The organism is Nonomuraea sp. NPDC049028, assembly GCF_043197735.1.
Lineage (GTDB): Bacteria > Actinomycetota > Actinomycetes > Streptosporangiales > Streptosporangiaceae > Nonomuraea.
In genome coordinates this window covers 56,104-99,089 of sequence record NZ_JBICTR010000024.1, presented here as the reverse complement: position 1 = coordinate 99,089, position 42,986 = coordinate 56,104, and the positions used below count along the sequence as shown (strand labels likewise).

Annotated in this window: 41 protein-coding genes and 2 pseudogenes (1 of these 43 running past the window's edge); 26 read left to right on the top strand and 17 right to left on the bottom strand. The window is 69.9% G+C overall.

From position 1 onward, the window contains the following. The 5 genes from ACGFJ2_RS57225 to ACGFJ2_RS57205 all read right to left on the bottom strand — a co-directional run. A partial coding sequence (locus tag ACGFJ2_RS57225) for a Tn3 family transposase (protein ID WP_393483488.1) occupies positions 1 to 383 on the bottom strand: 383 nt, incomplete at its 3' end. A 488-nt stretch (positions 384 to 871) separates the two neighbouring features. Further along, a complete protein-coding gene (locus ACGFJ2_RS57220; protein WP_393483485.1) occupies positions 872 to 1,669 on the bottom strand; it encodes a MerR family transcriptional regulator in 798 nt (265 codons plus the stop codon). 23 nt (positions 1,670 to 1,692) lie between these two features. Continuing rightward, on the bottom strand, positions 1,693 to 2,517 hold the full coding sequence (locus ACGFJ2_RS57215; RefSeq protein WP_393483482.1) for an alpha/beta fold hydrolase: 825 nt from the start codon (positions 2,515 to 2,517) through the stop codon (positions 1,693 to 1,695). A gap of 54 nt (positions 2,518 to 2,571) precedes the next feature. Beyond that, positions 2,572 to 3,513, bottom strand: coding sequence for an RNA polymerase sigma-70 factor (locus ACGFJ2_RS57210; protein WP_393483479.1), 942 nt, complete (start codon positions 3,511 to 3,513; stop codon positions 2,572 to 2,574). Positions 3,514 to 3,711: 198 nt separating this feature from the next. After that, positions 3,712 to 4,683 (bottom strand): NAD(P)-dependent oxidoreductase, encoded by a 972-nt coding sequence (locus ACGFJ2_RS57205; RefSeq protein ID WP_357956581.1) that lies wholly within the window; start codon positions 4,681 to 4,683, stop codon positions 3,712 to 3,714. Positions 4,684 to 4,827: 144 nt separating this feature from the next. On the opposite strand from ACGFJ2_RS57205, the gene ACGFJ2_RS57200 reads away from it, so the two are divergent. Beyond that, positions 4,828 to 5,223, top strand: a complete 396-nt coding sequence (locus ACGFJ2_RS57200) for a hypothetical protein (protein ID WP_393483476.1) — start codon at positions 4,828 to 4,830, stop codon at positions 5,221 to 5,223. A 146-nt stretch (positions 5,224 to 5,369) separates the two neighbouring features. Then, a complete protein-coding gene (locus tag ACGFJ2_RS57195; protein ID WP_393483473.1) occupies positions 5,370 to 6,602 on the top strand; it encodes a glycosyltransferase in 1,233 nt (410 codons plus the stop codon). A gap of 54 nt (positions 6,603 to 6,656) precedes the next feature. Here the strand turns inward: ACGFJ2_RS57195 and ACGFJ2_RS57190 are convergent, their stop codons facing one another. Continuing rightward, positions 6,657 to 7,394: a helix-turn-helix domain-containing protein gene (locus tag ACGFJ2_RS57190; protein ID WP_393483470.1), complete on the bottom strand. Its 738-nt coding sequence runs from the start codon at positions 7,392 to 7,394 to the stop codon at positions 6,657 to 6,659. Between the two features lie 319 nt (positions 7,395 to 7,713). Here ACGFJ2_RS57190 and ACGFJ2_RS57185 point away from each other — a divergent pair, with 319 nt between their 5' ends. Beyond that, a complete protein-coding gene (locus ACGFJ2_RS57185; protein WP_393483511.1) occupies positions 7,714 to 8,943 on the top strand; it encodes a serine hydrolase domain-containing protein in 1,230 nt (409 codons plus the stop codon). Between the two features lie 25 nt (positions 8,944 to 8,968). Here ACGFJ2_RS57185 and ACGFJ2_RS57180 read toward each other — a convergent pair. Beyond that, a pseudogene (locus ACGFJ2_RS57180) lies at positions 8,969 to 9,166 on the bottom strand (transcriptional regulator); the annotation flags it as partial. Between the two features lie 194 nt (positions 9,167 to 9,360). On the opposite strand from ACGFJ2_RS57180, the gene ACGFJ2_RS57175 reads away from it, so the two are divergent. After that, positions 9,361 to 10,602: a serine hydrolase domain-containing protein gene (locus ACGFJ2_RS57175; protein WP_393483467.1), complete on the top strand. Its 1,242-nt coding sequence runs from the start codon at positions 9,361 to 9,363 to the stop codon at positions 10,600 to 10,602. Positions 10,603 to 10,631: 29 nt separating this feature from the next. Here ACGFJ2_RS57175 and ACGFJ2_RS57170 read toward each other — a convergent pair whose 3' ends face one another. Further along, positions 10,632 to 11,420: an MBL fold metallo-hydrolase gene (locus ACGFJ2_RS57170; protein ID WP_393483464.1), complete on the bottom strand. Its 789-nt coding sequence runs from the start codon at positions 11,418 to 11,420 to the stop codon at positions 10,632 to 10,634. Positions 11,421 to 11,594: 174 nt separating this feature from the next. Here ACGFJ2_RS57170 and ACGFJ2_RS57165 point away from each other — a divergent pair. From ACGFJ2_RS57165 to ACGFJ2_RS57145, 5 genes and pseudogenes are all read left to right on the top strand, one after another. After that, positions 11,595 to 11,888: pseudogene (locus ACGFJ2_RS57165) on the top strand (tautomerase family protein); the annotation flags it as partial. Between the two features lie 44 nt (positions 11,889 to 11,932). Then, positions 11,933 to 12,124 carry a tautomerase family protein gene (locus ACGFJ2_RS57160; protein ID WP_393483508.1) on the top strand — a complete coding sequence of 64 codons (192 nt, stop codon included), beginning with the start codon at positions 11,933 to 11,935 and terminating at the stop codon, positions 12,122 to 12,124. A gap of 31 nt (positions 12,125 to 12,155) precedes the next feature. Beyond that, a complete protein-coding gene (locus ACGFJ2_RS57155) occupies positions 12,156 to 13,061 on the top strand; it encodes a DUF4331 family protein (RefSeq protein WP_393483505.1) in 906 nt (301 codons plus the stop codon). An 87-nt stretch (positions 13,062 to 13,148) separates the two neighbouring features. Beyond that, the gene (locus ACGFJ2_RS57150) at positions 13,149 to 14,180 is read left to right on the top strand and encodes a nitronate monooxygenase (RefSeq protein ID WP_393483461.1); all 1,032 of its coding nucleotides are present in this window, start codon (positions 13,149 to 13,151) and stop codon (positions 14,178 to 14,180) included. Positions 14,181 to 14,230: 50 nt separating this feature from the next. Further along, entirely contained in the window at positions 14,231 to 14,356 is a 126-nt protein-coding gene (locus tag ACGFJ2_RS57145) for a hypothetical protein (RefSeq protein WP_393483458.1), read from the top strand. A gap of 7 nt (positions 14,357 to 14,363) precedes the next feature. Here the strand turns inward: ACGFJ2_RS57145 and ACGFJ2_RS57140 are convergent, their stop codons facing one another. Further along, a complete protein-coding gene (locus tag ACGFJ2_RS57140) occupies positions 14,364 to 15,440 on the bottom strand; it encodes a LacI family DNA-binding transcriptional regulator (protein ID WP_357956559.1) in 1,077 nt (358 codons plus the stop codon). 148 nt (positions 15,441 to 15,588) lie between these two features. On the opposite strand from ACGFJ2_RS57140, the gene ACGFJ2_RS57135 reads away from it, so the two are divergent. From ACGFJ2_RS57135 to ACGFJ2_RS57120, 4 genes are read left to right on the top strand one after another with little or no spacing between them, the layout of a single operon-like run. Beyond that, a complete protein-coding gene (locus ACGFJ2_RS57135) occupies positions 15,589 to 16,950 on the top strand; it encodes a hypothetical protein (protein WP_358183780.1) in 1,362 nt (453 codons plus the stop codon). A gap of 5 nt (positions 16,951 to 16,955) precedes the next feature. Further along, positions 16,956 to 17,855, top strand: a complete 900-nt coding sequence (locus ACGFJ2_RS57130) for a carbohydrate ABC transporter permease (RefSeq protein ID WP_393483453.1) — start codon at positions 16,956 to 16,958, stop codon at positions 17,853 to 17,855. Then, entirely contained in the window at positions 17,852 to 18,676 is an 825-nt protein-coding gene (locus tag ACGFJ2_RS57125) for a carbohydrate ABC transporter permease (RefSeq protein WP_357956554.1), read from the top strand. The genes ACGFJ2_RS57130 and ACGFJ2_RS57125 overlap by 4 nt, the downstream gene beginning before the upstream one ends. Positions 18,677 to 18,678: 2 nt before the next feature. Continuing rightward, complete coding sequence (locus ACGFJ2_RS57120; RefSeq protein ID WP_393483449.1) at positions 18,679 to 19,833, top strand: glycoside hydrolase family 68 protein; 1,155 nt, start codon at positions 18,679 to 18,681, stop codon at positions 19,831 to 19,833. On the opposite strand, the gene ACGFJ2_RS57115 is transcribed toward ACGFJ2_RS57120, so the two are convergent. Then, the gene (locus ACGFJ2_RS57115; protein WP_393483446.1) at positions 19,817 to 20,593 is read right to left on the bottom strand and encodes an alpha/beta fold hydrolase; all 777 of its coding nucleotides are present in this window, start codon (positions 20,591 to 20,593) and stop codon (positions 19,817 to 19,819) included. The two genes, ACGFJ2_RS57120 and ACGFJ2_RS57115, sit on opposite strands and share 17 nt — an antisense overlap. 143 nt (positions 20,594 to 20,736) lie before the next feature. On the opposite strand from ACGFJ2_RS57115, the gene ACGFJ2_RS57110 reads away from it, so the two are divergent. Further along, positions 20,737 to 21,591, top strand: a complete 855-nt coding sequence (locus ACGFJ2_RS57110) for a helix-turn-helix transcriptional regulator (RefSeq protein ID WP_393483443.1) — start codon at positions 20,737 to 20,739, stop codon at positions 21,589 to 21,591. On the opposite strand, the gene ACGFJ2_RS57105 is transcribed toward ACGFJ2_RS57110, so the two are convergent. Continuing rightward, complete coding sequence (locus tag ACGFJ2_RS57105) at positions 21,582 to 23,120, bottom strand: hypothetical protein (protein WP_393483440.1); 1,539 nt, start codon at positions 23,118 to 23,120, stop codon at positions 21,582 to 21,584. The two genes, ACGFJ2_RS57110 and ACGFJ2_RS57105, sit on opposite strands and share 10 nt — an antisense overlap. A gap of 127 nt (positions 23,121 to 23,247) precedes the next feature. On the opposite strand from ACGFJ2_RS57105, the gene ACGFJ2_RS57100 reads away from it, so the two are divergent. The 3 genes from ACGFJ2_RS57100 (at position 23,248) to ACGFJ2_RS57090 (ending at position 26,716) form a co-directional block, all read left to right on the top strand. Then, positions 23,248 to 23,910 carry a response regulator transcription factor gene (locus ACGFJ2_RS57100; RefSeq protein ID WP_393483437.1) on the top strand — a complete coding sequence of 221 codons (663 nt, stop codon included), beginning with the start codon at positions 23,248 to 23,250 and terminating at the stop codon, positions 23,908 to 23,910. Between the two features lie 66 nt (positions 23,911 to 23,976). Further along, positions 23,977 to 25,089, top strand: a complete 1,113-nt coding sequence (locus ACGFJ2_RS57095; protein WP_393483434.1) for a sensor histidine kinase — start codon at positions 23,977 to 23,979, stop codon at positions 25,087 to 25,089. Between the two features lie 196 nt (positions 25,090 to 25,285). Then, positions 25,286 to 26,716, top strand: a complete 1,431-nt coding sequence (locus tag ACGFJ2_RS57090) for an MFS transporter (protein WP_393483431.1) — start codon at positions 25,286 to 25,288, stop codon at positions 26,714 to 26,716. A 42-nt stretch (positions 26,717 to 26,758) separates the two neighbouring features. Here the strand turns inward: ACGFJ2_RS57090 and ACGFJ2_RS57085 are convergent, their stop codons facing one another. Together ACGFJ2_RS57085 and pdxA are read right to left on the bottom strand one after the other, a co-directional pair. Next, positions 26,759 to 27,586, bottom strand: a complete 828-nt coding sequence (locus ACGFJ2_RS57085) for a DeoR/GlpR family DNA-binding transcription regulator (RefSeq protein WP_393483428.1) — start codon at positions 27,584 to 27,586, stop codon at positions 26,759 to 26,761. 37 nt (positions 27,587 to 27,623) lie between these two features. After that, a complete protein-coding gene (gene pdxA / locus ACGFJ2_RS57080) occupies positions 27,624 to 29,966 on the bottom strand; it encodes a 4-hydroxythreonine-4-phosphate dehydrogenase PdxA (RefSeq protein WP_393483425.1) in 2,343 nt (780 codons plus the stop codon). Positions 29,967 to 30,325: 359 nt separating this feature from the next. Here pdxA and ACGFJ2_RS57075 point away from each other — a divergent pair, with 359 nt between their 5' ends. Genes ACGFJ2_RS57075 through ACGFJ2_RS57035 form a run of 9 tightly spaced genes read left to right on the top strand, consistent with a single transcriptional unit; the run spans position 30,326 to position 39,214 of the window. Next, a complete protein-coding gene (locus tag ACGFJ2_RS57075; protein WP_393483422.1) occupies positions 30,326 to 31,852 on the top strand; it encodes an ABC transporter substrate-binding protein in 1,527 nt (508 codons plus the stop codon). A 3-nt stretch (positions 31,853 to 31,855) separates the two neighbouring features. Next, positions 31,856 to 32,791, top strand: a complete 936-nt coding sequence (locus tag ACGFJ2_RS57070; RefSeq protein WP_357956532.1) for an ABC transporter permease — start codon at positions 31,856 to 31,858, stop codon at positions 32,789 to 32,791. After that, complete coding sequence (locus ACGFJ2_RS57065; RefSeq protein ID WP_357956530.1) at positions 32,788 to 33,750, top strand: ABC transporter permease; 963 nt, start codon at positions 32,788 to 32,790, stop codon at positions 33,748 to 33,750. Before ACGFJ2_RS57070 ends, ACGFJ2_RS57065 begins: the two co-directional genes overlap by 4 nt. Then, positions 33,747 to 34,616 (top strand): ABC transporter ATP-binding protein, encoded by an 870-nt coding sequence (locus ACGFJ2_RS57060; protein ID WP_393483418.1) that lies wholly within the window; start codon positions 33,747 to 33,749, stop codon positions 34,614 to 34,616. Before ACGFJ2_RS57065 ends, ACGFJ2_RS57060 begins: the two co-directional genes overlap by 4 nt. Continuing rightward, complete coding sequence (locus ACGFJ2_RS57055; RefSeq protein ID WP_393483416.1) at positions 34,613 to 35,473, top strand: ATP-binding cassette domain-containing protein; 861 nt, start codon at positions 34,613 to 34,615, stop codon at positions 35,471 to 35,473. The genes ACGFJ2_RS57060 and ACGFJ2_RS57055 overlap by 4 nt, the downstream gene beginning before the upstream one ends. Beyond that, positions 35,470 to 36,429, top strand: a complete 960-nt coding sequence (locus ACGFJ2_RS57050; protein WP_357956524.1) for an aldo/keto reductase — start codon at positions 35,470 to 35,472, stop codon at positions 36,427 to 36,429. Before ACGFJ2_RS57055 ends, ACGFJ2_RS57050 begins: the two co-directional genes overlap by 4 nt. A gap of 28 nt (positions 36,430 to 36,457) precedes the next feature. Continuing rightward, positions 36,458 to 37,258 carry an aldolase/citrate lyase family protein gene (locus ACGFJ2_RS57045; protein WP_357956522.1) on the top strand — a complete coding sequence of 267 codons (801 nt, stop codon included), beginning with the start codon at positions 36,458 to 36,460 and terminating at the stop codon, positions 37,256 to 37,258. Continuing rightward, positions 37,255 to 38,508, top strand: a complete 1,254-nt coding sequence (locus ACGFJ2_RS57040) for an exo-alpha-sialidase (RefSeq protein WP_393483412.1) — start codon at positions 37,255 to 37,257, stop codon at positions 38,506 to 38,508. The genes ACGFJ2_RS57045 and ACGFJ2_RS57040 overlap by 4 nt, the downstream gene beginning before the upstream one ends. Before the next feature lies 1 nt (position 38,509). Continuing rightward, positions 38,510 to 39,214, top strand: a complete 705-nt coding sequence (locus ACGFJ2_RS57035; RefSeq protein ID WP_357956518.1) for an SDR family oxidoreductase — start codon at positions 38,510 to 38,512, stop codon at positions 39,212 to 39,214. A 20-nt stretch (positions 39,215 to 39,234) separates the two neighbouring features. Here the strand turns inward: ACGFJ2_RS57035 and ACGFJ2_RS57030 are convergent, their stop codons facing one another. The 4 genes in view from ACGFJ2_RS57030 to ACGFJ2_RS57015 are tightly spaced (at most 5 nt apart) and all read right to left on the bottom strand, a layout consistent with a single transcriptional unit that may run on beyond the window. After that, positions 39,235 to 41,715 carry a pyridoxamine 5'-phosphate oxidase family protein gene (locus ACGFJ2_RS57030; protein ID WP_393483410.1) on the bottom strand — a complete coding sequence of 827 codons (2,481 nt, stop codon included), beginning with the start codon at positions 41,713 to 41,715 and terminating at the stop codon, positions 39,235 to 39,237. Beyond that, positions 41,712 to 41,906, bottom strand: a complete 195-nt coding sequence (locus tag ACGFJ2_RS57025) for a hypothetical protein (RefSeq protein WP_357956514.1) — start codon at positions 41,904 to 41,906, stop codon at positions 41,712 to 41,714. Before ACGFJ2_RS57025 ends, ACGFJ2_RS57030 begins: the two co-directional genes overlap by 4 nt. 5 nt (positions 41,907 to 41,911) lie before the next feature. After that, positions 41,912 to 42,508 (bottom strand): CBS domain-containing protein, encoded by a 597-nt coding sequence (locus ACGFJ2_RS57020; RefSeq protein WP_357956512.1) that lies wholly within the window; start codon positions 42,506 to 42,508, stop codon positions 41,912 to 41,914. Between the two features lie 2 nt (positions 42,509 to 42,510). Further along, positions 42,511 to 42,986: the 3' portion of a CBS domain-containing protein gene (locus tag ACGFJ2_RS57015; protein ID WP_357956510.1), read on the bottom strand. Its footprint extends 208 nt past the window's final position; only the last 476 of its 684 coding nucleotides appear in the window; its start codon lies beyond the right edge, outside the window — the gene reads right to left on this strand; its stop codon occupies positions 42,511 to 42,513.

Genomic DNA, 42,986 nt, shown 5'->3' with positions numbered 1-42,986 from the left:
GGCTGAGGAATCGACCAATTGGTCACAGGTCGAAAATGTCGATAGCTCCTTTCTGACATTTGCTCGAATTGTGCGGCTTTCAGGTCGCACTGCCAATAGATCATCACCCCGGGGCCGCCGTACCGGGCGTGGTACTCGGTCATCAGGTTCGACGACCACGACCCGAACTTCTTCGAATCCGACGCGCACGCGGTCCCGTTGCCCCACCACAGCGGATCCCGCATCCTCAAGGTGGCGTTGACCAGGGTCGCTATCGCCGCTCGCAGGTTGTCGCGGTTGACGAACAGATGCCGGGTCGCCCGCAGCGCCGCCTCGCTCTCGCCATGCTGGCCGCCGTCGGCGACCCGTTTGATCCCCACGTTCGTGCCAAGCGCGTACAGCACCAGGCCCGTCGCAGCTTGACGATCTCTTCCAGCAGCGTCTCCAGCCCCAGCCGCCCGGGGTCGGACTTCAGCTCCAGCAGGAAGCCGTCCTCACCCGTGGCCAGCTCCCACAGCGACCGCGCCGAGTCTGCCGACAGCCCGTTCAGCACGACCGGCGCTAGCACCTGGCGCCACACCCGAGTCAGGCGGCCGGGTGCGTGTGGGAGCTGAGCGTCACCGACTTCGAGCGGCGTGCCTGGATGACGCACGTCCTCGCCAACCCCGGCGGGCCGGACCTGGACGCCTACCTCGCACAGGAGTACAACGACGATGTCTGAGTCTGAGATGAGCCCGCGTGAATGCCTGGCCCGCTTCGCCGACGCCTGGGCCAGGCGCGACGTCGGCGCACTGCTGGAGCTGATGACCGAGGACGCGGTCTACGCCGCGTCGGTCGGCCCCGAGCCGGGCCGTATGCCTCAAGGACGCCTACAGGAAGACCCGGTAGCGCGTCAAAGGTCCGGCGTGCTTGTCGCCCGCGTGGACTCCACGCGCTCGAGCTTGGTCCAGCCGGTCCAGCCTCGCTTCTTCAGCAGCTCGATCAGCCGACGGGCCGGCGGCACAGTGTCGAACGCCAACCTGTCCATCAGCTTGACGAGCGGTGGTTCGATGTCGATGTCGTCGACGTAGTCCTCGCCCTTCTCCTCGGCCAGCCGCGTGATGTAGGCGGCCAGCTTGTCAGCCAGCTCGACCAGCCGCGGGTCGCCGGCGTGCCGGTCGAGTGCCTGGCTCAGGGTGAGAAAGAAATCGATGAGCCGCGGGTCGGCGATCTGCTCCCGTTTGCGGGCCATCCACTCCGGGACCCGCTCGGGGGAGTGCGCGGCCAGCAGGATCCAGCCGTCGCACTCGGCCTGGACGATCCGCTCGTCGACCCCGAGCGCGCGCAGCCCGTCGAGATAGTCGACCACCTCCGGGGGCAGCGTCAAGCTGTCCCCGGCGGCGAGCCGGGCGATCCGCTCACGGTGGCGTTGTCGCTGCCGGATCTCCGCCCGCAGCCGCTTGTCGATGTCCGCGACCGCCGTGGCGAACTCCGCCTCGCCGGCCTGGAGCAGCTCACGTACGCGCGCCAGTGGGACTCCGGCCTCGGCGAGGGTACGGATCTTGATCAGTTCGACTACGGCGCCCGCGTCGTATCGGCGGTAGCCGGAGTGGTCTCGCTCCGGCTCCGGCAGCAGTCCTTTGGCGTGGTAGTGCCGCACCGCGCGTACCGTCACTCCGGCGTAGGACGCCAGCTCACCGATGGTCAGCATCAGAGCAGCATCTCAGGGGTTGCTTAAGAAGTCGCCTGGCCGGTTTGGGCACCTCGGATGATCTGGGCGATTTCCGGGGCGTGGGTGAAGACCAGTTGGTGGTCGGCGTCGAGCCAGGACATGGCGAGGTGCGGCTGCTCACGGATCAGCCGCTCGCCACCGGCGCGCCAGTTCCGGTTGAACCGCGGTGCGTGCCCTTCGCCGCTGTCGCCGGCCATCGAGGTCGACATGATCAGGCGGATGGGCCGGCCGATCTTCTCGTACCGGTCGAGGATCCTGGATCGGACCGCATCGATCTCGATGTTCAGGTCGAGAATCTCCTGGGCGGTGAGCAGCACCTGACGCGCGGTGCCCCGCTCGGCCTGCTGCCGCGTCGCCAGGTCCGCCCACATGGCGCGGAACTCCGGCAGGAGGGCCTCGGTGATGAACGGCTCAGGCACCGGGTTCGCCCCGTCGATGAGAACGAGGTCGGCGACGGCGCCGGGATGCTCGGCGGCATAGTGTACGGCCAGGTCCGCGCCCAGCGAGTAGCCCACAAGCGTGGGCGCCGCATCCAGCTCCGCCAGCACGGCGGTCAGATCGCTGAGGAACGTCTCGAAGGAGTAGTGGCCGGCGGCCGAGGCGAGGCCATGGCCCCGGAGGTCGAAGGTCAGCACGTCGTGGTCGCGCCGGAGCAGTTCGGTCAGTTCGTGCAGGTGGGCCTGGGTCGAGTTCAGTCCGGGGCACAGGACCAGCGGTCGTCCCCGGCCACCGCGAGTCACCGGGAGCGTGACGCCGTCGTGGTGGACCGTGAAGTGCCGCATCGTCCTGTCGCCCGCCTGCTCCCCATCGTCGTACGCGTTGGTCATGCCACCATGCTGGGACATTGACCCTGGGGCAAGGTCAACCGTCGCGAGTGCGGGTCATCGCAGGGTGAGCGGGGTCTCTGATGCGATGCGGGTCAGCTTCCGCGGGTTGCGGACGTAGTAGAGGCCGGTGATGCGGGCATCCTCGACCTGGACCGCTATGACGCCGTCGATCTCGCCGTTCACGCGAAGGACGAGTGCCGGGTTGCCGTTGACCACGGTGGGGTCGCCGGTGAGCGTGACCTGGGCCTTGCCGAGGCCGCCGACGATGAAGCGGGCCGCCTTCTCGGCGCCGGTGATCGGCCGCGGCGCGGCCTGCTTGACGCCGCCGCCGTCGCTGATGAGGACGACGTCGGGGGCGAGCACGTCGAGCAGGCCCTGGAGATCGCTGGTTTCGAGCGCGCGCCGCAATGACTCCAGAGCCGCCTGGGCCTGGCTGGGGGAGATCGCTTCGCGTGGACGGCGTGCTTGTACGTGCTGGCGGGCGCGGTGCGCGATCTGGCGGACGGCGGCGGGGGTCTTGCTGACGGTGGTCGCGATCTCGTCGTAGCTGACGTCGAAGACCTCGCGCAGGACGAACACGGCGCGTTCGGTCGGCGAGAGCGTCTCGAGGACGAGCATGAGTGCCATGGACACGCTCTCGGCGAGTTCGAGGTTCTCGGCCACGTCGGGCGTGGTGAGCAGGGGTTCGGGCAGCCAGGGGCCGACGTACGCCTCCTTGCGGCGCTTCATGGTGCGCAGCCGGTCGAGCGAGCGCCGGGTGGTGATCCGCACCAGGTAGGCGCGCTGGTCGTGCACCTGCGTCAGGTCGACCGTCATCCACCGCAGCCAGGTTTCCTGGAGGACGTCTTCGGCGTCGGCGGCCGATCCGAGCATCTCGTAGGCGACGGTGAACAGCAGGTTGCGGTGGGTGACGAACGCCTCGGTGGCGGGGTCCATCTGGGCGGGGCCGGCGAGCGGCTCGGCTGTGCCTGTCGCTGGCTCGCTGCGCTCGTTCATGGCCGGCTCCTGCCTGTTCGCTTCTCAAGTGCGTTGTACGCACAAGACGCCGGTTCTCGCCGCTGTGTGACATCCGTGATCGGTGGTGTACGTCACATGGCCGCTCAGCGCGTCGCCGGAAGGTGGCCTGCCGGCGACCCGGCCGCGGCGGCTCAGGCGCTGCTCAAGCTCGTCGAAGCAGCTGGCGGCCGCGGGAAGTCATACGACGAGGGGACGGTCTACCTCGAGCCGGCCGTGTTCGATGAGCCAGCGGACGGACTCGAGTACTGCGGCCTCGGGTTCGTACCGGGGTGCATAGCCGAGAAGTGTTTTGGCCTTGTCAATGGTGAGGCAGTGGCTGCGGTAGAGGTGTTCCCAGCTCACCTGCGCGTGCTCGTCGGTCGTGGTGGCGCGGAACTCCTCCCATGACACGCTCTCCAGCGAAGCCGTCTGCCCGAACCAGCTCGCTGCTTCGTGGGCGAATCCGCGGACGTTCAGGGCCGTTGGGGCGACGACATTGAAGTCCTCCCCGCCCGCCGTGTCAGGATGCGCGATCGCCTTCTCGAAGGCCTGAGCGACATCGTCGGCATGAACGTGATGCATGAGCTCGACGCCGAGTCCGGGGATCTTCAGTGGCTGTCCAGCCGACAGGGTGCGCCAGACGGCAGGGTCCAGGTTGCCGGTCGGTCCGATCGGGTCCCAGCCCGGGCCGACGATGTGCCCGGGGTGCAGTGACGTCGTCACCATGCCGCCGCCGGCGGTCTCGTCCTTCAGCATCCGCGCGATTCGATCCTTCTGGATGCCGTAGTCACCGAATGGTTCCGTCCCTGTCCCTTCGGCGATGGGCGACTTGTGACTCGGCCCGTATCGCCACACGGACCCGCAGTGCAGCAGGTGGCCTGCCTGCCCGCGGAGTCGTTCCACGAGGGCCACGGCGGATTCAAGGGTGAAGCACACCAAGTCGACGACGACATCGGGCCGCAGTCCCGCCACTCTGTCGCCGAAGACGCCCTCGGTGTCCTCTTGCTGGCGATCGGCCGTCACTTGCTGTACGTGCTGCCATTCAGGGGCCTCGGCATAGGCGACCCGGCTTCCCCGGCTGATGTTGAGCACCTCATGACCCGCGCGTACGAGCCGGGGGATGAGGAATGTGCCGATATGTCCGCTTCCCCCAATGACGACAACCCTCATACTGCTCCTCTAAACAGATGTAATACGACTTCCTGTGCTTCGTCCCTGAAGCAAGGCGGAAGTCCGGATGCTGTCTGTCCCACGTGAAGCTATCAAAGCGTCTCGGCGGAGCAGCTCCTGACAATGACCATGAGGGAATGGCCAGTGACGATAGACGACATTAAAGGTCGGCTGGAGAGCCGCGGATGGCAGGCCGAGAGCGGCGAAGGGTGGCGATGGATCGACCACACGTACCAGAACGACGCGGCGACGCTCCGGATCAGGTGTCTGCCCGACGTCAACGTGATCCGATTCGACTTCGCATCCGAGGAGCGCCTGGCGGGGCTCTCCATCTCCTTCGACGACCACCTGGACCAGATTCTCGATCTGATCATCCGTGCCCAGTCGTCACTGTCCGAGGAGACCTGGCGGCCCTTCATCGCTTCGCTGATCGAGCTGTCTCCCCAGGTCCTCTCGCTGGCTGACGAGGACGGCGAGGACGCGGTGATCACCGGACCGGACGAGGGCGTGGCCGCGCTGCGCGAGATCGACTGGGAGTGAAGGGTGGCCTGACGCGCGGCGTAGGAGGGATGACCACTCCTTCCACTTCCAACCTATAGCGCATGGGGGGCCTTGCCACAAGGCCTGGGTCATGCCGCACAATCACCCCTCGACGCTGGAAACGTACGAAAAATGGGGGTCGTGGAATGCGCGTTGTGCTGGTGACCTACGGGTCGCGCGGGGACGTCGGGCCGATGACGGGCCTGGCGGTGCGGCTGAAGGCTCTGGGCGCCGAGGTGCGGATGTGCGCGCCGCCGGACTTCGCGCAGCTGCTGGACGGCATCGACGTGCCGCTGACTCCCCTCGGCTGGCCGATCCGCGCGCTGGCGACGGGGGCGGTCCCCGGCAAGACGAGCCTGTCCGACATCGCCGCCGAGCTGACCGCCATGGCCTACGAGGCGGTCGCCGGGCCGGCCGAGGGCTGCGCCGCGGTGGTGGCCACCGGCTCGTTCCCGGCCGTGGCCGGTGCGCGGGCGGCGGCCGAGAAGCTGGGCGTGCCCTATGTGTTCACGTCGTTCTCTCCGAGTTACCTGCCGTCGCCGCACCGTCCGCCTCGCCCCTGGCCGGGTCAGGAGGTCCCCGCGGGGGTGACCGACAACCGGGCGCTGTGGGATCTCGACGCCGAGCACAAGAACACGCTCTTCGGCGAGATGATCAACGCCCACCGGGTCTCGATCGGCCTGCCGCCGGTGGACGCCGTCCGCGACTATGCCTTCACCGACCGCCCGTTCCTGGCGGCCGACCCGGTCCTGGGCCCGTGGCAGGAGACGCCGGACCTTGACGTGGTACAGACCGGCGCGTGGATCCGCCCGGACGAGCGCCCGCTGCCGGCCGAGCTGGAGGCGTTCCTTGCCGCCGGCGCGGAGCCGGTGTACGTGGGCTTCGGCAGCATGCCCATGCGGGGCGCGAGCGCGCGGGAAATCTCCCGGGCCGTCATCGAGGCGGTACGGACACACGGCCGCCGGGTCCTGCTCGGGAGTGGCTGGGCCGATCTGGCCCTGATCGACGACCGGGACGACTGCTTGGTGGTCGGCGAGGTCAACCATCAGGAGCTGTTCGGCCGGGTGGCCGCGGTCGTGCACCACGGCGGCGCGGGCACCACGGCGACGGCGGCCCGTGCCGGGGCGCCGCAGGTGATCGTGCCTCAGGTCGCCGACCAGCCGTACTGGGCGAGCCGGGTGACCGAGCTGGGCATCGGTACGGGACACGACGGTCCGACGCCGACCGCCGAGTCGCTGTCGGCCGCGCTCAAGATCGCTCTGGCTCCCGAGACCGGTGCCCGCGCGGCCGCCGTGGCGGAGAAGGTCCGCATCGACGGGGCGGAGGTGGCCGCCAACCTCGTGCTCGACATGATCGGCCGGATGGGGTCCGCGGGCTGATCCCCGAAGGCCCGCATGGACAGGCGCTTCGCGCAGGTCCCGCGGTGGCGCGCGTCAAGAAGAGGTGGTCGGCGGGTGGGGGCTCCGGTTGGCCTGGTTCTGCACCCACTCCTCCATGACCTGCCGGAAGGCCCCGCTCAGGAGGAAAAGAAGTTCGGCGGATGACTCGAAGCGGGCGCCCGCCGGGGTGGTGGCCCCGAGAATCTCGGCTCCGCGCTGCGATGCGACGGCCAGGGTCTCGTTCATCTGCAGAGCCGCGCGGAGCGTCCCGAGCCAGATCTGATCGTCGATGACATAGCGTTCGCGGCGCGCGCCCGGGGCGCGTTCGCGGCTGAGCATTCCCTGCTGTTCGAGGAAGGCGATGGCGTGGGAGATCGACGCGGGGCTGACGCGTAGCCGCTGGACCAGGTCGGCGGCGGTGAGGGTGCCGGAGTCGGTGATGTACAGGCAGGCCAGCACCCTGGCCTCCATCCGGGGCAGACCCTGCTGAACGAGGAGGGCGGTGAAGGACTCCGTGAAGTCCCGCACCGCTTGGGGGTCACGCCCGTGGCCGCTGTCGGGGATCGGCGGCGCCGGAGGCTGAGCCTGCTTGTGCCGGCGCGCGCGATGCCGTGTGGCCTCGTGCGCCTGGTCCGCCCCGTAGTCGTCGGGTCCGCCGTTGCGAGTGACCTCCCGCATGATGGTCGACGCGGGCCGCCCTAGACGCCGGCCGATCTCCGCGTATCCGAGTCCCTCGGCGAGTGCCGCAGCGATGTGCTGACGGTCCTCATTGGTGAGTCTGCCTCCGGGCATCGGTGCTCGTCTCCTGACTCTCGACATGCGCGGGCCGCACACCACCGCAACAGTATGTATTCGCTCGCGGCCCATTGCAATGCAATTCTGATCATCCTTTGCATTCAGTCTCAGTGTCATTGCAACGAAGGTCGTATCAGCCATATTTAGCAGGCAAAACAGTCCCTCATTGCTTGTTGACTGATTTATGAACGCAATATAGTGTCGCAGGCGTTCAGGGATTTCCGAACGGCTCCGGTGGCGCCGCAGAGGGTGTCCCCATGACCGAGCCCCAGACAGGGCTCGCAGAGATCGAACACTGTGCGCGAGGAGATTCATGATGGGAAACAGCAACGGCGGCTTCTCCGAAGCAGGGTTGCGCAGACTGCGCGAGGTGCTGGAACGGCATGTCGAGTCCGGGAAGATCCCCGGCCTTGTCGCCCTGGTCGGCCGGGGCGAGGAGACGCACGTCGAGGCGCTCGGGACGATGCGCCATGACGGTGGCGCGCCGATGCGCCGCGACACGATCTTCCGGATGGCCTCGACCTCCAAGCCGGTCGCGATGGCGGCGGCGATGGTTCTGCTGGATGAGTGCCGGCTGCGACTGGATGACCTGGTGGAGCCGTGGCTGCCCGAACTCGCCGACCGGCAGGTGCTCAAGCGGATCGACAGCCCGCTGGACGACACCGTGCCCGCGCGGCGGCCGATCACCGTACGGGACCTGCTGACCTCCACGTTCGGGCTCGGCATGGACATGACGGCGCTGGGCACGCCGATCATGGGTGCGATCTTCGAGCGGGGGCTCACGCCCGATCTGCCGGAGCCGATGCCCGGGCCGGATGAGTGGATGCGCCGCCTGGGCGAGCTGCCGCTGATGCACCAGCCCGGCGAGCGCTGGCAGTATCAGATCAGCCACGACGTGCTCAGCGTGCTGGTCGCGAGGGTCACCGGCCAGTCGTTCGAGGAGTTTCTGCGCGAGCGCATCTTCGACCCGCTGGGCATGACCGACACCGGCTTCCACGTGCCCGCCGACAAGATCGACCGGCTGCCGACCCTGTACGCCCCTGACCCGCAGAGCGGGGAGTTCCACGTGTGGGACGAGGCCGAGGGGGGACGCTGGAGCAAGCCGCCGGCGTTCCAGGGCAGCGGCGGTGGGCTGGTCTCCACCGCCGACGACTACCACGCCTACTTCCGGATGCTGCTCAACCACGGGACGCACGGCGGCGAACGGATCCTGTCGCGGCCCGCCGTCGAGCTGATGACCACCAACCGCCTCACGCCCGAGCAGCAGGCCGCCCGGCACGCCATGGCCACCAACAACGTGCATCTGTCCTTCGGCCAAGGCCAGCACGGCGGCTGGGGCTTCGGGATGGCGGTCCGCACCTACCGCGGCGACTACGCGCCCACCGGCCAGTTCGGCTGGGACGGCGGAGCCGGCACCTCGACCTACGCCGACCCGCACAACCAGCTCGTCGGCATCCTGCTCACCCAGGTCGGGATGTCCGTCCCGAATTCGGCGCGGCTGATCCACGACTTCTGGACCACCCTTTACCAGGCGATCGACGACTGACGCGCTCGACTTGATCCGCAGGGCGTCACACCTGCTGCAGGCCGATCACTCGCAGCAGGTCGAGCGCCGTGGCTTCGGGAGATCCCGGCTCGGCGGAGTACCCGAGCACGGTCTGGTGGCCGTCCGGGAGCAGCATGGTGTCGCAGTCGAGCGGGATCGTGCCCAGGTTGGGATGCCTGATGCTCTCGGTCGCGGCACGCCACGGGGAGGAGCGGCCCTCCCGCCAGAGCTCGTTGGCGGGTCTTCCTGGCCGCGCGGGCCGGAGTCGGTGGCCCGTCGCTGGATCAGGCCGCCCCGAGTGCGGCTACCGACATGGGTCTGACTCGCACCGCCAGCTATTCCGTGTTGCTATATACCGGTAGTCGGTGTTACTTTGTACCGGTAGTCAGTGACGCCGAGTAGATGGAGGCGAGATTCATGATGGGAAACAGCAACGGCGGCTTCTCCGAAGCAGGGTTGCGCAGACTGCGCGAGGTGCTGGAACGGCATGTCGAGTCCGGGAAGATCCCCGGCCTTGTCGCCCTGGTCAGCCGGGGCGAGGAGACGCACGTCGAGGCGCTCGGGACGATGCGCCACGACGGTGGCACGCCGATGCGCCGCGACACGATCTTCCGGATGGCCTCGACGTCCAAGCCGGTCGGGGCTGCGGCGGCGATGGTGCTGGTGGACGAGTGCCGGCTGCGGCTGGACGACCCGGTGGATCCGTGGCTGCCCGAGCTCGCTGACCGGCAGGTGCTGACGCGGCCCGACGGACCGCTGGACGACACGGTGCCGGCGCGGCGGCCGATCAGCGTGCGGGACCTGCTCACCTCCACCAACGGACTCGGCATGGACATGACCGCGCCGGGCACCCCGATCATGGGCGCGCTCTTCGAGCGGGGTGTCTACGGCCAGGAGGACGGATGGTTGCTGCCCGCGCCGGACCCGGATGAGTGGATGCGCCGCCTGGGCACGTTGCCGCTGATCTGCCAGCCCGGCGAGCGGTGGATCTACAACATCAGCAACGACCTGCTCGGCGTACTGGTGGCCAGGGTCACCGGGCAGTCGTTCGAGAAGTTCCTGCGTGAGCGGATCTTCGGCCCGCTCGGCATGACCGACACCGGATTCCACGTGCCCGCCGACAAGATCGACCGGCTCCCGCCGCTGTACGCCCCCGACTGGCAGACCGGCGAGTTCCGCGTGGAGGACCCGGCCGAAGGGGGGCACCACAGCACGCCTCCGGCGTTCCAGTCCGGCGGCGGCGGACTTGACTCGACCGCCGACGACTACCACGCCTTCTTCCGGATGCTGCTCAACGGCGGGATTCACGACGGCGAGCGAATCCTGTCCCGGCCAGCGGTCGAGCTGATGACCACCAACCAACTTCCGCCCGAGCAGCTGGCCGCCCGAGTGGCCTGGGGCCGCGACTCCGTCCATCGGGGGTATGGCCTGGGGCAGCACGGCGGCTGGGGGTTCGGCATGGCGGTGCGCACCTACCGGGGCGACTACGCCCCCATCGGCCAGTTCGGCTGGGACGGCGGCAGCGGCACCACCGTCTACGCCGACCCGCACCACCAGCTCGTCGGCATCCTGCTCACCCAGACCGGCATGTCCACCCCGGATTCTGCGCGGGCCATCCACGACTTCTGGACCACCCTCTACCAGGCGATCGACGACTGATCGCGCGGCGGATCAGGCCCGCAGGGACATCAGGAACGGTGCGCGGCGACCCGCAGCGAGGACGACAGTCCCGCCTCGTAGAAGGTCTGCTCCAGCTCGGCCCGGCCTTCCGAGAAGTGCGCCCAGCCGTCGTAGTGCGCTGGGACCACGACCTTCACGCCCAGCACCGCGGCCGCGGCCGCTGCCCGGCGGCTGTCCAATGACAGGGGCCGGCCGTCGAACTTCGCCGCGACCCTGGCCGCGCCGGCGTTCAGCACCGCCACGTCGATCTCCGGCACCCGGCGGGCGATCTCGGCCACGGTACGGATCGAGGCGTTGTCGCCGCTGACGTACACGGTGGCCAGACCATGCCCGGACAGGACGAATCCAGTGACCTCGCAGTTGACGTTGCCGTCGCCGTCACGCTCACCGTCTTCCGGACCGGGTACGGCGGGCACCGCCATCACGGCCAGCTCACCACCTCCGCCCGGGCGTGGGAGGGCGTGGCCTGACCAGGCGGCGAGACCGGCCGACGGCGGCCCGAGCCGGCCCGCCGTCGCGGGACCGGTGAGGATCAACGGCGCGCTCAGCGCGAAGGCACGGCCGCGATCGTCGAGGTTGTCCGGGTGCAGATCATGGCTGACCAGGACAAGGTCGACCGGCCCCACCTCGTCCTCGGTAGCGGCCGGCCCGGCGGTCTTGGTGAGGTAACCGTGGGGCCCGGCGTCGTCGAAGGTCGGGTCGGCGACGATGCGCAGGCCGCCGAGATCGAGGACCGTGGTCGGCCCACCCAGGACCACGGCCGCGCACTCCTGCCGCGCCGGCATCGGTTTGGTCATCGCAGGCTCCATTCGGTGTCAGCGGGTGAGAGGCCCGCGAAGAACTGCCGTATCAGTGGCTGCTGTCCCTCAGGCCACGAGTCACACAAGCAGTGAGGCGGACGCGTCTGCGCTGACGTTCGACTGCACGCTCGATCGTCCGCTGACAGCCTGCGGGACAACGACCGTAACGGGGTGCTGGGGTCAAGCACCCGTAAAGCTCTTCTTCCGCGCGGTGCAACAAGACGGTGGCCGCCCTTGGTTTCCCAGTTGCGGGGGAATGTCCAGGGTCGTGAGGGGTCATCTCGCGATTGGAGTACCGACAGCCCCCTGCTACGCATCGACATGGTCCGCGGACGCCGCCCCGACCAGGTCAAGGCCGTCGTCGACGCCGTCCATCACGCGCTGGTGGAGGTTTTGGGGATCCCGGTACGAGATCGCTTCCAGATCGCCTCCCTGCACGAGGCAGACGAGATCATCGCTCAGGACGCCGGCCTTGGCTTCGAGCGCGGCGCCGAGGTCGTGATCGTCAGATCTTCACCCAGCGCGGCCGCAGCGCCGCCGACAAGCAGCGCCTCTACCGCGCTCTCGCCGACCATCTGGACCAGGCCGGGGTCGGCGGCCAGGAGCTGTTCGTCAGCTATGTCGAGAACAGTCCCGAAGACTGGTCGTTCGGCTTCGGCCGCGCCCAGTACGTCGACGGGGAATTGCCGATCCCTGGCTGACCGCCATCGCCAGCGTCGAAGGAGGCTCCTGATGTCCGATCATCTCGATGCTCCGGGGCTGAAGCCGCCGCATGGCGATGCCCGGATCGACATCACCGATATCTTCGCCTTCCGGCAGCCCGGCGACCAGGACCGCTCGGTCCTGGTCATGTGCGTCAACCCGCTGGCGCCGACCATGGGGGAGCGGTTCCACCCGCGGGCCGTGTACAACCTGCACCTGGACACCAACGGCGACGCCGTGGCCGACCTGACCTTCGCGGTCACCTTCTCCGGCGAGGCGGAACAGACGGCGAGGGTGAAACTGGACGGCGAGGTGCTCTTCGCCGGTGCCCCGGTGTGTTTCGGGCCGCGGGCGCAGGCTTCCACCGAGGGGGAGTACCGGTTCTTCGCCGGGATCCGCAGCGATCCGTTCTTCTTCGACCTGGAGGGCTTCAAGGCGGGCATGGCCTTCACGGGGGCCGACTTCTTCGCCGACAAGAACGTCTTCGCGATCGTGCTGGAGGTGCCCAACAGCCTGTTCCTCGAGCAACCGGTCGGCTACTGGACGACGGTGCTGCTGGAGGGCAGGCAGGTCGAGCGGATGGGCCGGCCGCTGATGAACATCGTGTTCACCAGGGACGATGACAAGAACGCCTACAACGCCGGATCACCCGCCGACGACCGGCGCGACCACACCGGCAAGATCGTCGCGGCCCTGCTGGGCGCGGGCGGCGGCTACACCGAGCTCGAGGCCACCGAGGTGGCCGGGCAGTTGCTGCCCGACCTGCTCACCTACGACTGCGCCGAGCCGGCCGGCTACCCGAACGGCCGCCAGTTCGCCGACGACATCGTCGACGCGCAGTTGGCCATCCTGACCAAGGGGAACGCGCCCTCCCAGGGGATCAAGCCGCACGGCGACACGCTGACGGTCTTCCCCTACCTGGGCGTCCCGCATTGAATTTCCCAGTCACTGGTCCCACCTCCTAACCTCGGAGCCGAGGACGGCGAAGGGCCGGATCCGGCACCGGCAGGAGAGCAGGCGACCATGAACAGCGCACTGACCGCCATCGGCCTGTCCGTTCCCGTGCTGGCCGCACCCATGGCAGGCGGCGCCACCACGCCCCGGCTGGTCACCGCCGCCGCCGAAGCCGGCGGTCTCGGGTTGCTGGCCGGCGGCTACAAGCGCCCGGAAGCGCTCGCGGAGCAGATCGCCGAGGTACGGGCGGCCGCCGTTCCGTTCGGCGTCAACCTGTTCGCCCCCAACCCGATCCCGGCCGACCCCGCCGCCTACCGTCGCTACGCCCGCACCATCCAGCCCGAAGCCGACCAGTACGGACTCGACCTCGCCACCGTCGCTCTCAGCGAAGACGACGACCATTGGCGCGACAAGATCGACCTTCTCCTGGCCGACCCCGTCCCGCTGGCGAGCTTCACCTTCGGCATCCCGGATCCGGCGGTCATCAAGGCGCTGCGCGCCGCCGGCACGCTGATCGCGCAGACGGTCACCTCAGCCGAGGAAGCGCTCCGCGCCGCCGACGCCGGCGCCGACCTCCTGGCCGTACAGGCGGGCGCGGCCGGCGGCCACTCGGGCACCCTCACCCCCGACCGCGTCCCCACGGCGACACCGATCACCCGGCTGCTGCGCGAAGTGGCCCACGTGACCGATCTCCCGCTCATCGCCGCGGGCGGTCTGGCCACCGGCGATGCCGTCGCCGAGGTTCTGCGGGCCGGCGCCGTGGCCGCCATGGTGGGCACCGTCCTGATCCGCGCCGACGAAAGCGGCGCCTCGAAAACGCACCAGGACGCGCTCGCCGACCCGGCCCGCGACCGGACGCTCGTCACCCGCGCGTTCACCGGCCGCCCCGCACGCGCGCTGCGCAACGCCTTCACCGACCGCTACGACCACCTCGCCCCGGCCGGCTACCCCGCGCTGCACCACCTGACCAGCCCACTGCGCAGAGCCGCGGCCGCCGCCGGTGACGCCGAACGCCTCCACCTGTGGGCCGGCACCGGTTACCGGCACGCGTCGGCCGAGCCCGCGGCGCGCATCCTGGCCCGCCTCACGGCGAACCTCTAGCACGCTGTCAGTTCTCTCTGGGACTCGCCGGCATCGCGTACCCGATCGTCGTGGCGGCACTGTCGGCGCTGGTCAGCGTGACGCTGGTGCGCAACGGCCGGAGGAAGCGCGCGGTCAGCGGCGTCTGGGACCGCTTCGACCCGGCTCCATCCCTGGAGACGCCGGCCGGCACGTGATCAACGGTCAAGCCGGCGACGGCGAGACGGATTCGCGACTGCGGACCGGCATCGGGACCCGGTGCACCTCGCCGGCCCGGTCGGTGTCCGCAGGGTCGCGGTCGGTCTCGGCGAGCCGATCCATCTCGGCGAACAGCACGTCGACGGCCTTGCGCCCCAGTTCGTAGTGGGGCAGCGCCACCGTGGTCAGTTGAGGCCGCATCCACGAGGCGAGGGGGTGGTCGTCGAAGGAGACGATGGAGACGTCCGCCGGCACCTTGAGCCCGAAGTCGTCGAGTGCCTGGTAAGCGCCCATGGCGATGCGGTCGTTGAAGCAGATCAGCGCATGCGGCCGGACGGTGCGCAGGAGGTCGTGCGTCGCGGCGAGGCCGTACTCCGGCTGCCAATCAGGACAGGTGCGGGCGCCCGCCACCTTGACGCCCGCCGCGCCGAGCGCTTCGCGGATGCCGACGAGCCGCTCCACCGCCGCGACGCTCTGCGCGGGCACGTCGCGCAGGCGCGGGCCCGCGCCGATCAGGTAGATGTCGTCGCGGTGGCCGGCCTCGAGCAGGACGCGGGCCGCGCGGCGCCCGGCCTCGACCTCGTCGGGGATGACGGCGGGCAGGGGAGTGGGCTGCTTGGGCAGTGCGTTGAGCAGCACGGCGGGCGCGGCTGTGATGCCCTTGGGCACCTTGATGGTCCTGGTGAACATCGAGGCCAGGATGAGCCCGTCGACCTGGCGGTCGTGCATGGCCTGCAGCAGGAGGCGTTCGAGCTCGGCGTCGCCTTCGGTCTCACCGATGAACAGCATGAAGCCGCGCTCACGGGCCGCCTCCAGCGCGCCCTTGATCATGTCGCCGGCCAGCCGCGAGGTGGCGACGGTGTCGGAGACGAAGCCGATCGTCCGGCTGGTGCCCGTACGCAGGCCCACGGAGACGATGTTGGGCCGGTACTGCAACTCCTCGGCCGCCCGCAGGACCCGCTGCTCGACGTCCTGAGAGATGCGCAGCTCACGGCCGCGGCCGGACAGCACCAGCGAGGCGGTCGGGCGGGAGACACCGGCCGCCTTGGCCACATCGGCCAGCGTGACCCGTCGTGGGCTCACCCAGGACCTCCGATCGTCAAGAGAGTGGTACGGGGGGTTGACATCGTACGACGCGCGCCGTGAGACTATCGGGCGCTAACCCGATTTAGCAACGGAAAGCGGGACATCAGCCCGGTGCCGATCGTCCCAAGCAGCAGAGGAGATGCACATGGCACGCCGAGTTCGCCCCGGCAGGTCCGGGGCCGCGCTTGTGATCGCCATGGGGACGCTGGCCGCCGCCTGCGCGGCTCCCGGCAGCGACAGCCCGCGACCCCAGGCCACCAGCGCCTCGCCGGTGTCCGCGGCGCCCACCTGCGGCACCGCGCCGATCACCATGAACGGCTACTTCGAGACCGGCTTCCCGCTCCCCAAGGCGCTGACCACCGAGTTCACCAAGCAGCACCCGAACGTCACGTGGAACATCCGCGAGGACCAGTTCGCCGTCATCACCCAGAACGCCCCGCGCGTGCTGGCCGACAACCCGCCCGACCTGATGCGCCTGCCCCAGGTCTCCGAGCTGGTCAAGGACAACCTGCTGAAGAACCTGGACGGCTACGCGAGGGCGTTCGGCTGGGACAAGTGGCCGGCCTCGCAGCTCCAGCAGCTGCGCCTGGGCCCGGGCGGACGGCCGCGCGGCGAGGGCTCGCTGTACGCCCTGGGCCTCAACTTCAGCATGACCGGCGTCTTCTACAACAAGAAGCTCGCCGCGCAGGCCGGGATGTCGGCGCCGCCCGCCACGCTGGCGGAGTTCGACGCGGTGCTGGCCAAGGCCAAGAGCGCGGGCATCACGCCCATCGTGCAGTTCAACGGCGGCGCCACCGGCGGCCTGGCCTTCCCGCTGCAGAACCTCATGGCCTCCTACGGCCAGCCCCAGCCGATCAACGACTGGATCTTCCAGAAGCCCGGCGCCACCATCGACACCCCGTCGAACCTGCAAGCCGCCCAGCACCTGGAGCGGTGGATCAAGGCCGGCTACTTCCAGAAGGACGTCAACGCGGTCGATTACGCGACGATGATGAGCCGCTTCATCGGCGGCAAGGGCCTGTTCATGTTCAACGGTGACTGGGAGTCGGGCAACCTCGACAAGCAGATGGCGGGCAACGTCGGCTTCTCCCTGATGCCGCCGGTGCAGCAGGGCGGCAAGCGGGCCGCCATGTCGGCGCCTTTGACCTTCGGGATCGCCGCGAACGCCAAGAACGCCGACTGCGCCGCCTTCTTCCTCAACTGGGTGGCCACCGACAAGCGGGCGCGCGAGATCGGCGTGGAGGTCGGCGGTTCGCGTCCGATGGGACCGGCCGAGGCGTACATGCCCGCCGTCAAATCCGGCACGGTCACCGCCGGTACGCTGGCCGCGGGGGCGGACATCGCCAAGGACAACGGCGCGATGGACTTCATCGCCAACGCCACCGGCGCCATCTACGCCAAGAGCTGGACCCCCCAGCTGCAGAAACTCGTCGCGGGACAGCAGACGCCGCAGGACCTGCTGAAGAGCGTCCAGGCCGACTACGCCGGCCAGCTCGAAGGGAACTGAGGCAGGTGGGTTCCTCGCACCGGCGGCCGGCGGTGGCCAAGCTGCGCGGCTTGACCGGCTGGCTGTTCGTCGCCCCGGCGCTCGCCTTCTACGCGGTGTTCGTCCTGCGCCCGATCACCCTGACGTTCCAGTACTCGCTGTACGACTGGGACGGCATCGGCCCGTCCACCTGGGTGGGCCCGGCCAACTACGGCAAGGTCTTCACCGATCCAGATCTGTTCGAGTCGCTGGTCAACGCCGTCAAGCTGATCGTGTTCTTCAGCGCGATCCCGGTCGTGCTGGGCCTGGCCATCGCCGCGACGATCCGGCGGATCGCCGCCAGCCGGCTCGCCCTGATCGCGCGGACCGTGCTGTTCCTGCCGCAGGTCATCCCGCTGGTCGCGGCCGGCATCGCGTGGAGCTGGCTGCTGGCCTCCACCGGTGTGATCAACCAGTTGCTCTCGCTCGTCGGCCTCGGGGGAGTGACCCGGGCCTGGCTGGGCGACTTCGCCACCGCCCTGCCCGCGGTCGGCATGATCGGTGCGTGGGTGCTGCTCGGCCTGTGCACGCTGCTGCTCCTGGCCGGCATGAGCAAGATCGACCCGGCGCTGTACGAGGCCGCCCGGCTGGACGGCGCGGGGGCGTGGCGGGAGTTCGTCTCCATCACGGTGCCGAGCCTGCGCCAGGAGATCGCGGTCTGCGTCACCGTGACAGTGATCGCGGCCCTGGCGAGCTTCGACATCATCTACATCTCCACCCAGGGCGGTCCCGGCAACACGACCATGGTGCCCGGCCTGCAGATCTTCTACCTGGCCTTCTCCGAACGCGAGGTGGGCATGGCCTCGGCCCTGGCCGTGGTGCTCATGGTCCTGGTGATCGCCTGCGCCCTGCCCATCCAGTGGTTCGCGAAGGACGGCAACCGATGATCATCGCCTCGCGGGAAGCCTGGACCGGCAGGCTGCTGCTCGTCCTCATGATGGCGGTCACGCTCCTGCCGTTCCTCAGCCTGTTCGTCACCGCCCTGCACCCCTCGGGCACCTACCCGGCCGGGCTGGCCTGGCCGGCCGAGCCGCAGTGGGGCAACTTCCCGCGCGCTTTCGAGGCCGCGAAGATGGGCGAGCTGCTGAAGTCGAGCGCTCTCATCGTGCTCGGCGTGGTCCCGATCTCCATCCTGCTGGGGACGATGGCCGGCTTCGCCATCGGTCACCTGCGCGTGATCGGCGGCCGGGTGATCTTCCTGCTGTTCGTGCTCGGCCTGACCCTCCCCTTCGAGGGCATCATCACGCCGCTGTACTACCAGATCCGCGACATGGGGCTGCTCAACACGCGCTGGGCGATCATCCTGCCGCTCATCGGCCTGTTCATGCCGTTCAGCGTCTTCTGGATGCGGGCCCACTTCGTCAACATGCCCGGGGAGCTGTCGGAGAGCGCGCGGATGGACGGCGCCAACGTGTGGCAGCTGTTCCGCCGCATCCACGTACCCCTGGCGATGCCGGCGATCTCGTCTCTGGGCATCCTGCTGTTCCTGTGGACCTGGAACCAGTTCCTGCTGGCCATCGTCCTGGTCGACGACCCCACCAAACGTACGATGTCCGGCGCTCTGGGCGCCTTCCAAGGACAGTGGGGCACCGACATTCCGCTGTTGTGCGCCGGATCGCTGCTGATCCTGACGCCCACGCTGGTGATCTTCCTCATCTTCCAGCGTCACTTCGTCAAGGCCCTGCTCCAGGGCTCCTTGAAGGGCTGACCATGCTCTCTCCGGCACGCTGGACCCACCGGCACCTCGACCTGCTCGCCGAGGCCGCCACGACCACGGCGCCCGTCATCGCCACCGCGGCACCGATTCTGCCCGACCACGACCTGTGGGACCTGTGGCCGATCCAGGACGAGGACGGCTCGACGACCGTGATCCGCGGCCAGGAGCTGTGGATGGCCCTGTCAGCCCCCGCCGCCGGCCACCCCGAGGAGCGCCACGACCAGGCGCGGATCCGTCTGCTCGCCCACCGCGACGACAAGTGGAAGGACCTGGGGAACGCCTTCGCCGACGGCGCCGCGCCCGGCAGCCGCGAATGGTCCGGGTCAGCGGTTCGGCGGCCTGATGGGACCGTGTCCGTGTACTACACGGCCGCTGGACGGCGTGGCGAAGCACGACCGACGTACTGGCAGAGCGTCATCGAGGCCCGCGCCGCCCTGATCGCCGACGCCGGCCGCATCTCGTTGCGACCGGACGTCGAGCATCGTGAGATCCTGCGCTCCGACGGCCGGATGTACCTGCTGACAGAGGAGGGCGACGGAGCCCCGGGCCTGCCGGCAGAGGAGGGCGACGGAGCGCCGGGCCGCATCAGGGCCTTCCGCGATCCCGGCTGGTTCCGCGACCCGGCCGACGGGCGCGATCATCTCCTCGTCGCAGCGTCCACCGCGTGGGAGGACGGCTTCACCGGCGCGATCGCCCTGGCCGAGCAACAAGCGGGCACCTGGTCCCTCCTGCCGCCGCTGCTCGTCGCCGAAGGCGTCAACCACGAGCTCGAACGACCGCACGTCATCGTCCACGACTCCCGGTACTACCTCTTCTTCTCCACCCAACGCCACACTTTCCACCCGGCCGGCCGCACGCCCACCGGGCTCTACGGCTTCGCCGCACCGGGCCTGACCGGGCCGTACGAGCCGCTCAACGGATCCGGGCTCGTGATCCAGAACCCCGCCCGCCAACCCGACCAGGCATACGCCTGGCTGGTGCTGCCCGACCTCCGTGTGGTCAGCTTCGCCAACTACCGCTCCTGCCAGGGCGTGGATCCGCGATCCGCGCCGGCCGCGCGGGCCCGGGCCGGTTTCGGTGGCACCATCGCCCCGATGCTCAGGCTCACCCTGGACGCGATGACCACCTCTGTCATCCCGGGTGGATGAAGTCGCGGACGAGCTTCACGAACTCCGTCGGCCGCTCGGCCATCACGATGTGTCCGCTGTCGACTTCCTCGTACGAGGCGCCCGGGATGTCGGCGGCCAGCGCGCGGGAGTACTCCGCGGAGATCAGAGTGTCGCGGGCGCACCCGATCACCAGCGTCGGCGCCTGAATCCCCGGCAGCAGGTCGCGGACGTCCAGCCGAGAGGCGAGATCGATCTGCCGGAGCCTGCCCGGATGGGGCCGAAAGGCGGTGGCGAGCTCCGCCACGGCCGCCGGGCCGATGGCAGCCAGATGCTCACGGCTGAAGGCGATCAGCATCGTGTACCGCGCGAAGGTGTCGCCATCACCGGCGAGATCGCGCCAGACGGTGAACGCGTTGCGGAGGTATTCATCGCCCCGCCCGGCCCAGCCCGTGACCGACACGACGCTGCGCACCAGATCCGGCCGGACGGCGGCCAACGCGGCGGCCACCGAAGCGCCCATGGAGTGCCCGACCACGTCGGCGGGCCCTTTCCCGAGGTCGGAGATCACGGCGGTGAGCTGCTCGACGAGCAGCTCGACCGTGAGCTCGCCCCCGTCGTCGCGCGCCGCGTCGCTTCCCGAAAGATCCGGCAGCACCACCGTGCTGGTGCCCGTGAACGCCCCGGCCACGCCGTCCCATGCCTTCGAGCCCGGACTGCCGCCATGCACCAGTACGAGCGGGCGGCCTTCGCCCATCACCCGGTACGGCACGTGCGCCCTGCCCACTGTGATCTCTCTCATGTCCGTCTCCCCTCTCAGCGCTGCTCGACACCAGGGACGATGCCAGGAGCGTGCGGCGATGAGGAGGGGAGCCGATTCCCTAGGATCGGCCCTCCTAGCGTGCGCGGCCCGCGCAGTGGGCCGGGCGGGCGAGGATGGATGACATGAAGATGGACCGCGTCAAGCTGGCGGACTTCCTCCGCCGTTCCCGCGAACGGCTCCGGCCGCACGAGGTCGGCCTGGCCGCCGGACCCCGGCGCCGCACGCCCGGCCTGCGCCGCGAAGAGCTGGCCCAGCTGGCCGGGGTGTCGGCCGACTACGTGATGCGGCTCGAACAGGCGCGCAGCTCCCAGCCATCGGTCCAGCTACTGAGCGCACTCGCCCGGGCCCTGCGGTTGACCGAGGATGAACGAGATCACCTTTACCTGCTGGCGGGCCACCGGCCACCCGAAGGCGCGCGCGCCGGAAATCACGTACGTCCCGGCCTGCTCTACCTTCTCGACCGGCTGGGCGACACGCCCGCCCAGCTCCTGACCGACCTCGGCGATCTGCTCGCGCAGAACGCCCTGGCCGAGACGCTGTTCGGGTGCGTGTGCAGGATCGAGGAACGGGACCGGAACATCGTGTGGCGCTGGTTCACCGACCCGTTCGTCCGCCAGGCGTACCCCGCCGAGGAACACGACCGCCACAGCCGCCTGCGCGTCGCCGACCTGCGTGCCGCCGCGACACGTCGTGACTACGATCAGCCATCGAGCGCCCTGATCGACCGGCTCGGGGCGGCCAGCGAGGAGTTCGCCGACCTCTGGCAGCGGCACGAGGTCGCCGTGCGCCGCGAGAGCCGGTTGCGTGTCATTCATCCGTCCGTCGGGCTCATCGAATTCGACTTCGAGATGCTGCAGACGCAGGCCGCCGACCAGCGCCTGCGCCTGTTCACGCCGCCGCCCGGATCCAAGAGCATCGAGGCTCTCGAGCTCTTGCGTGTCATCGGCCCGGAGACCGCCCACCGCAGTCACCGATGATTTGTCCTGCGGTGCACGGCCATCGCCGCCCCGAGGGCGAGGGCGGCATACCCGCAGGTCACGGCCAACCCTGCCCAGGGCGGGAGCGGGTAGTAGCTCCCGAACAGTGACGGGCCGACGTCCACATGCGCGAACGTGGGGACGCTCTGCGTGATCGCGAACCCGGCGGCGGGGGTGATCACCAGCAGCCATGGCGCCAGACCCGCGGTCGCCAGCAGGTACGGCACGACGACCAGCGCGATGGCCAGCCCGCTGGCGACGATGGCCCGCTTGACCAGCGCGGCCAGGCCCAGAGCCAGCACGGCGGCGGCCGCGGTCAGCGCCGCGAAGCCGACGATCACCCGCAGCTCGGTCCCCACGGTGAGCGGCTGAATCGGGTTCTGATGGGCACGCAACAGCGCCAGACCGCCGGGCACCACGATCCCCGAGGTCACCAGCCCCGCCGCGAACGCGACCGCGCCGACCACCGTGGCCTTGGCCGCCAGCAGCCGCGCCGGACGCGGCCCGACCGGCGGCCCGACCGGCGGGCCGACCAGTGGCCCGACCGGCGGCGCGAGCGGCTGTGCGTGCTGCGGGCCGGTCCTGATCAGCCCGCGCCGGTGGTCTGCCGTGTAGAACGTGACCGCCACCACGAGCACCAGGATCAGCCCCACGACCCCGCCGATCAGCGTGAAGTCGGCGCGCAGACCGCCCTCCACCGTGGCGGGCCCGATGTCGCCGCCCCCGGTCACGATGAGCTTGTCACCGGACTCGACGACCCCGCCCGGGTGATGCGGGGTCTTACCGTCGGACTCCAGAGCGACGCCGACGTCGTCGCGGCGCCACGAACCGTTCGCGCCCTGCAGTTTGATCTGGTCGAAGGTGGCGGTGGCCTGGGCGAAGGCCTTCGCCATGTCCCACAAGGCGCCTGGTGAGGTGGCGAACAGCCCGATCTCGACCGTCTCCGGCAGCCCGGTCAGGTTGACCGTGCTGACCTGGGTCCACGTCTTGCCGTCGTCCGACTCGAAGCCGGTGACGGTGTCGCCCGACCTGGTCAGCCGCAGCCACTGCGGGCCGTTGTGCGGTCCGCCGGCCACGTCGTGGGTGTAGTTGTACTGCATCCGCACGCCGTGATCTCCGGTGAGCATGACGGCGGCGTACGGTGTGCCCTGCTTGAGGCTCTGCCGTACGAGGAGCCCGGCCTTCGCCCACGGCACCACCCCCTGCTTGATGTTGCGCACTCCGGGTACGGCGTCCGGCAGCCGCATCTGCCCGGTCATGTCCGCCACGCGGGCGGTGATGCTGCCGTTCCCCTTGAGCGGCTGGTGCACGAAGTAGTACCTGTCCTGCACAGCCGTGCCATCGGGTCCCACCAAGGGCGCGGGGCAGGGGCCCTCGCCCTTCCCGGTCACGCAGCTGCTGCGGACGCCCCCGGCGATCAGCAGTCCGAGCGACACGGTGACCAGTACGGAGGCCGCCATGGCGAGCACCCAGCCTCGCCCGGAGCGGAACCTGGTCCACTCCACGTGCAAGCCGGATCGGAACGGCATAGATGGATTCATGCCGACGGTTGTACGCGGCACCCGGTTCCAGCCCGGTCGCAGTGGCTGCGACCTGGTTGCGACCGGGGATCTGGGATCGTAAGGGCATGGCACCTCAACCAGGCGGTGAGGAGCGGTGAGGGTCCTGGTCGTCGAGGACTTCGAAATCCTCGCCCGCTCCATCGGAACCGGGCTGCGCCGCGAGGGCATGGCCGTCGACGTCGTCCTGGACGGCACCGCCGCCCTCGACCGCCTGGCCGCCACCCGCTACGACGTGGTGATCCTCGACCGCGACCTGCCCGGCGTCCACGGGGACGAGATCTGCCGGCGACTCGCTCACGGCCGATGTGAGACCCGCGTGCTGATGCTCACCGCCTCCGGCACGATCGAGGACCGCGTCGACGGGCTCAGCCTCGGCGCCGACGACTACCTGCCCAAGCCGTTCGCGTTCGCCGAACTGGTCGCCCGGGTCCGTGCCCTGGGCCGCCGTGCCACCCCGCCGCTGCCGCCCACCCTGGCATGCGGGAACATCACCCTCGATCCGGCCCGCCGTATCGCCTTCCGGGCCGGCCGGCGCCTTGAGCTGAGCCCCAGGGAGTTCGGCCTGCTGGAATGCCTGCTGGCCGTACCCGGGTTGGTCATCTCCGCCGAGGAACTGCTGGAGCGCGTCTGGGACGAGGCCGCCGACCCCTTCAGCAGCGCCGTCAAGCACACCATGCACCGGTTGCGGGTCAAGCTCGGCGATCCGCCCGTGATCGAGACCATCCGCGAAGGCGGCTACCGCATCGGACCGTCATGACCTCCCACACGCTTAACCGCATCGGACCGTCATGACCTCACAGACGCTCAACCGCATCGGACCGCAATGACCTCGCAGACGCTCACCAGAAGGTCGCTGCAGACGCGGCTCGCGCTGGCCTACGCGGCGGGCATCTACGCCGCCGGGACCTTCGTCCTCATACTCGTCGACATCCCGCTGGCCGGCATCCAGCAGACCACCCCCAAAGGCTCATCCGGCCCGATCACTGAAACCGGGGCCGGGATCAGCCTGCCCCAACTCCTCACCGGATCCGCCATCGCCCTGGTCATACTGATTCCCGTCGCCCTGGCGCTCGGCTGGTACGTCGCCGGCCGGTTCCTGCGCCCGCTGCGCGCCATCACCACCACCGCCAAAATCATCTCCGCCGGAGACCTCCACCGGCGCCTGGACCTCGGCGAGCCCGCGGACGAGCTGACCGAACTCGGCCACACCCTCGACGACCTGTTCGCCCGCCTGCAAGCCTCCTTCGACGCCCAGCGCCACTTCGTCGCCAACGCCTCCCATGAGTTGCGCACCCCGCTCGCCGGCCTGCGTACCCTGCTCGAAGTCGCCCTCGCCGACCCCGGCGCCGACGCCGGGACCCTGCGCTCGGTCTGCCAGGAGGCCCTCACCCTGGGCGAACACCAGGAGCGGCTCGTCCAGGCGCTGCTCGCCCTGGCCACCAGCGAGCGCGGCGTCACCCGCTGGGACGCCCTCGACCTCACCCAGATCGTCGCGGGAGTGCTCGCCTCCCGCCGCGACCAAGCCGCACAGACCGGCATCGACCTCGCCGAACACCTCACGCCCGCGGTGACGGCCGGGGACCCGAGACTGATCGAGAGCCTCGTCGCCAACCTCATCGACAACGCCATCCGCCACAACCGCCCGGACGGCAAGGTCAAGATCACCACCCAGACCATCGGCACCCAGGTGGCCCTCACGGTCACCAACAGCGGGCCGGTCATTCCCGGCGACCAGATCCAGCGGCTCTTCCAGCCCTTCCAGAGACTGGCGCCCGATCGTCACGGCCGCCGCGACGGCTACGGCCTCGGCCTGGCCATCGTCAACGCCGTCACCCAAGCCCACCACGCCACCCTCACCACCAGCGCACGCCCCGAAGGCGGCCTGTCCATCACCGTGCGCTTCGCCCACGAAGCTCATCCGAGCCGTCCCCGCTGACCGGGCACGCGCGGGGGCAAGGTTCTACCGCGGCTTGAGGCTTTCGCACCCTCATCCGCCCAGCACCGTCGACGACCGGCGGGCAAAGCCTCCGGGAACAGTTCAACGACAGCCTTGAAGGCATGAGTCCTGACGATCACGAACAACCCGGCGGCGCCGAGCCCGCCATCCACACCTTCGTCGTGGAGGTGGGCGCGTGAGCCTCACTCCACCCTCCGCCACGCCCGCGTGGCGGGAGTTGCTGGGCCGTGAGCATCTCGGCGCGGCGATCGTACTGGCCGGCGGAGTGCTCGTCGGCGCGATCAACATCTATCTGACGGCGAGCCTGCTGCCGACCGCGGTGGCCGATTTCGGCGGCGCGAGCTTCTACGCCTGGAACATGACGATCTACCTCGTCGCCATGGTGATCGCGACGATGCTCACCGGCCGCCTCCTGTCCCGGCAGGGGAACGTCGGCGCCTACCTTCTCGGGTTCGCCACGTTCAGCGCGGGCTCGCTGGCCTGCGCGCTGAGCCCGGCGATGGCGGTGCTGCTGGTCTCCAGGGGTGTCCAGGGGCTCGGCGCGGGATTGCTGTCCGGGCTGGGGTTCGCCGTCATCCGAGCGGCGCTGCCGGCCCGGCTCTGGACGCGCGGCACCGCGCTGATGTCGGCGATGTACGGCGTCGGCAACTTCGCCGGTCCGGCGCTCGGCGGGCTGTTCGCCCAGTTCGGCTCGTGGCGGCCGGCGTTCGCGGTCATGGCCGTGATCGGGGCCGGGTGCGGCGCGATCGTGCCCCGCGTGCTGCCGCCCAGCGAACGCGGCGACGGGCGGGTGCCGATCCCGGCCGGGTCGCTGCTGCTGGTGACGGCCGCGGCCGGGGCGGTGAGCGTGGCGGGGGTCGTGGCCGGCACGCTCGCGAAGGCCGCCGGTATCGCGCTGGCGCTGCTGCTGATGGCCGGGTTCGTCGTCCATGAGCGGCGCGGCGAGCCGCGGGTCTTCCCGCGTACGACGTACCAGAGAGGTTCGTCGTTGAAGTGGGTCTACCTGACGCTGGGGCTGCTGGCCTTCGGCGTCGCCGTCGAGTCGTTCCTTCCGCTGTTCGGCCAGCGGCTGGCCGGGCTGCCACCTCTCATCGCGGGGTTCTTCGCCGCGGCGATCTCGCTCGGCTGGTCGCTCACCCAGATCGGCAGCTCGTCGGTGACAGGACACCGGGCGGTACGCCGGCTGCGTGTGCTCGGCCCGGTGCTGCTCGCCGCCGGCCTCCTCCTTCAGGGACTGCTGCAGCATGCGGACACGCCGAGCTGGCTGGTGCTCGTCTGGGTGCCGGTGCTGTTCGTCGCCGGTGCGGGCATCGGCCTGGCCTACCCGCATCTGTCGGTGGCCGCGATGTCCAGCACCCGCGATCCGGAGGAAGGCGGCCGGGCGGCGGCCGCGATCGCCACCGTGACGAGCCTGTCGATCGCGTTCGGTACGGCAGTGGGCGGCGTCCTGGTCAACCTGGGCGGCGCCTCGATACTCGACTCGGCACGGTACGCGCTGTTCGGCACCGCGGTCATCTGCGCGACCGGCGCCCTCACCGCCTATGCCGCCAATCGTACGAGCCTGACGGAACCGGCCGATCAGGCCCCGCTCCACCAAGGATCGTGAGCGGTTGCCCGAGTCAGGGCGGCATGATCGGCCGCGCTGCCCTCACCCTTGCGGGGCGCTCGGCTGATCGGCGGCCGGCTTCGCCTTGCTGACCTGGCCTTCGACGTCGACCACGACCACCTCGACTCCCTCTTTCGAGAACGGGGCCAGCGCGTCTTCCGAGGCCGTGTCGTCGGTCACCAGCGTCCAGGGCCGGGGGAGCCGCACCCAGGCATGGAACGGACCGCGCCCGAGCTTGGCCGCGTGCGCCAAAACGTAGGTCTTACGGGAGTTGCGCGCCATGAGCTCCTTGAGCCGGGTCTGCTGGAGGTCGGCCTCGCAGATCCCTCGGTCGGCGGTGACTCCGTCAGCCCCGAGAAAGACGCGGTCGAACGACATCCGTTCCAGAGACGCCTCGGTGGTGGGGCCCACGAAACCCTGGCTGAGATGGCGCAGCCGGCCGCCGAGGCACTCCACATGGAGGCTCTCGACGTCACCGAGCTCCTTGAGCACGGTCAAGCTCGTGGTGGCGATGAAGAGCTGGGTGCTGGAGCGCAGTTCGTGGGCGAGCGCCGCGACGGTCGAGCCGGCGTCGAGCAGCACGGACTCGCCGGCCCCGATCTGCTGAGCCGCCCATCGGGCGATCCCGTGTTTGGCCTCGAAGGCCTCGCCGACGCGCTGGCGCACCGAGTCCTCGGGGTGGGCGACGACGGCCATCGCGCCGCCGAACGTCCGGGTCAGCAGGCCTTGCGTGGTCAGCCGGGCCAGGTCACGGCGAATGGTGGAGGGCGTCACAGCGAACGTCGAGGACAGTTCTTCGACACTGGCCAGACCACTGGTCGTGGCCAGGCGCACGATCTCGGCGCGCCGACGGTCAGAGTTCCTGGACAACGCTCCTCCTTCTCGGCTTGCGTTCAACGGTCCCGGGTCAGCTCGCCGGACTGGGAGACATCTGGGCGGCTTGCCGCAGCGCCTCGATCATGCTACCGACCTCAGCGATGCCCTTCCCCGCGATGTCGAAGGCGGTTCCGTGATCCACGGACGTGCGGATCACGGGCAGGCCCACGGTGATGTTCACCCCGGCCTCGATACCCAGGATCTTCACCGGGCCGTGTCCCTGGTCGTGGTACATCGCCACGATGAGGTCGTAGTCACCGCGTCCCGCGACGAAGAACGCCGTGTCGGCGGGCAACGGCCCCTGCACGTCGATGCCGTCGGCCTTCAGGACTTCGATGGCGGGAACGATCTTCTCGGCCTCCTCGCCGTAGCCGAACAGGCCGTTCTCGCCGGCGTGCGGATTGATGCCGCACACTCCGATGCGCGGGTTCTCGATCCCGGCCCGCTGGAGCGCCTCATGACCTCGGCGGACGGTCCGCTCCACCAGGCCGGGTTCGATCTTCGCGATGGCGTCGATCAGCCCGATGTGCGTGGTGACGTGGATGACCCGGATCTTCGGCGAGGACAGCATCATGGACACCTCGCCGGTCTCGGTCAGGTGCGCGAGGAGTTCGGTGTGGCCGGGGAAGATGTAGCCGCCCGCGTGCAGGGCCTCCTTGTTCAGCGGCGCCGTGCAGATCGCCTGCACCTCCCCGGCCATCGCCAGCTCGCTGGCCACCCGGACATAGTGGTACGCGGCCGCCCCCGCCACGGGGGAGATCTTCCCCCAGGGCAGGTCCTCCGGCAGGAGCCCCAGGTCGATGACGTTGAGGCGGCCCGGCTGGAACACGGCGTCGGCCACTGTGTCGATCGCGACGATCTCGGTGTCGATCCCGAGGATGCCGGCCGCCTGGCGCAGCCGTACGGCGTCGCCGATGACGACGGGACGGCAGAGTGCGGCGGTGCCGGCGTCTTGGAGGGCGCCGACGATGACTTCCGGACCCACACCGGCACCGTCACCCATGGTGACGGCGATGATCGGAGTGGCCGCGGTGCGAGGCTGTCGGCTGACGCCGGCAGTGCTGATGCTCACTTCGGGACCTTTCGCTTGGTTCTGGGAGCTTTCGCGTTGGGAGAGAGTGGGGTTAAGGGAATCGAGGGAGTACGGGGCCAGGGTCCTGACGATCTCGACGAGCGAGTCGGCCTCCCCGAAGCTGCCCGGGCGGGTGACCACGGAACGGCCGTCGGCCGTCCGGGAGTGGACGGCACCCGGGCGCACCTGCCCGGCCGGGGTCAGTTCCCGCACCTGGAGGGCGTCCAGGACGCGCCGGGCGGTCTCGCCGCCGGTCAGGACGAGGTCCACCGGACTCTCGTACGCGCGCACCGCGTCCGCGACGGCCTCGGCCAGCCGGCTCGCGATGTCACGGGAGGCCGCAGGGAGGACGACGCCGGCGGAGTCGAGGTGCGCCACGACCGCTCGGTCGCCGAGGGGAATACGGGGGAGGGGTTCGCGGCCGTCGGGTGTGCCGAGGAGGGCCGTCAGAGGCAGGGCCACGGGCACGGCTCCGGCCTCGATCAGCCGGCGCACCTGTTCGGCCGCGACCGGCTCGGCACTGCCCACCACGACGAGCGGCGCCGGGCAGCCCACGCCACCGTGCCCTGGAACAAGCGGATGCTCCCCGGCAGCCGGGCCGAGACTCCGCAGATGGCGCCCGAGCGCGTCGGCGAGCCCGCCGGAGCCGACCAGCCGTACTGACGGCACGGCCAGCGCGGCACGCAGGACGGCGTCCAGATCCTGATCCGTCTCCGCGTCGCACAGCGCGATATGCGCATCCCGCGCGCAGGAGGCGATCGCCTCGGAAAGACGATCCGATCGCACGGTCGCGAGGTCCAGCACGCGGGCCGGGAGCGGCGCCAGAGCCGCCTCGACCGATGTCGGAGCCGGGACACCGTCCACCGCCCAGGCGTTCGCCTGGTGGAGGGGGGCGCCGGCCACGTACAGCACGCCGCCGCGTACCACCCGATCCAGGCCGGGCAGCGCGGGAGCGACGACGACGGCGGCGCCGGGCGTCGCGAGCGCGGCCACCTCCGCCGCGACGTTGCCGCGCAGCAGAGAGTCGATCTTCTTGAAGATCAGCCGCGGCCGCCCGGCGGAGGCCGCGGCGACCGTGGAACGCACCGCCGCGGCGGCGTCGGCGGGCTGCCGATGCCGGGAGTCGGTGTCGACGACAAGGATGTCGGCGAGTTCGCGCTCGCCGCGCACGGCGTCATGGGTGAGAAGAATCCTTGTGCGTGTTCCGCGCATCATGACTCGTGCTGCGGACTCGGCTGCCCCCGACAGGTCGTCGGCCACGATGAGGACACCGTGCGTGGCCGTGCTGGGATTGGGCCTCAAGGAACCCCCGGTGTGATTGATCTTTGCAGGTCAGAAGGACTCTCGCGGCGTTCGCGAACCCATATGCGCGATCCGCTTCTGAGTGAGGCGGACGCGTCGCCGTATCCTTCGTCTTGACTGGATGATGTCACAGCTTGCACAAAATGCGCTAGGCCCCTTGCGCGAAATGCGCAGTCGTGTAATGGTGCAGCAACGTCGTTGTGACGTGGGAAACATCCGGTCCTGGCAGACGGCCGCTGCTGAGCGGCGTACCACTGCGGACGGTTCAGAAAGCGAGAAGCCCAGTGACTCATCCCGGAAGCGGCCCCCAGTTCTCCCGTCGCAGTCTTCTCCGTCTCGGCGCTCTCACGGGTGCGGCCATGACCCTGAGTCCCCTCGCCGCCTGCGCGGGACCGGGGAGTGCGCCCGGCGTGGGCTCCAGCGGTGGGCCCGCCGGCGGCTCCGGCATCACCTTGGCGCTCAACCGCTCGCTCGTGTCGCTGGACAACAAGCTCAACCAGTTCGATGCCGCCGTCACCGTCCAGCGCGGCGTCCGTCAGGCGCTGACCTTCATCGACCCCAAGCTCACCGTGCAGCACGTCCTGGCCGAGCGGTTCGAGCTGACGGCCCCCACCGAGTGGACGGTCAAGCTGCGCGACGGCGTCCGCTACTCCGACGGCAGCCCGGTCACGGTCCAAGACGTCGCAACCGCGCTCGAGATGTACCAGAAGGTGCCCGGATCGTTCCTGGCCGGCCTCTTCCCCGAGTGGCCGACGGTCACCCCTGTCGACGCCGCCACCTTCAAGCTCGTCACCAAGCATCCGGTGCCGACACTCGACTACCTGATGGCGAACATCCTCATCACCCCCGCCGCCGCCAACAAACCGGAGGAACTCCAGGGCGGTGTGGGATCGGGCCCTTACGTCGTCACCGCCGCGAACCGGGGCACCGGCGAGTACACGCTGCAGGTGAACGAGAAGTACTGGGGCCCGGCGCCCGCGATCAAGACCGTACAGGTCAGGTTCCTGCCGGAGGAGGCGAACCGCGTCGTCGCGCTGCGCAGCGGCGAGGTCGACGTGATCGACGCGATCTCCCCCGATGCGATCAGCCAGCTGTCGGGGCTGGGTGACGTGGAGGTGCAGCAGGTGCCGAGCACGCGGATCACGCAGCTCTTCTACAACTTCCGCAAGCCCGCCGGGCACCCGCTCGCCGACCCGCGCGTACGTGAGGCGCTGAGCTACGCCATCAACGGCCCGTCCCTGATCAAGGACGTCTTCGCCGATTCGGTCTCCCCCGCTCGGGGCGTGGTGGCCGACACCCTGACCGGCGCGGTCCAGGCGGGTGAATACGTCTACAACCCGCAGAAGGCCAAGCAGATGCTCGACGCCGCCGGAGTGAAGGATCTCAAGATCAAGATCATCTGGGAGACCGGAGAGTTCGCCAACGACACGAGCGTCATGGAGGCGGTGGTGGAGATGCTCAAGGCCGTCGGCGTGCAGGCCGAACTCCAGCAGTTCCAGCCGGGCGGCGACATCTCCAAGTGGCGGCAGGGACGGGGCGGCGACTGGGACGTCCTCGGCAACGGCTACCCCGGCCCGACCGGGCTGGCGCTGACGCCGCTGCAGGGCATGTTCGCCGGCACGAAGGAAAAGGAGGCCACCCGCGACACCTACCAGGGCTACGTGTTCCCCAAGATCGCCGCCTTGCTGGAGAAGGCCTCGCAGGAAACCGACAAGGCCGCCCGGGAGAGCATCCTCGCCACCGCCCAGAAGGAGATCTGGAACACCTGGCCCTGCATGTGGGCCTTCGTCCCCAAGACCGTCATCGCCCGGCGCAAGCGCGTGGAGAACGTGCTGCTCAGCCCCACCAACTCCTACGAACTCGCTTCCGTGCGACTGAATGGATGAATCGTGGTTCGCTATGTTGCGCAGCGTGTCGGGCAGAGCATCCTGGCGATTTTCCTGACCGTCTCCACGGTGTTCGTCCTCGTACGGCTGGCACCAGGGGATCCGGCGGCCGCCTACGCCAGCCCGCTGGCCACCACGGCTGAGCTCGACCGTATCCGCGCCCAGTTCGGCCTGGACAAACCGCTCATACAGCAGTACGGAATCTTCGTCCAGGACCTGTTCCACGGCAACCTGGGCACGTCCTTCTCCTTCCAGGCCCCCGCTCTGGACGTCGTCCTCAGCCGGATGCCGTACACGATCATGCTCGCCGTGTCCGCCATCCTGTTCGCCGCGGTCGTGGCCATCCCGGCCGGTGTCTGGATGGCCAGGCACGCCGACACCGCCCGCGAGCTGGGGGCCAACGTGGCCATGATCGCCGGGCAGTCCATGCCGGAGTTCTGGAGCGGCATCATGCTGCTGACCATCTTCGCCGTGCTGGTCCCCGTGCTCCCGGCATCCGGTTTCACCAGCTGGGCCGGCCTGGTGCTGCCCACCGTGACCGTCGGCATCCTGCAGATCGCGCTGATCTCCCGCCTGGTGCGCCGGGAGATGGGAGCGGGCTTCGCGGCGCCCTATCTGACGATCGCCCGCGCCCGCGGCATCTCCGAACGCGGCCTGACCTGGCGCTACGCCATGGGCAACTCGGCCGTCCCGGTGGTGACCGCGCTCGGCACCCGCTTCGCCGCCATGCTCAACGGCGTGGTGGTGGTCGAGGTCGTCTTCGCCTGGCCAGGTGTCGGATCGCTCGTCGTACGCGCGCTGGAGACCAGGGACTACCCGCTGATCCAGGCGACCGTCCTGGTCACGGCCGTCCTGACGGTGCTCGTCCAGCTCCTCATCGACCTCACCTACCCGCTGCTCGACCCGCGGGTACGACTCGGGAAGGCGGTGGCCTCATGACCGCCACGACAGTCGGCCCCGCCGACGGCTCCGGCAGCCGGGACACCGCGGCGCCCGCCACGCGGCCCAGCGCGGTGACCGCCAAGGATCTCGCCCGATCCGCCGCGGCCCGCCGCCGCAAGAGCGCGCGGCTGAAGATATGGGTCGGCTCGGTGGCCGTGGCCCTTGTCGTCCTGCCCGTCGCCTTGGCCGGCCTCCTGCCGATTCCCGGACCGGACGCGCAGAGCCTCAGCCTGCGTCGCCTGCCGCCCCTGACCGACGGGCACCTGTTCGGAACCGACCAGCTCGGCAGGGACCTGCTCTCCCGGGTCCTGCACGGCGGCCAGGTCTCGCTCACCGTCGGCGTGCTGGCCATCCTCGTGTCCGGTGTCATCGGTCTCATCGCCGGCGCGGCGGCCGGATTCTTCGGCGGCTGGGTCGACACCGTGGTCTCCCGCCTGCTGGAAGCGCAGCTGTCGCTGCCTCTGCTGTTGATGCTGCTGCTCGTCGTCGCGCTCTTCGGGCCGTCCATTCCGGTCATCACCTTCGTGATCGCCTTCGCGCAGTGGCCGGAGGTGGCCCGCCTGACGCGTTCCCTGGTGCTCGTCGAGCGGGAGAAACCGTACGTGGCCGCGGCCCGGGTGCTCGGCCTGCATCGCATCACCACCCTGCTCCGGCACGTGCTGCCCAACGTGGTCAAGCAGGCCTCGCTCGTGATCCTGCTGCTGCTGGCCCAGGCCGTGCTGCTGGAGAGCGCGCTGAGCTATCTGGGCGCCGGTCCGCAGCGCCCGTTCGCCACGTGGGGCCGCATCATCGCCGACGGCCAGGACTACATCACGACGTCGTGGTGGCTGGTCACGCTGCCCGGACTGGTCATCGTGCTGCTCGTCGTCGGTGTCAACCTGCTCGGAGACGGCCTGCGGGACCGCGCTCGCCGGCGCAAGGGCCCGCAGACGGAAGGGAAGGTGAGCCGGGCATGACAGCCGAGTTCGACGAGGCCGACCGCCCCCTGCTGGAGGTCGAGGACCTGCAGATCGAGCTGATGACCGAGGCCGGCATCGTCCGCGCCGTCGACGGCGTCAGCTTCCTCATCCGCCAGGGCGAAACCGTGACGATCATCGGCGAGTCGGGATCCGGCAAGTCCACCACGGCCATGGGCATCCTGCGGCTGCTCCCCCCGGAGCTGGCGGTCCTGTCCGGCACGGCCCGCTTCCAGGGAGTCGACGTCATCGCCGACCCGCGCGCGGTGCGCGACGTGCGCGGGCGTACCGTCTCCCTCATCCCGCAGGATCCGATGACGGCGCTCAGCCCCGTCCACACCATCGGGCAGCAGCTGCGCGAGGCCGTACGGCTGCGGCACCGCGGCCTGTCCAGGACGGAGACCGTCTCGCGGTCCGTCGAGCTGCTGGCCCGGATGCACATCCCGGACCCTGCGTCCCAGCTGGGCAAGTATCCGCATCAGCTGTCGGGCGGCATGCTGCAGCGCGTGCTCATCGCGATCGCGCTCGCCGGATCGCCCGTCCTGCTCGTCGCCGACGAACCCACCTCCGCCCTGGACGTCACCGTTCAGGCCGGCATCCTCGGCCTGCTGCTCGAAGTGCAGGAGAACACCGGTATCGGCATCCTCATGATCACTCACGACATCGGCGTGGCCCGGCTCGTCTCGGACCGCATCCATGTCATGAAGGACGGCCGATTCGTCGAGTCCGGTGAGGCCGAACAGATCGTCAACGCGCCCCGCGACCCGTACACCAGGAAGTTGCTGGCGGCGGTCCCACGGCTCGGCCCGTGGGACGAGGACGGCGAGTCTCCGGACGCGCCCATAGCGCTGGGAGAGCCCCGATGACCGATGACACGTTGCTCGAGGTCGACGGCCTGGTTGTGGATTATCCCGTCGCCCACGGCGTGTTCCGCGCGGTCGACGACGTCAGTTTCAGCGTCCGGCGGGGCGGCACTCTGGCCATCGTGGGGGAGTCGGGCTGCGGCAAGTCCACGATCGCCCGCTCGATCGTCCGGCTGGTCAAGCCCACCGCGGGGCGCATCGTGGTGGGTGGCACCGATATCGCCAGGCTGAGCGAGAAGCGGCTGCGCCCCATGCGTAACCGGGTGCAGATGATCTTCCAGGACCCGTACGGATCGCTCGACCCGCACCTGTCCGCGCAGGAGATCGTCGCCGAACCGCTGCGCGTGCGCGGAATGCGCGACAAACGCGCGCGGGCCAAGGAGGCGGCCACGCTCATCGACCAGGTCGGCCTGCCGGCCACGGCCCTGGAGCGCCGCCCGCCGGAGTTCTCCGGTGGCCAGCGCCAGCGCATCGGCATCGCCAGAGCCCTCGCCTCCAAGCCCGACCTGCTGGTCTGCGACGAGGCGACGAGCGCGCTGGACGTGTCCGTGCAGGCGCAGGTCCTCGCCCTGCTGATGAAGATCCAGGCCGAGACCGGCCTCACCTATGTCGTGATCTCCCACAACCTCGGTGTGGTCAGGGAGATCAGCGAGGAGATCATCGTCATGAGCAAGGGGCGGCTGGTCGAGTCCGGCCCGACCCGCAAGGTGCTGGCCGCACCGGCCGACCCCTACACCCGCGCCCTGCGCAGGGCCGCGCTGGATCCGACCGCGATCCAGGGACGTAAGCCGCGCGAGCTGGTGCGGGCCTCGTCCACTACGCAGCTGCCCGCACCCGTTCAGCGAGGAACCGACCAATGACATCACCCGTCCGGCTGTCCCAGTTGGTCTTGGGGACCATGACGTTCGGTGACACGGCCGACGCGAAAGAGGCCGAGCGCATGCTGGACCTGGCGCTCGAGTCCGGCATCACCGGTGTGGACACCGCGAACGCCTACGCGGGCGGCGCGACCGAATCCATCCTCGGGCCACTGCTCGCCACCCGGCGCGACCGGATCGTCCTCGCCACCAAGGCCGGCATGCCCCATCCGGACGCGGGCGATCACGCTCCGTTGTCCGCCCGAGGGTTGCGCGCGAGCCTCGAAGGCAGCCTGCGCCGCCTGAACGTCGACCATGTCGACCTGTTCTACCTGCACCAGCCCGACCGCCGTACGCCGCTGGCCGAGACGCTCGGCGTCATCGCCGAGTTCGTCGCCGAGGGCAAGATCGGCGCGCTCGGCGTCTCCAACTACGCGGCCTGGCAGATCGCGGAGATCAACCACACCGCCGACGCCGTCGGCGCGCCGCGGCCGGTCGTCGCCCAGCAGCTGTACAACCTCCTGGCCCGCAGGGTAGAGGAGGAATACCTGGAGTTCGCGCGGAGCACCGGCCTGACGACCATGGTCTACAACCCGCTCGGCGGGGGCCTGCTCACCGGGCGTCACACCTTCGAGCAGGACCCCGCCGCCGGCCGCTTCGGCGACTCCAAGCTGGCGCCCATGTACCGGCAGCGCTACTGGAACGGGGCGCTGTTCGAGGCCGTCACCACCCTCGGCGAGATCGCCGCGCAGTCGGGCCTGTCCCTCATCGAGTTGTCCCTGCGGTGGCTGCTGCATCGCGACGGCGTGGGGGCCGTCCTGCTCGGCGGTTCCAAGGCCGAACACCTGCGCGCGAACATCGCGACCGCCGCGGCCGGACCGCTTCCCGAGGACGTCGTGGCAGCCTGTGACCGCGTGGGCGCGGCACTGCGCGGCCCCATGCCCGCCTACAACCGATGAGAGCCGACTACCGAGGAGAGCGCCAGCAGTGAGCATCACCGACTTCACCGCCAGGATCCGGGCCAGGCAACCCGCACTGGGCTACTGGTCCGTCCTCGATTCGCCGGTGTCCACTGAGCGCATCGCGCGCCTCGGCTACGACTACGTGTGCCTGGACGCCCAGCACGGACTGCTGGGCTACTCGGGTCTGCTGAACAGCCTGACGGCGATCGACGCGGGCGGCGTGTCCGCAGGCATGGTCAGGGTCGAGGCGAACGATGCCGCCCGCATCGGCCGAGCCCTCGACGCGGGCGCCGCGGGCGTCATCGTGCCGCTCATCGACACCGCCGACGACGCCGCCGCGGCCGTCTCCGCGACCCGCTATCCGCCGAAGGGGCGCCGCTCGTACGGGCCGATGCGCTCGGCGCTGCGCATCGGACCGCGCCCCGCCGACAGCGACGCCACCGTGCTGGTCCTCGCCATGATCGAGACGGCACAGGGTCTGGCGAACATCGACGCGATCTGCGCCACCCCCGGCCTGGACGGCGTCTACGTCGGCCCGTCCGATCTGGCCCTGGCCCTGGGCGCCGCCTTCCCCGGTGACCCCGCGATCGCCGCCCGGTTCGAGGACGCGCTGGTCACGGTGCGCGAAGCGGCCAAGTCCGCCGGTATCGCGGCCGGTATCCACACACCCGACGGCGGGAGCGCCGCCAAGCGCCTGGCCGAGGGATACACCTTCGCGTCCATCGCGTCGGACCTCGTCCACCTCGAACTGGTGGCCAAATCCCACCTGACCGACGCCCGAGCCCAGTCTTCTCGCGGAGACCAGTCTTTCCAAGGAGAATCGTGAGCGAGCCCCAGCCCGCCGTCGCCGACCTGCCCATGGACGGCGTGATCCGCGTACACGACGCCGATCCGGACCGCCACGAGGCGTACCTGATCGCGCCCGCCGTGCAGAACCACGCGGCCAACATCATGGCGCTGGGCAACGGCGATCTCGGTTGCGTGTGGTTCGGCGGCACGCAGGAAGGCGTCGCTGACATCTCCATCTGGTTCTCCCGGCTGGAGAAGGGGGCGGAGGCCTGGTCCGCGCCGACGCGGCTGTCCGACGATCTGACGCGTTCCGAGCAGAACCCCGTCCTGTTCCCCACTCCCGCCGACGAGCTGTGGCTGCTGTACACGGCCCAGCGCGCCGGCAACCAGGACACCGCCGAGGTCCGCTGCCGCATCTCGCGGGACGACGGTCACACCTGGGGACCCGTACGTACCCTTTTCCCCGCCACGAGCCGCGGTGGCGTCTTCGTCCGGCAGCCCGTGCTCGTGCTGCCGTCCGGCCGATGGCTGCTGCCTGTCTTCAACTGCGTCACCACACCGGGCAAGCGCTGGGTCGGCGACCGTGACACCAGCTCTCTCATGATCTCCGACGACGAGGGGCGGACCTGGCGCGAACAGCCGGTCCCCGAGAGCACCGGCTGCGTCCACATGAACATCCACCTGCTGGCCGACGGCACGCTGCTCGCGCTGTTCCGCAGCCGCTGGGCGGATGCGATCTACGCGAGCCGGTCGGAGGACGCGGGCGAGACCTGGAGCGCTCCCGCCGCCACCGAACTGCCCAACAACAATTCCTCCATCCAGTACGTCACGTTGAGCGACGACCGGCTGGCACTGGTGTTCAACGCCAGCAGCGCGGCCGACGCCGTCGAGCGCCGGGTGTCGCTGTACGACGAGATCGACGACGACGGGCTCGCCGCCACCCCGGCGGGTCCGGCCGGCGAAGAACCGGCGCCTGCCGGGCGCGAAGAGCCCGCGGTCGTCGGGGGCGATGAGCGGACCGCGTTCTGGGGCGCTCCCCGTGCGCCCATGACCCTCGCACTGTCCGCGGACGGAGGTCGCACGTGGCCGATCCGCCGCGATCTCGAAGTCGGCGACGGCTACTGCCTGACCAACAACTCTCGGGACGGACTCAACCGGGAGTTCTCCTACCCCTCCATCCAGGAAACCGCCGACGGTGACCTGCACATCGTCTTCACCTACCACCGCCGCGTCATCAAGTACGTCCGGGTACGACCCGAATGGGCCGCCCGTACCGAAGGGCTCTGAGGTGTCGACGCACGCGGACGAGCCACAGCACGCGGTGGTGACCGGGGCCAGCTCCGGCATCGGCCAGGCCATCGCCGCGCGCCTGCTCTCCGAGGGCTGGAGAGTCACCGGGATGAGCCGCACCCGCCCTCCGGAGTACGAGCGGGACACGCCGGCCTACTCGTGGATCCAGACCGACCTGACCGACCTCGACCAGCTGGCCGACACGTCGGCCTCGGTGGGCGCCGTCGACGCCGTCGTCCACGCGGCCGGCCTGCAGCGCTCCGCGCCGCTCGGCGGTCTGTCGGCACAGGACGGCGCCCTCATGTGGCGGGTCCACGTCGAGGCGGCGACCGTTCTGGTGAACGCCCTCGTCGGCGCGATCCGCCCCGGTGGCCGCGTCGTGCTGATCGGAAGCCGCACGATGGCGGGCGCGGCGGGCAAGAGCCAGTACGCGGCGACCAAGGCCGCGCTCGCGGGCTTGTCCCGTTCGTGGGCCATGGAGCTGGCTCCGCGTGGCATCACCGTCAACGTGGTCGCCCCCGGGCCGACCGACACCCCCATGCTGCGAGACCCCGGACGTGCCGCCACTCCGCCACGGGTTCCGCCGCTGGGCCGGTTCATCCGGCCCGAGGAGGTGGCGGGGCTGACGGCTTTCCTGCTCGGCCCGGAAGGAGGGGCGATCACCGGCCAGCACCTCGTGATGTGCGGCGGCGCGTCACTATGAACCTTCCTGGAGCGTGACCGTCAAAGGTGGTGGATGCGGCGGCCCGTGATCTGGTGCGGGACGATGCGGATGTACAGGGGCCGCTCGCCGCCCGCCCACGGGGTGACGTCGGAATCGGTGACCTCCGACAGTTCGTCGGGGGATATGTGGTGGGCCGGGCCCTGGATCAGGACGCTCCATCCCTCGCGCTGGGCGTCGTCGATCCGGTCCACTTCGAACCCGACCTTGATCTCCACGCCTTCCACGCCCGTGCGCAGGTCCTGGTCCATGGGGCCGCCTGGCGCGGTGCGGAAGACGATGAAGCCGTGGTGGAGTCTGTAGTTGACGGGCAGCACGGTCGGGCCGTGGGAGCCGCTGAAGGCCACCCGGCCGATGCCGCCGGGCTCGATCAGCTTGAGGCATTCTTCGGGGTCCAGGCTCTCCAGCGTCGGAGCCCCCGCGGCGCGGCCACGGCCGGGAGGCCGATCGACGCCGCTGCCGAGGAGGTCGTCGACGGTGGTCTCCAAGGCTCCGGCCAGGCGGTACATGGTTTCGGCGGTGGGTGTGCCGGGGCGTTCCTCCAGGTATTGGAGGTAGCCGGGGGACATCTCCGCGCGTTCGGCGACCTGGTCGACGGTCAGGCCGAGTCGCACGCGGTGATAGGTGATGCGACGTCCGAGGTCGCCGGTGCTTGTCATGATGGTTTCTCCTTGCCGTCTGGCGAAAGGTTCGCTGGAAAAGGTCAGGCTTTCCACGCCGTTGATATGGGCCTGCCGATGATCGGCGTCGATGAGGAGCTGATGCCCGCGGAAGCGGATCGACAGCGACAGGACGCCGAGCCGGTCGGGCAGGAGCGGGTTGAGGTGCAGGCCGTCGGGCCGCGGTTCCAGGCCCAGGTAGCAGCGCTGCAGCAGGTCGAGCGTGCCGGCCATGGCGCCGAGGTGGATGCCCTCCGCGGTGGTGCCGCCTTGGATGTCGTTGATGTCGCCGAACAGCGCCTCGGCGAAGAACTGCCAGGAGCGGGCCCGGTCGGAGCGGGAGAGTACCCAGGCGTGTACGACGGCGCTGAGGGTGGAGCCGTGGCTGGTGCGGTCGAGGCGGCGCACGCCCCGGTAGCGGGCCCAGTCCAGCTCCAGCAGGTCGGGGTAGCCGGTGAACTGGCTGATCACGCCGTCGTGGAAGTCGACCCGCATGCGCCGGGTGATGTCGTCCCAGCGAGCCCGTTCCTGCTCGGAGGCCGTGGGTTCGGGCTGCAGCTCAAGGGTGTCTCGGGCGCGCGACAGGAGCCACACGGTCATGATGTTGGTGTAGGCGTTGTTGGCCAGGCCGGGGGAGGAGGCGCCCGGGTAGCGCTCGTGATACTCGTCGGGTCCCATGACGCCGCGGATCTCGTACCGTCCCGACGCGGGGTCGAGCACGGTCAGTGAGGCGAAGAACCTGGCGATCTCGATCAGCAGCTCCGCGCACCACGGCGGCATCAAGCCGGTCGCCAGGTAGTACTGCCACACGTTGTAGGCGATGGCCGGCCCGATGTGCCGCTGCAGATGGGAGCCGTCGGGCAGCCAGCGTCCCGAGGCGGGGTTGAGGTGCAGCGTCTGGGTCTCCTCGCGTCCGTCGCTGCCGCTCTGCCAGGGGAACATCGCCCCGTCATACCCGGCGTCCCGCGCCGCCGCCCGGGCCTCGGGCAGCCGCCGCCAGTCGAACCGGGGAGCCCGGCGTACGGCACGGATCGCCGCGGAGCGGGCGTCGTGGACGGCGCTGTCGCGCGAGGTCACCAAGGCCACGGTCTTGGTCAGTGTGGCCGATTCGCCCCGCGCGAGGTCGAGCACGTGATGGGTGGCGATCCGGTCCCCTTCGCGGATCACCTCGCGGGCGGGGGAGACGGTGTCGGTACGGCAGGCGAGCGCCACGGTGATCCGGGAGGCGCGCGTGGTGGCGGTCAGCCAGATCAGACCGTTCCGGTCGCCGGTGTCATGGCCGGTGAGATGGTCGCCCCGCAGCTCGCGGTAGCGCGCCACGCCGCTGTTGGTCACCCGGCCGTCCAGGGTGGCGCGAATGCGAAGCGGGCCGGACCAGTTCTCGGCGGTGAAGGTGGTCTCCAGGGCGGCCAGACGCGGGTCGGCCATGGAGACCAGCCGGCGTTGCCGTATCGCGGTGACGCGGCCCGACTCATCGCGCCAGCGCAGCGCCCGGTGCAGGATCCCCTGGCGCATGTCGAGCTCCTGCCGGTAGTCCAGCAGCTCGGCCCGCTCAGGGCGGAACCACGCCGAACCGGGGGTGGCGAAGGTGACAGGCAGCCAGTCGGGCAGGTTGACCAGATCCTCGTTGGTCACCGTCCGCCCCGCGACGGTGGAGTCCAGGCGGTCGTAGCAACCCGCGACGTAGGTGCCCGGCGTCCGCAGCTCACCGTCAGGGGTCGCGCCGCGTGTGGCGAACCGGCCGTTGCCCAGCGTGCACAGCGCCTCGCGCAATCCCTCGGAAGCCGGATCGAAACCCTCGTAGGACAGGACCCATGGGTTCATGGCGGGCTCGCGGGGGCACCGCCCCACATCGGGACTTCGAGGACGTCGCCGTGCTTCCAGGTGAGCTCGCCGTGGACGGGCATGCCGCTGACGGCTTTGCCGATGAGCAGGTCGGCGAAGGTGCGGAAGCAGGCCTGCTGGTTGACGGCGGCCACGTCGGTGGTCATCACGTCCTGGACGGTCATTCTCATGACGATCACCTCAGGTGCCTGACCCGGACGATGCCCGGCACGGTGCGGGCCAGCACGTCGGCGATATGGTCGGCGTGCTCGTGGGGCGGCCCGCTCAGCTGCGCCACGCCGTCGCGGACGGCGACGTCCCAGCTGGGGCCGAAGGGGTAGTGCTCGCGCAGCGCGGCGATCACGTCCGTGCGCAGCCGCTCGTCCGAACGGGCGAGCATCGCCATCAGGTCGCGGCGGCTGAGCATGCCGACGATCCGATCTCCCCGTACGACGGGCAGGCTCTTGATCCGCTCGCCGACCATCAGGGCGATGGCCTTGGTGACGTCGGTGGTCTCGGTCACCGTGACGATCTCGCGGGTCATGACCTCCATGACCCGGCGGGGCGGCGGTTCGGCGGACGGGCCGACGGGCCGTAGCGAGGCGCGGGGGTCGGGCTCGAACTCGCCGCGCAGCAGGTCGAGCTCGCTGACGACGCCGACCAGGTGGTCGGTGTCGTCGGTGACAGGGGCCGCGGTGATGTCATGGTCGTGCAGCGACCGGATGGCCTGCCGTACCGGGTCGGTGCGGCGGACGGTGATGGCCGGGCTGCTCATGACCTCGCGTACGAGCATGGCTATCTGGCCTCCCACGTGGAGTCGTCGTGCTTCCAGGTGAGCTCGTCGATGACGTCGACCACGCCGTTGACCCGGCCGGTCATTCGTACGGCGATCGCGGTCTCGGTCTTACGGTCCATCTGGCCGCTCAGCGTCACCACGCCATGGCGTACCTGGACGACGACGGCGGAGGTGTCCACCCACAGCCCTCGGTCGAGGATGTCCTCGCGCACCTCGGCGGCGATGTCGTCGTCGGAGCGCAGGAACAGCTTGATCAGGTCGCGGCGGGAGACGATGCCGACCGGCCGGCCGTCCTGGTCGACGACGGCGAGCCGCTTGACGTCGTGGGCGTCCATCAGCCGGGCGGCGGAGACGGCCGGGGCCTGGGGCGAGATGGTGATCGGCGGGCTGGTCATCAGCTCGGCCGCGGTGTCACCGGCGGCCTTCTTCCTGCCTTTGGGGTGGCGCAGCCGGGCGCGCAGCGGCGGCTGGTAGC

Coding starts and splice junctions, on each gene's coding strand:
- ACGFJ2_RS57220 (WP_393483485.1), bottom strand. CDS start 1,669: ATGCTGACCATCGGTGAGCTGGCGTCCTACGCCGGAGTGACGGTACGC.
- ACGFJ2_RS57215 (WP_393483482.1), bottom strand. CDS start 2,517: ATGACCAACGCGTACGACGATGGGGAGCAGGCGGGCGACAGGACGATG.
- ACGFJ2_RS57210 (WP_393483479.1), bottom strand. CDS start 3,513: ATGAACGAGCGCAGCGAGCCAGCGACAGGCACAGCCGAGCCGCTCGCC.
- ACGFJ2_RS57205 (WP_357956581.1), bottom strand. CDS start 4,683: ATGAGGGTTGTCGTCATTGGGGGAAGCGGACATATCGGCACATTCCTC.
- ACGFJ2_RS57195 (WP_393483473.1), top strand. CDS start 5,370: ATGCGCGTTGTGCTGGTGACCTACGGGTCGCGCGGGGACGTCGGGCCG.
- ACGFJ2_RS57190 (WP_393483470.1), bottom strand. CDS start 7,394: ATGCCCGGAGGCAGACTCACCAATGAGGACCGTCAGCACATCGCTGCG.
- ACGFJ2_RS57185 (WP_393483511.1), top strand. CDS start 7,714: ATGGGAAACAGCAACGGCGGCTTCTCCGAAGCAGGGTTGCGCAGACTG.
- ACGFJ2_RS57175 (WP_393483467.1), top strand. CDS start 9,361: ATGATGGGAAACAGCAACGGCGGCTTCTCCGAAGCAGGGTTGCGCAGA.
- ACGFJ2_RS57170 (WP_393483464.1), bottom strand. CDS start 11,420: ATGACCAAACCGATGCCGGCGCGGCAGGAGTGCGCGGCCGTGGTCCTG.
- ACGFJ2_RS57155 (WP_393483505.1), top strand. CDS start 12,156: ATGTCCGATCATCTCGATGCTCCGGGGCTGAAGCCGCCGCATGGCGAT.
- ACGFJ2_RS57150 (WP_393483461.1), top strand. CDS start 13,149: ATGAACAGCGCACTGACCGCCATCGGCCTGTCCGTTCCCGTGCTGGCC.
- ACGFJ2_RS57135 (WP_358183780.1), top strand. CDS start 15,589: ATGGCACGCCGAGTTCGCCCCGGCAGGTCCGGGGCCGCGCTTGTGATC.
- ACGFJ2_RS57125 (WP_357956554.1), top strand. CDS start 17,852: ATGATCATCGCCTCGCGGGAAGCCTGGACCGGCAGGCTGCTGCTCGTC.
- ACGFJ2_RS57120 (WP_393483449.1), top strand. CDS start 18,679: ATGCTCTCTCCGGCACGCTGGACCCACCGGCACCTCGACCTGCTCGCC.
- ACGFJ2_RS57115 (WP_393483446.1), bottom strand. CDS start 20,593: ATGAGAGAGATCACAGTGGGCAGGGCGCACGTGCCGTACCGGGTGATG.
- ACGFJ2_RS57110 (WP_393483443.1), top strand. CDS start 20,737: ATGAAGATGGACCGCGTCAAGCTGGCGGACTTCCTCCGCCGTTCCCGC.
- ACGFJ2_RS57105 (WP_393483440.1), bottom strand. CDS start 23,120: ATGCCGTTCCGATCCGGCTTGCACGTGGAGTGGACCAGGTTCCGCTCC.
- ACGFJ2_RS57095 (WP_393483434.1), top strand. CDS start 23,977: ATGACCTCGCAGACGCTCACCAGAAGGTCGCTGCAGACGCGGCTCGCG.
- ACGFJ2_RS57075 (WP_393483422.1), top strand. CDS start 30,326: ATGACCCTGAGTCCCCTCGCCGCCTGCGCGGGACCGGGGAGTGCGCCC.
- ACGFJ2_RS57065 (WP_357956530.1), top strand. CDS start 32,788: ATGACCGCCACGACAGTCGGCCCCGCCGACGGCTCCGGCAGCCGGGAC.
- ACGFJ2_RS57060 (WP_393483418.1), top strand. CDS start 33,747: ATGACAGCCGAGTTCGACGAGGCCGACCGCCCCCTGCTGGAGGTCGAG.
- ACGFJ2_RS57055 (WP_393483416.1), top strand. CDS start 34,613: ATGACCGATGACACGTTGCTCGAGGTCGACGGCCTGGTTGTGGATTAT.
- ACGFJ2_RS57050 (WP_357956524.1), top strand. CDS start 35,470: ATGACATCACCCGTCCGGCTGTCCCAGTTGGTCTTGGGGACCATGACG.
- ACGFJ2_RS57030 (WP_393483410.1), bottom strand. CDS start 41,715: ATGAACCCATGGGTCCTGTCCTACGAGGGTTTCGATCCGGCTTCCGAG.
- ACGFJ2_RS57025 (WP_357956514.1), bottom strand. CDS start 41,906: ATGAGAATGACCGTCCAGGACGTGATGACCACCGACGTGGCCGCCGTC.
- ACGFJ2_RS57020 (WP_357956512.1), bottom strand. CDS start 42,508: ATGCTCGTACGCGAGGTCATGAGCAGCCCGGCCATCACCGTCCGCCGC.